The following is a 57,671-nucleotide window of genomic DNA, read 5'->3' on the forward strand; positions in this document are numbered from 1 at the left end:
TATTGTTACCACTGTATTAGTACAGGCAGGTACATTACGTGTGGGCGACCCAATATTAGCAGGTAGCTACAGCGGCCGTGTTAAGGCATTAACCAATGAACGTGGCATGCGTGTAAGCGAGGCCGGCCCAAGCACACCGGTACAAGTACTGGGTATGCAAGGTGCTCCAACTGCAGGCGACCGTTTTAACGCCCTCGAAAGCGAAACCGAAGCACGTGATATTGCTAACAAACGTTTGCAATTACAACGCGAGCAGGGTTTACGTACACAAAAACACATCACGCTTGATGAGATCGGTCGTCGTTTGGCAATTGGTAACTTTAAGGAACTTAACATCATTGTTAAAGGTGACGTGGACGGTTCTATCGAAGCGTTATCAGATTCATTGCTGAAACTTTCAACTGATCAGATTCAGGTAAACATCATATCAAAAGGTGTAGGTCAGATCTCCGAATCAGACGTGTTGCTGGCAACTGCATCAGATGCGATCATCATCGGTTTCCAGGTACGCCCTTCAGGAAGTGCGCGTAAACTTGCCGAGCAAGAGCAGATCGACATCCGCCTGTACTCGATCATATACGATGCCATCAACGAAATTAAAACCGCGATGGAGGGTATGCTTGCGCCTACCTTTGAAGAGAAGATCGTGGCCAACGTTGAGATACGCGAAACCTTCAAAATTAGCAAGGTGGGTACCATTGCAGGTTGTATGGTGTTAGATGGTAAAATAACCCGTAACAGCAAAATACGCATCATTCGCGAAGGTGTGGTAATATACACCGGTGAACTGGCTTCCCTGAAACGCTACAAAGATGATGTGAAAGAAGTTGCTACCGGTTACGAGTGTGGTTTGAACATACAAAACTTTAACAACATTGAAGTAGGCGACATTGTTGAAGCTTACGAAAACGTTGAAGTTAAACGTAAACTGTAATTAGTTTATCAATAAAATATCAAAGGCCCTCATGAAAATGATGGCCTTTTTTTGTTTGCCAATTTTCGTGTAAAATATAGACTATGTTATTTTGCGAGGAGCTGACGGGAATTTGCGTAGGGGCGTACTGGCGATCTCCTTGCGTTCGGACCTTGCAAGAAGAGATTACCACTCCGCCTGGGGCGAATCGAAATAACACATTATTCGTATTAAATTTATATTAAAGTGAATCAACACATTAACCAAGATAAAATCAAACCCAACAATATCAGCTTATAACTCTCGTTTTTCAATCAGTAATATTCTACCTATGGGGACATAATTTCGAAAAAGAGGACTGTCCCCATAACCCAAACTAATAATAAATTTAACATTTACTTTTGCTATATGGCAAATACCTATATCATTAGCGGACCAGGCAGCGGCATTGGCCGGGCTGTAGCACAAAATCTGGCTTTGGGTGGGCATCAGTGTATTTTATTGGGACGAAGCGTTGATGCATTGATACAAACCCTGAGCAGTTTAAAAGGCACCAATCACCGCATACTGGTGGCTGATGTACGGGATATTGACAGTCTTGAAAATGCTGCAACCGAATTAGGAAACATTGCCCTTAACGGATTATTAGCCAACGCAGGCATTGGCGGCGAAAATTACTGGGGAGAGGCTGACCGATGGGATGATATTATAGATACCAATCTAACCGGCACTTATAACTTTGTAAATACTTTTTTGCCCAACCTGCGTAGGGCTGAGGGCATTAAGCATATCGTGATCACCTCATCAATTTTGGCACGTTTGGGTGTGGCTAATTATTCGGCGTATTGTGCATCAAAAGCTGGGTTATTAGGTTTAATGCGTTCATGGGCAGTGCAATATGCTCCCGAAGAAATACTGGTAAATGCCATTTGCCCTGGTTGGGTAGATACCGAAATGTCGCAAACAGGCTTACAGGGCATTGCCGATAATATTGGCGTTACAAAAGATGAGTTTTACGATATAGCCATGCAAAGCGTTCCACTGAGGCGCATGAGCCAGCCTGATGAAATTGCAGCACTGGCAGCCTACCTGCTTAGCCAGCGCAGTATAACCGGTCAAGCCCTCGACATAAACTGCGGCGCTGTGATGAACAGCTAACCTTTTAGCGCGAGTACGCCGGTACACCTACCGGGTCACTTTCGTTTTTAAGACGATCAATAGCCGTAACCATATATACATAACGTTTACCACGTTCGGCGGTAGTATCTTCGTAACTGTTTAAAGGACCGTATTGTATATGAATAATGTGCGTAGGATCAGAAGTATCTATACGTTCGCCTTCAAAAAAGCGATATACTACGTAACCATACACAAGCTCTTTATCTTTAGCCAGCAGCGGGGTTAACCAATTTAACTGAAATCCTTTTTGTAAAGCACCAACGGTTAATTGCCGCGGTGCATTGGGCGCAATAGAATCGAGCCAGAGCATCACCGGTGGCAGGGCAGGTGTTTTGTAATAATGATTTTTAAGCGAATCGTTCAGTCCGCCGTAATTTCGGCGTAACGATGCCGAGCTAAAATATACACTGCCCTGTATGCGCGGGTTATTGCGTAAATAACGTATTTGCGCGGGTATCTGGTCGGGGTTTTTAAAGGCACTGTTGCGCACCTCGCCAATGCGGTAAGCCGCCATGCCAATATACAGGTGCCGGTTAAAACTGTTGTTGCTCCACCAGTTGGTTAATTTTTCAAACGCGGCGGCACGGTTACCAAACTGCCAGTATATCTGTGGATTTATATAATCAACCCAACCCTCTTCAACCCAGCGGCGGCTATCGGCAAATTGCTCATAGTATGATGAACCTCCGCTGGTGGCCGAACCTTCATCATCCTGGCTGGCATTCTTCCAAATTCCAAAAGGGCTTAAGCCAAATTTCATGTGAGGCTTATACTTGTGTATACTGTCTGAGAGGGCTTGTATAAGCGTATCTACGTTATTGCGGCGCCAGTCTTTAATATCTTCCCATTCAGCTTCACCGTATTTCTTCCAGGCTTCCTGGTCGTTTATGCGTTGGCCCGAAATAGGGTATGGGTAAAAATAATCGTCCATATGTATGCCGTCTACATCATAGTTCTTCACCACATCTAAAATAACCTGTATAATATACTCGCGCACATCAGGCAAACCGGGGTTAAACAGCTTTCGGCCACCATAGGTAATAAACCAATCGGGATGCATGCGGGTAACATGCTGGGTACTTACGCTGTTAGGGTTGTTATCCATAGTAGCCCGGTAGGGGTTAAACCACGCATGTAACTCCATACCCCGTTTGTGTGCCTCGTTAACGGCAAATTCCAACGGATCGTAAAACTCCGAAGGTGCAACGCCTTGCGCTCCGTTCAGCCATCTCGACCATGGTTCACGGCTTTTGGCATAAAAAGCATCGGCAGCGGGCCTTACCTGAAACATAACGGCATTAATACCGGCTTGCTCATGGTAATTAAAAATATTAACCAGTTCGGTTTTTTGCTTATCGGCAGTTAATCGCGGCGCACTGGGCCAGTCAATATTGGTAACGGTAGCCACCCACACCCCTCTAAACTCGCGTTTAGGCGTAGGGTAAAGTTGTCTAATAGTATCAGTTTGGGCCTGTAGTTGAAAGCAGGTTAACCAGGCGGCTATCATCAGCACTAATCTTCGGGTCGTAGTCGTCAATACACTCATTTTCACGGGGGGCAAAGATACATAACTCCCCATTAGGTAGTTTAGTATGCAGGTTATTTTAGCGGTAAGTTTTGCTTTTTGGTTCAGAGTAGCTATTTTTAGCGCCATCTGCCTAACCTGTTTTTAATCAAATAAGTTTCTGTTTATTGTAAATAATATAGTTTAAACAGAATTTTCTAATTGATTTAATAAATGGGTGTAAGTTTAACCATTGGTTTACAAACCGATAGATAACAAGCATCTCATCAAACAAAAAATGTTTTGGGTTGCTTTATCAGTTTTGAAAGCATGTAGCGTTATACTTGTATGCCGATTACGTTTTAACTTAATTGAATGAGAATGGAAAACAAACCAGAACAAACTTCTAAGAAAAACTCTAATGTAATTTATTTCCTCATTGTCGTGGTAGTTGCATTGCTGGGTACCGATGTGTACCTGTACTTGCAAAAAAAGAAGGATGTTGCTAAAATTATATACCAGGCCGATGATGAAAAACATCGCTTGCAAACCGAACTGGATAGCCTCGAAGCCCAGATCGAGCAGGTAAATACCAGCAAAGCCAAGCTATCATCAGAAATGCAGGCCCGGACCGATTCATTGCAAAATAAAATACAGGTACTTAAACGCGCTTTGGCTAAAGGACAGCTTACCGTTGCCGAGCTAAAACACGCCCAGGAAGATATTAAACAGCTGCGCTATTTTGTTACCAAATACACCGCCGATATTGAGGAGCTGAGACAACAAAATGCCTCATTAGCCACCGAGCGCGATACATTGAAAAACCAGGTAGCTAACGTGTCGCAAAAAGCAACTACGCTTGAGCAACAAAACCAGGAACTGAATACCAAAGTTAAAGTGGCATCGGCTTTAAAAATGGGCGCTGCCGATATTGTTGCCTACAAAATTAAAGGTAATGGTAAAGAGGTTGATGTAACCCGTGCAGGTTCGGCCAAAAAAATTAAGGTGAACTTTAATATTGTAAGTAACCCTGTGGCCGAAAAAGGCGTGCATGATATTTACATGCGTATTATTGATCCTGCTGGAAACCTGATGGTAACTACCGATAGTGGTGTGTTTACCGCAGATGAACAGGAACTGCAATACACCTATAAAACTGCCATCGATTTTAAAGATGATGGCACCATGTACACTATTGATTGGGTTAACCCGGCCGAAAAGTTTGTGAAAGGTGTGTATACCGTAATTCTATATGCCGATGGCTTTACCATGGGTAAAACCGAGTTCAAACTGAAATAATCATTAAAGCTTTTAAAATAAAATCCCCGGTTGTTCAGTCAGCCGGGGATTTTTTTATTATAAAAAATTTGTATTATATTTCTTTCCTTAATTTAATGCAATGATTAAACCTTACACTATCATCACCGCGCTATTGTTGTTTTTTTACAGCGCCATTTACGCACAAGACTCCGCTGCAACATCTCCCGATACCCTGTCATCCGGCAAATTTCAAGACATTGTGATAACCATCGCCGGTGATACCATACATTGTGATACTAAACAAACAATTTTTGGTGGCCCCCGGTACAAATCTTCAACCATGACCGATTTTAAGAAAATCTCTATTAAAGAGATGAAATATTATACGCGGAAGAATAAGAAAGAAGTTTATAAAGCCGCTATTTTGCCTAAGTGGTCAAAGCCTCAATTTTTGCAATTAGTGCAGGAGGGTAAAATAACATTATATCTGTCTGTTCAAACCACTTATGGTTACATGGGAGTAACGAATTCAACAACTACATGGTATGTGTCCAAAAATAACGATGAGTTAAAAGAGTTAAAAACTTCGGGTTTATTTGCGTCTACTTCAAGAAAAAAACGGGAGGGAATATTTGCAGAGATGCTTGCCGACCAGCCCGATGTATTAAAACAGTATGAGGAAACAGACAGCTTTAGTTTTAAAACATTGAGCAAAATAGTACATCTATACAATACAGGTAAACCCCTTGTAGATTAACAAGTGAGCCTGTACCAAAGGATGTTTATGTGGCTTTAATATTACTCAAAACTAACCCGTGTTAACAAATTATTAAACGCATTGAACTGAGTTTTTTAAAACCTAACTTTGAAGTATGAAACTCAGCGTACTGGTTTTTATTAATGCACTTGCCGTAGCTATTGCCCTATCGGTTGTTAACTTTTATTTTCAGCATAAGTGGTATGATGTAATGGTAACGCTCACTATAGGCTTTGTTACCAGCTATGTTGTTTTTTACTACCTCATCGAAAAATATGTATACTCCAAGGTAAAGCTTATTTACAAGCTTATCCATAACCTTAAATTGGGCCGCGATTTACGCGACGCCCTGGGCGAATCGACCAGTACAGATCCCATTGGCGATGTGGAGCAGGAGGTAAAAGAATGGGCGCGCGAAAAAAAATCGGAAATTGAACAGTTGCGCAGTCAGGAGAAATTCCGCAGGGAGTTTTTGTCCAATATATCGCACGAGTTTAAAACCCCGTTATTTGCCATTCAGGGATATATAGAAGCCATTGTAGAAGATGAGTTTTACGATACCGAAATGGCCATGCAATTCCTTAAAAAGGCCGAAAAAAATGTTGACCGCCTGAGCTACCTCATTAAAGATCTCGACGAAATTTCGAAACTTGAATCGGGTGAGATTCCTATCAATTATACGAGGTTTAAAATTAACGATCTTATAAAGGAAGTTTTTGAACAACTGGAACTGAAAGCCAAGCAACACGAGATCAAATTAATATTTAAGCAAAAGTACGATGATGCAATTTTGGTATCGGCCGACCGTGATAAAATTTGCCAGGTGATGATCAACCTCATCGACAATTCGTTTAAGTACGGCAAACCGGGCGGCAGTACATCGGTAAGTTTATTTGAACTGCATGACCAGGTGCTGGTTGAAATAACCGACGAAGGTATAGGGATTAACGAAAAGCACCTGCCGCGCCTGTTCGAGCGTTTCTTTAGGATCGACAGTCACCGCTCACGCGAAATAGGTGGTTCGGGATTGGGATTAGCTATTGTAAAGCATATTATCGAAGCTCATCAGCAAACTATTAATGTACGCAGCACCGAGGGTATTGGTTCAACATTTGGATTTACTTTACAAAAAGTAATGCAATCGCCATTGAAACAAGTTATTCCTACATTAAAGAGTTAACATTAACTTAACATTGCAAGTGTAACTTTGCACAAACTATTGAAACGGATGTCATTAAACAGCATATTCCAGTACTTTGTACCAAAAGATAAAAAGGTATTTTTTCCTTTATTTGAGCAAGCAGCCAATAACGTAGTTGCTATGGCCAATGTTTTGGTTGAAGCCGTAAACTCTAAAAGTGCAACCGACCGCCAGGAAGCTTTTAAGCAGATTGATAAACTGGAGAATAAAGGCGACGATTTAACCCACCAGATTTATCTGGAGTTAGGTAAAAACTTCATTACCCCTTTCGACCGCGAAGACATTCATGCACTGGCTACAGCTATTGATGATGTGGCCGATTATATACAAGGTGCGGCTAACCGTATGCTGTTGTATAACATAGAAGAATATACAGAGCCCATCTGCAAACTTTCTGAACTGATTTTACAGGGCAGTATTGACCTCGAAAAAGCGGTAAAAGAGCTTAAAGACCTTAAAAACGTACGCAATATTGCCGACTCGTGCATTCGTATAAACAGTGTTGAAAACCAGGCCGATTATGTGTTTGACCGTGCCGTAGCCGACTTGTTTTTGTACGAAAAAGATGCCCTGCGCTTAATTAAATACAAAGAAATTTTAGCTGCGCTTGAAACTGCTACCGATATGTGTGAGGATGCAGCCAACGTAATGGAATCAATACTGGTTAAAAACGCTTAATAGTTTCAACACTCACCTACATGGTTACTTCCCTGCTTGTTGTTGTAGTTTGCCTTGCACTCATATTCGATTTTATAAACGGATTTCATGATGCAGCCAACTCTATTGCTACTATTGTATCTACCAAGGTATTAACGCCTTTTCAGGCGGTGCTTTGGGCTGCGGCTTTTAACTTTTTAGCGTTCTTTTTAATAAAAGAACATAAGGTTGCCAATACCGTGGCCAAAACAGTGCATGAGCACTTTATTACTATGGATGTAATACTGGCCGGTTTAATAGCCGCCATAGCCTGGAACTTACTTACCTGGTGGTTTGGTATACCGTCGAGCTCTTCGCATACCCTAATAGGTGGTTTTGCGGGTGCGGGTATGACTAATGCTATTTTTATGGGTGTTAACCCTCTAACCGCTGTTGATACCAGTTCAATTTTGCGAATTGCAGCATATATCTTTTTAGCTCCGTTAATAGGTTTGGTTATAGCATATGTAATAACCATCATCATTTTGCACATATTTAAAAATTTCAGGCCTGCGGTTGCCGAGCGGTGGTTTAAAAGTGTGCAGCTCATCTCATCAGCAGCATTAAGCTTTGCCCACGGTGGTAATGATGCGCAAAAGGTAATGGGTATTATTTATGTAGCCCTGTTTACTTCAGGCGTTATAAAAAATGGGGCCCAAATGCCCGAGTGGATTCCATTAGCTTGTTACTCGGCTATTGCGGCCGGTACCATGAGCGGCGGCTGGAAAATTGTAAAAACCATGGGCAGTAAAATTACCAAGGTTACCCCGCTCGAAGGCGTTAGTGCCGAAACTGCAGGTGCCATTACCCTGTTCATGACCGAGCGTTTGGGTATTCCGGTTTCTACCACGCATACCATCACCGGTTCAATTATTGGTGTGGGCTTAACCAAACGTGTATCGGCCGTGCGCTGGGGTGTTACCATTAACCTACTTTGGGCATGGATAATTACTATTCCAATTTCGGCCTTGGTTGCCGCGGCTGTTTTTGCAGTAATGCATTACTTATAGTAAACCTTTTATAAGTAGCTTTGTCATATACAAATACTTATGAAAAAAATTTTACTATTACCGGCATTGGTGCTTACATTAGCCACCACAACCAGTTGCGATACATTGCATACAGCCGTTGCCAATAGCGGCGGCACCATTTACAGCCCGAGCCAAACATCAACTCCGAGCACGCTCGAAATGATTAGCGGCCTTAAACAAGCGTTGGAGCAGGGCACCAATAAAAGCGTTAGCCAGCTATCGGCAGTAAATGGCTTTTTTGGGAATGCCGCCATTAAATTGCTGCTGCCGCCCGAAGCACAAAAGGCCGAAGCAACCCTGCGCAAGTTAGGTTTTAATAAACTTTGTGATGATGCCATCCTGTCGCTAAACCGCGCTGCCGAAGATGCTGCGGGTAAAGCGGCTCCCATATTTGTATCGGCTATAAAACAGCTTACCGTACAAGATGTAACCAATATTTTGTTGGGCGGCCAAAAAGATGCAGCCACTAACTTTTTTAAACGCACCACCACCTCTCAGTTAACCGAGCAGTTTAAGCCCGTTATCAATAAAAGTTTGTCGAGCGTTGGTGCTACCAAATACTACGGATCTTTGGTAACTCAGTACAATAAAATTCCGCTGGTGTTTAACAAGCTCAACCCTAATTTAGATGAGTATGTTACTCAAAAAGCTATAGACGGTTTATTTTATCGTATAGCACAGGAGGAATTGAATATTCGTACCAATCTATCATCGCGTACCACACCAATATTACAAAAGGTGTTTGGTTACGTGCAAAAGAAAACGAGTTAAATTATACTAACCCTCCCTGAAGCTGGAGGAATAAAAATATCAATGTCATTTCAAATGATAACGGGAAGTCTTAGTCGCTTGGCTAAGTCTCTCACCATTATTTGAGATGACATTTTTTTGTATAGAATATTGGGGAAATTTTAAATACCAGGCTGGTTAAGAGCAGATATAGACGTGAGATAGGAAGTAATAGAAGTGCTCAATAATACTACATTTATTAATATTAATTATTCATCACCAACCTGTTCGATTCCTGTAACTGCCGGTCTAAATAAGCCGTCCAGTTTGCCTGTTGCTTACGGTCTTGCATGTGCATGGTTTCGCTGTCATAAGCGGCATTCATGCGGCGGTATTTTTCGTCGATGCGGTTAAATATATTGTTGGCCTGCCGCTGATAATCTCCGGTGTAATGAAAGGCATTGAGTTCGCGAATCAGTTCCTGCTGCATAAGAAAGGCAATTACATAATGCCCTTGCTCGTGGTGCAGTACTTCGTCCATCATCTCGTCATTCCTGATCATTTTACGGTTGATCCATGAACGTTCGGGGTTAAACACCAGGGGGATATAAAATGTAAGACGGTAATTGCTTCGGTAACTCTGTACATTGTAACGCATGGTAACATTACAACTGGTATGCGCCACATAAAAACCGCTGCCGGCAGGCACCTGCCCGGTAAAATCATCAGCAGTTAATTGGCGATAACCCTGGGCTTTAACAGCTCCTGTACTAAGTATAAATAGCACAAAAACACAAATCAGTTTCACGTATTTAAGCATCATTAAAGTCAAATAGTTCTGCATATTTTGACTGTAATAAGAATTTATGGTTTAACCGTATAACCCCAATTCATGCCATATGTTGTAATGTTAATTCATTTGCTACATCGGTTTTACCCTTCACTAACACCGGTTTTACTTCGCCGGCTTCACGCCTTCACTCGTCATCACCACCCGCTTAATCGTTCCATCCGGGTTGTAATACAAGTAATCTATACATACCGATCTATGGAAACTGCCATGATCGGGCGTAAGTGCGCCGTTATGATAAATAAAGTAGTCTTTACCCTTAAAGGTAATAATGGCTTGGTGGTTGGTGTTGGAATTGCCGGCAATTTCATTAATAATGCCTTTGCACTGCCACGGGCCCTTAATGCTCTTGCTCATGGCATAAGCAATTTTTTCAGGAAACTCGGTAGCGTACGACAGGTAGTACCAGCCTTTGCGTTTGTGCAGCCACGGGGCCTCGGTAAACTTCGGCAGGTCAACTTTTATAATAGGGCCATCCAGTTCGGTCATGTTTGCTTTAAGTTTGGCGTAGTGGCAGGTGGTATTGCCCCACATTAAATAGGCTTGCCCATCGTCGTCAATAAAAACGGTGGGGTCAATATCGTCCCAGCTTATTTTGGCCTCGGTGGTCATATCATTGGTGATAATAGCCGATCCGCGTGCATCCTTAAACGGGCCTAAAGGGTTATCGGCAACGGCTACGCCAATGGCTTTGCCGTGTATGGTGCCGTGTGTAATAGCCACATACCAGTAAAACTTGCCCCCGCGTTCAATTACCTGTCCGGCCCAGGCATCGCCTTTGGCCCAGGCAAAATCGGTGGTTTTAAGCGGAACCGCATGTTCGGTCCAGTTCACCATATCGCTGGTTGAAAATACGGCCCAGTCGTGCATTACGTAAGTTGCCCTGTCTTTAGGTGCTACGTCATGGCCGGTATATAGGTAAAGCTTATCTTTATAAACTAATGCCGCAGGGTCGGCGGTGTATTTGTGCGTAATAATGGGGTTGCCTTTGGCTTGAAAGGTGGTATCATTGGTACGGAACACATTATTGGCACTTTGAGCAAAAGTTAGCGAACTGGTGCCCACTAAAATGGCGGTTTTTACAACAGACAGATAAAGGTGTTTCATCATAAAAAGAAAGAAAAATTGGTTGCACCCGGTATGCCGGGCATTTGTATGTGTTGCAAGTTAATTATAACTTGGATAAGCTAACGTACGCAACCCATACAATACTAACCGTCCTGCTGTATCATGTAACCCTACATACGCCTGTATGCTAAAATGATACAGGATAGTTACATAAATTACATGATAGTTCAGGATAGATATAAGGGCTTGAGTAGGTACATTGTGGGCGAAAACCAATTCAAAAATCTTAAAAATTAATTAGAATATGCCCGCTTTTAGCCTGCCGCAATGCTCGCCTGGCAAACTTACGTCACGAGTTTGGTAGCAGTTTACATTGGCAGCGGCTTTTGATAATAAAGTATAACAAACCTGCTATTGCTTAGGGCTACCTCATCCGAAACCAAGATAATCTATGACATTCAACAATTACCCTGTACTATTTTCACGTTTTAAAACTGCCTTTGTTTTGCTGATGGCTTTTGCCGGTATGCAGTCGTTTGATGCTTTAGCACAAGGCAGGCAGGTAAAATACCTGTCGGGTAAAGACAACCGCACCAACGTACTGTGGGATTTTTATTGCACCGGCGGCCGTAAAAGTGGATACTGGACCAAAATTGCCGTGCCCTCATGCTGGGAGCAGCAAGGCTTTGGTGCTTATAATTATGGCCGCGATTATAAAACGTATGGCAAAAACTTCCGTTTTGCCGATGAGCAGGGTATTTATAAACTCAGTTTTCAGGTGCCGCAGGCCTGGAAAAACATGGATGTGTACATCGTTTTTGAAGGTTCGATGACCGATACCGAGGTTAAGCTTAACGGCAAAACAGCCGGCGAAAAACATCAGGGTGCGTTTTACGAGTTTAAGTACAACGTTACCAACAAACTGAAGTTTGGCGTTAATAACCTGCTCGAAGCACGGGTAAGCAAAATGAGTGCCGATGCCTCAGTTAACAACGCCGAGCGTTTGGCCGATTACTGGGTTTTTGGCGGCATATTCCGCCCGGTTTATTTGGCGGCCTATCCTAAACAGCACATTAACCGTATTGCCATTGATGCCAAGGCCAATGGCGATTTTAAGATGCAGGTTTATCCTGAGCATTTGAAGCAGAATTTACAGGTGGTAACCCAAATTACCGATCTGAAAGGCAAGGTGCTTAAAACGGTATCGGCCAATGTGAAGTCAACTGATTCGGTAGTAAACATTGCTGCCAAAATTGCCAACCCGCTAACCTGGAACTCCGAAACTCCTAATCTCTATAAGGTGAACGTGGCCTTAAAAGCAGGCGGTACTACTATTCATCAGCATTCCGAAAAATTTGGTTTCCGTACCATTGAAATACGTAAGGGCGATGGCATTTACCTCAATGGCGTTAATATTAAAATGAAGGGCATTAACCGCCATAGCTGGTGGCCCGAAACCGGACGCACGCTTAACGACGATATTCAGCTGCAGGACGTAAAGCTGATGAAGGAAATGAACATGAACGCCGTGCGTATGTCTCATTATCCTCCCGATAAAAAATTCCTCGAAATTTGTGATTCATTAGGTTTATATGTACTGGATGAACTGGCCGGATGGCAAAAAGCTTACAGTACGCCTGCCGGTAAAAAACTGGTTAAGGAAATGGTTATGCGTGATGTAAATCATCCATCCATTATTTTTTGGGATAACGGTAATGAGGGGGGCACCAATAAGGAGCTCGACCAGTACTTTAACCAATACGATTTTTCGAAACGCCCGGTTATTCATCCGCACCACCGCCCCGGCAATGCGTTTAACGGAATAGACTGTAACCATTACGAAGATTATTACAGCACCAAAAGCATACTGGCTGACAGCAATATTTATATGCCTACCGAGTTTTTGCACGCGCAGGATGACGGCGGCGGTGCTACTGCCCTGGCCGATTTTTGGGACCTGCACTGGAAATCGAAACGCTCGGGCGGCGGTTTCATATGGGCTTTGGTTGATGAGGGTATTGTGCGCACCGACCAGAACGGTATTATCGACGTGAACGGCGTTAATGCCCCGGATGGCGTGTTAGGCCCGCACCGCGAAAAAGAGGGTAGCTTTTATGCCATGCGCGAAATTTTTTCGCCGGTACATATTATGCTGAAAACTTTGCCTGCCGATTTTTCTGGCGCTATACCGGTAGAAAACCGATTCCACTTTACCAATTTAAACCAGTGTACCTTTAACTGGGAACTGATTGATTACCGCAAGCCTAATGAGCAGGATGGCGGATATACAGTGAAGAAGAAAGGCATGGCTACCGCTCCGTCGGTTGCACCGCTGGCATCAGGCAATGTACAAATTGGCCTGCCGGCCGATTGGAAAAGCTACGATGCCTTAACCTTAGCAGCTTACGATCAGCATAAAAACTTAATTTACCGCTGGGTATGGAAAAATAACAACGAGCGTTTGCTCAACAACGTGATTGCCTTTACCGGCAAAGATCAGGCAAAAGTAACCGAAACCGATTCGACGTTGTTGGTGAAAGCCGGCTCTATGGGCATCACCTTTAATAAAAAGAATGGGCAGATTGTGAACATGACCAACAATAGCGGCGACCCGTTCCTGTTTAGCGGAGGCCCTGCGCTGGTAAGTGGTTCGGCAACATTTAAAGATATTAAGCACCGGCAGGAAGCTGATGGTGAACTGGTTGAACTAACCTACACCGGCGACCTGAAGTATGCCCGCTGGAAAATATTTAACAGTGGTTGGGTAAGCCTCGATTATGAATACGAATTAAAAGGCGATTATACGTACGCCGGCATAACCTTTAATTATCCCGAAAATTATGTGCTGGGTGCCAAATGGCTTGGCCGGGGCCCTTACCGGGTTTGGAAAAACCGCTTGCAAGGTGTGGTTGATGATGTATGGACCAGTGTTTATAACAATACCCAAACCGGTAGCGCACCATGGATATTTCCAGAGTTTAAGGGTTACTTTGCCAACGTTACCTGGATGGAACTAAACACCGTGCAAGGCAAATTTATGATAGCCGCCAGGGAGCCTGAACTGTACGTGCGCCTGTTTGATTTTTATGGATTATCGGGTGTAAAACCATTCCCTGCATTACCATCAGGCAACCTATCTTTTTTAGATGCCATACCGGCGCTGGGTACCAAACTGGCACTAAATATTGATAGCAACACGCCAAAATTAGGCCCACTGAGCGAGCTTAACCATATTAACGGTACAACCAAACGTACGTTGTATTTTTACTTTGGCCAGTTAGAGCAAGCCGGTAAGGATAAGCAGAATTTTACACGTCCGGTTAAGGATGAGTTGTTTTAGATAAATGAGCGCAAGAGAAAAATAAACGCCCGTCATTGCGAGGACCGAAGCAACCTCTGCGGATGCAAAGTTTGTAAAAAGAGTTCAGAGATTGCTTCGACGGCAACGCACAAGCCCCCGCTGTCTCGCAATGACGTGGTGGGGATAAAAATTACAGTCTTTGGCTGGTGTTGGCGCCAATCAATATAAAAAAGAAGAAATGCAAAAAGTAGCCTTTAAAATGAAGCTGAAACCCGGCTTTAAAAATGAGTACAAAAAACGCCACGATGAGATATGGCCCGAACTTTCGGCCTTGCTGAAAGCCAACGGCATAAGCGATTATACCATTTTTTTGGATGAGGAAACTAACACGCTGTTTGGTGTACAACTGTTGTCGGGGCAATCATCACAAGATTTGGGCGCTACCGAAATTGTGCAGAAATGGTGGGCTTACATGGCCGATATTATGGAAACCAACCCCGATAATTCGCCCGTAAGCATGCCGCTTACGCAAGTTTTCCACTTCGATTAACCGTATATTACTAAAATATTCTTACGCTATGTTCATCAAGCGATTTTTATACATCAGTGCCTTGTGCGCAACGGCAACAGCAGGCATGGCGCAAACCAAACAACCACTGGTGTGGCCCAAAGTTAAAGCCGAAACCCGCCCCTGGACCCGCTGGTGGTGGATGGGCAGTGCGGTTGACCAAAAAAATATTGGCATGCTGTTGAAAAAATATCAGCAGGCGGGCTTTGGTGGCGTGGAGGTAACACCCATTTATGGTGCCGTTGGGTTTGAGAACAGGTATGTTGATTTCCTGTCGCCTAAGTGGATGGAGATGCTGAAGTATACCAGCAGCACCGCCGCAAAGCTGGGCATGGGTATGGATATGAACACCGGCACCGGCTGGCCATTTGGCGGGCCGCAAATTAAAACTGCCGAAGCCGCCACCAAGCTCATTGTACAAACCTACAAGCTAAACCCTGGCGAAATAGTTAAAGAAGCCATTCGCGTAAATGACCCCAAACAACAAGGTATAGCCGTTTTACAGGCGTTAGTAGCCTACGATGAAAAAGGCAACGCTACCGACCTCATGAGCAAGGTAGATGCAGCGGGCAACCTCAACATGCAGCCGGTAACTTCAAAAACTGAAGTGTATGCCGCCTTTGCCGGTAAAACGCTGCAAAAGGTTAAACGTGCGGCTCCGGGTGGTGAGGGTTTTACGTTAGACCACCTGTCTAAACCGGCTACGGATGTTTATCTGGCACGCTTTGCCAATGCTTATAAAGCAGGCAAGCCAAGCGTAAGGGCTTATTTTAACGATAGTTACGAGGTTTACGGGGCCAGCTGGTCGCCAACCATGTTTGAGGAGTTTAAGAAAGACCATGGCTATGACCTGCGCCTGCACATAAAAGAACTGGACAGCAAAGAAGAGAGTGAAACAGTAGGCCGTGTAAAGAGCGATTACCGCGAAACCATGAGCAATATGCTGCTCCATAATTTTACCCAAAACTGGACCAATTGGGCGCATGGCTTAAAAAGTATTACCAAAAATCAGTCGCACGGCTCGCCGGGCAATTTGCTGGACTTATACGGAACAGTGGATATTCCGGAGATAGAAACCTTTGGTTCGAGCAAGTTTGCCATACCCGGTATACGCCGCGATAGTGCCGATATACGCAACGTTGACCCCAACCCCATCATGCTCAAATTTGCCCCGTCGGCAGCGCATGTAAACGGCAAGCCTTTGGTGTCAAGCGAAACCTTTACCTGGTTAACCGAGCATTTTAAAACTTCGTATTCGCAATGTAAGCCCGAGGTAGAGCAACTGTTTTTGGCAGGAGTGAACCACGTATTTTATCATGGCACCACTTACTCGCCCAAGGATGTTAAATTCCCAGGATGGTTGTTTTACGCATCGATGAATATGGTGCCCGATAATAGCTTGTGGAGCCATGCTGCAGGTTTAAACGGTTACATCACCCGTGTACAATCGGTATTACAGGCTGGTAAGGCCGATAACGAGGTGCTGATGTACTGGCCGGTTTACGATGCCTGGAGCCATCCAAAAGGATTGGAAATGACGCTGGCCATTCATGATATTGACGATTGGCTGATGCCAACCAAGTTTTACAAAAACGCCTTGGAGCTGCAAAAGAACGGCTACAGCATTGATTTTGCTTCGGACTTAGCCTTATCAAAAAGTGCAGGTAGCAAAGCAGGTGTTAAAACCAGTGCAAGCGCCTTATACAAAACCCTGGTGGTGCCTGAGTGTACCCTCATGCCTAACGAAACGCTGCAAAGCATTCTTAAACTGGCACAGCAGGGCGCAACCGTAATTTTCCAAAAGCTACCGGAGGGTGTTCCGGGCTTGGCTGATTTAGAAGCTCGTCGCGTTAAGCAAAAACAAATTTTGGCTGCACTAAAGTTTACCGATGCCGGTAGCGGTGTTAAGCAAGCTATTGTGGGCTTTGGTAAAGTTTTATTATCGGGCGATTTGGATGATGCGTTGAATTACGCATCTATTCCTGCCGAAAAACTGGTGGAGAGCGGCTTGAAATTCATTCGCCGTGACGTCAACGGCAGCAAGTACTATTACCTGGTTAACCATACCGCCAAAGCTATTGATACCCGCATTCCGCTAAACGGCAAGTTTGCTTCGGTAACCATCATGGACCCGCAAAACGGCGCTTATGGTTTAGCGGCTTCTTCATCGGCACAAAATAAAACTATGGCACGGGTGCAGCTGCAAGCGGGCGAGGCTATGATATTACTGGCCGGTTTACAAGCTAAAGCTGCCCTGCCTAAATGGAAGTACCTCGAAAAAGCCACCGGCGAAATAGAACTGAAAAACCCATGGAACCTGCAATTTATCCAGGGCGGCCCGGTTATTCCAACTGCTAAAAAGTTGGATAAGCTCAAATCATGGACAGATTTAGGTGATAATGATGCAGTCAATTTTTCGGGCACAGGTGTTTACACCAGCACATTCACCGTTCCGGCTAAAAAATCAGGCGAATACGTGCTCGATTTAGGCCAGGTTGACGAAAGCGCCCGTGTTTGGATAAACGGCAAAGAGGTGGGCATTTTGTGGAGTATTCCGTTTAAAACCCGTGTGGGCAGCTTCCTTAAAACCGGCGAGAACACCATTAAGGTTGAAGTTGATAACCTGATGGCCAACCGCATTCGTTATATGGATCAAAACAAGATGGAATGGCGCAAGTATCACGAAATTAACTTCGTGAACATTAACTACAAACCCTTCGATGCCAGCAACTGGACACCTATGCCATCAGGGTTAATTGGGTCGGTTAAGATTGTGAAATATTAGATTTTAGAAACAAGAGCCGAGAGCCAGGAACCAGGATAAAAGATTCTTGGTTTCAATTCCCCTCTTAAGAGGCGCGGGTAAGGCTCTGCGTTCGCAGGGGTTTGTCAATTGGACTATTCATCACAATGATCACACACCTTCACCCCTCTCAAGAGTAAAATCTCACAATTATCTGCTCTTATAATTTAAGTAAGCTACCCAAAGCATCTGCTAAAATCCACACTTGCTAAGTGTGGATTTTTATTTAACTTGACCGCATATTGTAAATCCGTTTTCAAATTTACCAAACTGTTTTTTTGAGGGAGATGATGAGCCACCGGTTCACCATTATTTTACGTACATTTTTTAATTGTAAGTTTGACAATTTATGAGAAGGAAATTTCTTGCTACTGCCTGTGCTGCTGCTTTAACTTTGAGTGCTTATGCGCAAAAAAGCCACCCAATTATTGTAAATGCTGATAAATTAACGGCCAAAGTGCAGCCTACCATGTGGGGCGTGTTTTTTGAAGACATTAACCTCGGTGCCGATGGCGGCTTGTATGCCGAACTCATTAAAAACCGCTCTTTTGAGTTTACCACCCCGCTAATGGGTTGGGCGGTTAAAGGAAAAAAAATTGCCGAAGGCGACGTACTGGTACTCAACCGCCAGGAAGCCGCCGAAAATAACCCGCGTTACTTGCAGGTGAAAGTTAAAGATGCCGAAACCCCTGCCGATGCCACGATAACCAACGAAGGTTTTAGAGGAATGGGTATTAAGAAGGGCTTGAAATATGATTTTTCGGTAATGTACCGCCAGGCATCAAAGGGTTTAAAACTGCACCTGGAGTTACAGGATGAAAACGGAAAGAGCGTTGGAAGCGGTATATTAACGCCTAACGAAAGTGGCATTGGTTGGAACAAGCAGTCGGCAAGCCTTATGGCCAATACCGATATAAAAAAAGGAAAGTTCCAAATATGGTTTGAGGGCAGCGGTAGCATTGATCTGGATATGATCTCACTTTTCCCGGCTAATACCTGGAAAAAGCGCCCCGGTGGCTTACGTGCCGATATGGTGCAAATGCTGGCCGATATGAAACCCGGTTTTGTACGTTTCCCGGGTGGTTGTATTGTGGAAGGCCGTGATTTGGCTAACCGCTACCAGTGGAAAAAAACCATCGGCCCCATTGAAGAACGTGAACTAATTATGAACCGCTGGAATACCGAGTTTAAGCACAAACCAGCACCCGATTATTTTCAGACTTTTGGCCTCGGCTTTTTCGAGTACTTCCAAATGTGTGAAGATATTGGTGCCGAAGCCCTGCCTATTTTAAATTGCGGTATGGCCTGCCAATTTAACACGGCCGAGTTAGTGCCTTTAGACCAATTGGGTCCTTATGTACAGGATGCCTTAGACCTTGTTGAATTTGCCAATGGACCGGTAACCTCTACCTGGGGTAAAAAACGCGCCGATATGGGCCACCCAGAACCATTCAACCTAAAAATGATGGGTATAGGTAACGAAAACTGGGGGCCGCAGTATTTAGAGCGCCTGGCTATTTTTACCAAAGCCATGAAAGATAAATATCCCAACATTAAACTTATTAATAGCTCGGGCACCGACCCTGATGGTGCACGTTTTGACCAGTTGAACAATGCCCACCGTAAAAATAAAGCCGATTTTATTGACGAGCATTACTACCGTTCGCCCGAGTGGTTTTTTAGCAATGCCACCCGTTATGATAGTTATGACAAAAACAGCTCGAAGGTATTTGCCGGTGAGTACGCCGCACACAACAAAAATGAGCCTAACGGACCAAACATTAACAACTGGCGCGCGGCACTATCTGAAGCAGCCTTTTTAACCGGTGTTGAGCGTAATGCCGATGTGGTAAATATGGCTTCATACGCACCGCTATTTGCCCATACAGATGGCTGGCAGTGGTCGCCCGATATGATTTGGGTGGATAATACCAGCATTTATGGCACACCTACCTATTTTGTACAAAAGCAATACTCGCTTAACAAGGGCACCAACGTGGTGGATATTAAAAAAGGTAACAAAGTAATAGCCGGTAAGGATAGCTTGTACGCATCAGCTGTAATCGACCAAAATAAGAACGAGCTGATCATCAAAATGGTGAATGCATCAAACAAAGCTCAAACCCAAACGGTGCAGGTAAAAAGTGCTAAAAAGCTGGCCTCAACAGCCATACTTACTTCAATAGCTAACGACCTCAAAGCAGTCAACTCTTTTGATGACGCAACCAAAGTAAGCCCAACAGATGAGCGGATTGATGTAAAAGGTAAAAACGTAGCGGTAGCACTTAAACCTTATTCGGTTAATATCCTGCATATTGCGCTTAAATAGCCGTCATTTATCCTAATGGCAGATTGTCATTAATTAAAAAGGTTGTGAAATATTTCTTAATCAAGCATTAAAAATATTTCACAACCTTTTTGTTTGCCTTTCGTATAAGTTCATACCTAACAAATTTAAATTATTGTGTATGAACGACATGCGACTTTATACTTCGTTGTCCCGTTTTAAGTACCTGGACCGAAATTATTCATTTAAATACCTATTTATCGCCTTTATAGGCGTTCACATCCCGCTAATAGGTATTGTAACCTTTATTGCCTTAACCGATTTTACCTCGCTTACGCCAGGTATGGTGATTTTTTCAACATTGGGTTTTACATTAATAGCCTGCGGCATAACCTTGTTTATGCAGAATGCGCTGGCCCGACCTATTATTGAAACTAAGAACGCCCTGGTTAATTACCTGAGCAACAAAACCCTGCCCGAACTGCCTACGGATTTTAAAGATGAGGCTGGCTTGCTCATGAGCAATACCTGCACCGCCCTGAAAGAGTTGGACAACCTGATCAAAGAGAAGCGGGATTTTATTTACCTGCTATCGCACGATTTAAAAACACCTTTGCATAATGTATTAACTATTATCCATTTAATGAAAGATGATATTAATAATGATTCGAAGGAGGAGCACATCAACCTCATCAGGCAATCAACCCAGTACCAATTGCAGTTAATTACATCGGTGCTTAACCTGGCTACGAGCGAATTTAAAGAGGGGAATATTCTTCAGCTGATCAATCTCGAGCCATTGCTCAACAAGGTGCTCAAAGACCATGCAGGCAGCCTGCAAAATAAGCAAATACAAGTGCTGGCCGATATACCCGAAAATTTACAGGTAAAGGTTAATGAAGAACTATTTGCTATGGCGCTGAGCAACCTGGTTACCAATGCTATAAAATTCAGTACCCGCAGCAGCGAAATTATGATACGCGCCGTTGTTATGGAAGACCATGTAATGATACGCGTAATTGACTACGGCATTGGTTTTAACGAATCAAAGGCACCGTCGTTTCAGCCATTCAGCAAATCGAGCCGCCCCGGTACTGATGGAGAAAGCTCCAACGGTTTGGGCTTGTATTTCACCCGTAAAATTATCAAATATCATGGCGGCACCCTGGTTGCCGAAAGTGAGGGCGAAGGCAAAGGAGCCAAGTTTATTGTAAGACTTCCGCTGGCGGCGTAATTGAGTTTATGGTTCATGGCCGGAGTTTTATCAAGCATTATTCCGGCTATGAATTGTGAACCCTCCACTATGAACTACAATAAACATTCATCCACACAAATACCCTAATCACCGATACCTGTGCGGCAGATGTGGCAATAATTATGTTGCTTTGTATATGCTTCGCTCTAAAGCCACTACGTTTACTATACATGCAGCCGGATGGTTGCTATTCTTAATATTCCCATTATTGTTTTTGAGCGGTGGGCAAAAAAATAGCAACGTATGGACTTTGCTTTCTTCATCATACTACTGGTTGTTTTGCCTCACCTACATGGTGCTGTTTTACTTTAACCTGTGGCTTTTAATTCCGCGTTTTTTTCTCAAAAAAAAGTATGTTGATTACGGTATAGGCGTAATGCTTTTACTAAGCTGCGTGTATTTTTTGCAACCCTTTGATAAGCTGTTGGCTAATAATCCGCGTGTACAAAGCCAGATTGGCATGCCGGGCGGCCTACCCCCGCCACCAATTGATACCTTAACACAGGTACAGCCGAAGTTAAACCCTGCCGCCACGGCAGATAGTACACCATTGCCCTTTGGCCCCCTGCCTCATCAGGATCTACGCATGCAAGACCCTGCCCAAAAACCACACGGCAATCCGCTGTGGCGGCACTCGCCCGGTGTTGATATTGTGAGTTTGGTATTGTTTGTAATTATGACGGCGTTAAGCCTTTCCATACGCATGGTGCAGCAATGGCAAACCACCGAGCAAAAAGTTATAGTGGCAGAGGCCGGTAAAGCCAATGCCGAACTATCGTTCCTTAAAGCGCAAATTAATCCGCATTTTTTGTTTAATACGCTCAATAATATATACACGCTTTCGGTGATGAACAGCGAGCACACTTCCGAAAGTATAATGAAGCTGAGCAACATTATGCGCTATGTAACCGATGAAGTGAGTGAAAATTTTGTATTGCTGCAAAATGATGTGAATTGTATAAGCGATTATATTGCTTTGCAAAGCTTACGTTTAGGCCGTAAAGCCGAGGTGAAATTTACCGTAAGCGGCAACATGAGTAATCAAAAAATTGCACCGCTCATACTTATGTCGTTTGTGGAGAATGCTTTTAAGTACGGCATTAGCAAGCAAGAATTTAGCCTGATTACCATTGACATAAATGTTGAGGGCGCAAAAATTGAATTTTATTGTGAGAACAAGATATTCAACAATAAATTGACCGTGATTGAGCGTACTGGCATAGGTATTGCCAATACCCGCCAGCGCTTGCAGCACTTATACCCAGGCAGGTATGAGCTTAAAATTGATGATGCCGGTAACCGCTTTAAAGTGAAACTCAGCCTGCAAAGCTAATCTTCCTAACCCCTGATTATAATGAGCAAGTTAAAATGTATAGCTATTGATGATGAGCCCCTGGCACTCGAGCTGATGGAGCAGTATATAGCGCGTTTCCCATCGTTACAGTTGTTGCACACGTTTGAGGATGCTGTATCGGGTGCCGAGTATTTAAAGCATAACCCGGTTGATTTACTGTTTGTAGATATTAATATGCCGGATATTACCGGCATTGACCTGGTGCGTTCGTTAACCAATAAGCCCATGGTTATTTTCACTACGGCTTATCGTAACTTTGCCCTGGAAGGTTTTGAACTGGAGGCGCTGGATTACCTGCTTAAACCTATTGATATTACCCGCTTTACCAAGGCGGTTGAAAAGGCCTTAGAGTTTAATCAGTACAAAACATCGGTAGCGCAGCAGCCCGTGCAGGAAAGCCTGTATGTATATTCAGAATACCGCATGCTCAAAATTAACGTGCCCGATATTGAGTACATCGAGAGCATGGAAGACTACATTAAGATCCACCTGACCAACGAAGATAAGCCCATCCTCACCCTTATGGCACTAAAAAAGGTGCTCGAAAAACTTCCGCAAAATCATTTTAAACGTATCCATCGCAGCTATGTGGTTGCAGTGGATAAAATCAGAATAATCCAAAACCGTAAAATAAAACTATCCAAAGCCGAGTTGCCCGTGGGGGATAGCTATGCTGCTTCGGTTAAGGAGTGGGCGAAGGGGTGATGGGTTTACTTACAACATCCCCTCCAGTTGCGTAAATACCGAAACCATTTGCCTGCCTTTTTCGGTTAAATTGTACTCAATGTGCAAGGGTTTTTGCTTAATAATTATTTTCTCTAAAAGTCCGTCTTCTTCCAGTTCGCGCAGGGCAACTGATAATGATTGCTTATTGGCGCCCTGAACCGAACGCAACAAGCCACTGAAACGCAATGGTCCTTCGGTTGCCAAACGGAATATCGCTGCTTTCCATTTGCCCGATAACATTTTGAGGAGCGCCTGTGCCGGGCAAATTTCGGCGTCGCTGGTAGTTTCTTTAGTAGTCATTAATTTCTGACATATTGTTTTATTCAGTTATGTAGCACAACTTTGAACGAAAATAGCAATTTAAAATATTCCTTTTAAGAATGTTTTATAAAAGGTAACCGGCTTGTTGTGTACAAAACAATAAACTACCGGGTAAGTAACAAGGCGGGGGTTATCATGCTATCGCCAAAACAGCAAACACATTACATGAAAAACAACAGCCTGTTGGAGTTAAGCATTCAGGATCTAATTAAAAGAAGAGATTTACTAAAAGGTGTGCTTATTGGTTTTAGCATTTTATGGTTGTTAATATTGGGGATGATGGTGTATTTTTTAATCAATAAATCGAGCACTAAAACCCTTATACCATTTGCCATACTGCCTACAGCCTTGCCGGTAACTATACTACCTGTATATATTTATATGAACACGCTTAACAACAAAATAAAATTAAGAGAGAAAAAGTAAATCGTATAAGCTAAACATTTATCGTAGCTATACTGCCAGCGCAAAAAGGAGGCTTTACTTACAAAGCCCGGAAAATTTAAGTTACAACACATTAGTACCTACTCCTTACATACAACACACCACCCAGGCAACCAGGTTTTTACAAAAGCCTGGTTGTTTACTTTTATGCCTTTAGGTATGCATTAAATTTGAGGCAACGACTATTGGGTATTAACGCCTTTTAGCTACATTTGGGTAATGCACCCCGAATTTGAAGCTTATTTACAACAGCGCACCAGCCTTAAACCTGATGAAATAAAACAGGTGAGCAGCAAGGCAATAGCCCGTACGCTAAAACGCAATGAGGATATGTTGCAGGCTGGCGATGTTTGCAGGCATAAAACTTTTGTGCAATCGGGTTTGCTGCGCACGTTTGGTGTTACGGCCGATGGTAATGAGCATATCCTTCTCTTCTCGCCCGAAGAAACCTGGACTTTAGATGTTGAGAGTTACGATAAACAGAAACCATCCAAAGTAAATATAACGGCCATTGAGCCAAGCCGCGTTTTGCTTTGGCATAAACCCGATTTTGATGCCTTGCTCATACAGGTTCCGGGATTGAAGCAACTGGCAGAACAGCTTATTTCGAGCAGTACGCATTTTAATAGGCAGCGTATACTTACTACTTTAAGCGGTAGTGCCGAAGAAAAGTATGAAGACTTTTTGCTAAGCTTTCCTGACCTGCTCAACCGTTTGCCCTTGCGTATGATTGCCGCTTACCTGGGCATCTCGCTTAAAACCCTTACCCGCATACGCCACGCACAGTTGCAGCGATAATTTCAAAACAGGGTCAAATGACCTCGTTTTAAAGTGCTCTTGCCTTGCAAATTTGTAGCTATAAAACATATAACTATGAAAGTATTTGTAACAGGAGCCTCCGGTTTTGTAGGCTTGGCCGTGGTAAATGAGTTATTACAACATGGGCATGAAGTTTTAGGACTTGTACGCTCTGACAAAGGTGCCGAACAACTTAGAGCCGCGGGTGCCGAAGTATTGCTGGGTGATGTAAACAACCCCGACCATTTGCGCAAAGGTGTACTGGCTTGTGATGCTGTAATACATACCGCTTTTAACCATGATTTTTCGCAATACAAAGCCAATTGTGAGGCCGATAGGTTAGTTATACAAACCTTAGGCGATGCATTGGTAAATACGCAAAAAACTTTGGTAATTAAACGGGCATAGGTTTATTAAACCTTGGCCGTTTAATTACCGAAGACGATACCCTACCTGCTGGTTCGGACGTTGTGCCCAGGGCTGCATCTGAAGAAGCCGCCGCCGCCGTAGCCGCAAAAGGCGTTAATGTATATGTAGTGCGCTTGCCACCCAGTGTACACGGTACGGGCGACCATGGATTTGTGCCCATGCTTATCAACTTAGCCAAAGAGAAAGGCGAGGCGGCGTATATAAATAGTGGCGATAATGTTTGGCCTGCCGTTCACCGTACCGATGCGGCTGCGCTTTACAGGCTGATTGTTGAAAAACAGCCATCGCTTAAAGTGTTACATGCAGTAGCCGAAGAGGGAGTTCCTTATCTCCATATTGCCGAAACCATTGGCAAAGGTGTGGCGATCCCGGTGCTTAGCAAAAGTGGCGATGCAGTTGCCGCCTATTTTGGCTGGTTCAGTCATTTTGCCGCTATGCATTGCCCGGCATCAAGCGATGAAACCCGCCGGGCTTTAGGTTGGGAGAGCAAAGGCCCGGGCTTGTTAACTGATATGGTTAACGGTGGATATTTTGCCTGAATGGTGTTTGAATAGCCATTTATAGTGTTCAAAATGTCACAATGTTTAAATTCAATTCAATTAATTTTACCTTAGGTAAAATATGTCGATAATTATGCCTACCTTGTAGACTTATTAATAATACAATGCAACAAGGAACAGTAAAATTTTTTAATGAGACAAAAGGTTTCGGATTTATCACACCAAATGATGGTGGTAAAGAGATCTTTGTTCATGTTTCAGGTTTGATCGACAACGTTCGTGAGAACAGCGAGGTAACCTTCGACGTAGAAGAAGGCCGTAAAGGACCAAACGCAGTAAATGTAAAAGTAGCTTAATACACTATATAAATCATTACTGAGCATTCTCCGCTAATTGGAGAATGCTTTTTTTGTACTTCAAATTTTATATACAACAATCTCTTCGCAAAAGGACGTAGAGCACATTGATGGATTTAATAATTAAGTCCGTTCATTAAAAACAAACTATGGGTAGATCATCAGAAACATTTAGTAAAAAAGAGAACGAAAAGAAAAGACTGAAAAAACAGCAGGAAAAAAAGGAAAGAGCCGAAGAGCGCAAATCCAATGCTGTTAAAGGACAAAGCCTTGAAAACATGATGGCTTATGTAGATGAGAATGGTAACATTACCTCAACTCCTCCCGATCCTACAAAAAAGAAAAAAATATCAACAGACGATATCCGTATAGGTACGCCTAAGCAGGAAGATATCCCGGTTGAAATTGAAAGAACCGGAACGCTAACTTTTTTCAATGAAGGTAAAGGTTATGGTTTCATTAGAGATGCGCAATCGCAGGAAAGCGTTTTTGTGCACATTAATGGCATAATACAACAAATCAAGGAAGGCGATAAAGTAACTTTCGAAACCGAAAAAGGTCCAAAAGGGCTTAATGCCATAAAGGTAAAAAAAGCAGCTAAGTAATCTCTGTTTAGAGACATCTATATAATAAAAGCCTGTGCTCCAAAAGAGAACACAGGCTTTTTTAATTTGATAGTTGCCTTAAACTTGTTTAATCCTTTGGCTCAAAAAGCAAAGTAATCAAGTTTTTCTCGTCAAATACATGGTTGCTAATTTCGAGCACTTGCTCGGCGGTAACAGCGTTGATCTTGTCAAAAACCTGTTGCAGGGAATCCACGTCATTAAAATCGATCAAACTTTTAGCCATCGATATTATGAGGCTCAGTCGGTTTTCTTCGGCCAGGGCTATTTGGCCAATAAACTTTTGCTTGGCCTGGTGCAGTTGTAGCGTACCCAATTTATGCTCACGCAACTTGCGCAGTTCTTTATGAATGAGTTTGATGGCTTTGCCTGCCTTCTCTTCATCGGTACCAAAGTAAATGGAAAATATGCCCGTATCGGTAAACGGCGTATAGTTCGATTCGATGGTGTAGGCTATGCCATATTTCTCCCGTATTTCGAGGTTTAAGCGGCTGCTCATTCCCATGCCGCCCAGCAGGTTGTTCACCAGCAACAAGCCGCTTTTATGATGGTGCGATGAATCATAAGCCAAATTGCCAATAATGCCATGCAACTGGGAAATAGGCTTTTGCAGGGTAATTAATTGTCCTGGTTGTGCCAAAGGCCTTTCGCGGTGCTTGGTCGAAGTATTGGCGGGTACCCCACCTAAATACTTTTCGGTAAGTTTAATAAGCTTATTAAAATCGTAATCGCCTATTACAGCAAATACCATTTGGTGGGTATTGTAATTAGCGGCTATAAACTGCGCTATATCATCTCGGCCCAACTGCTTAACCGATTCTTCGGTACCCAAAATATTGTTGCCCAGCGTATGGCCTTTAAATAAGTAACTTTCAAAATCGTCTTGAATGGCTTCTTCGGGCTGATCCTGGTAAGAGGCTATCTCATCTAAAATTACACTACGTTCTTTAACCAACTCTTCTTCGGGAAAAGTAGAGTGGAAAACAATATCTTCAAATAAATCGATGGTGCGCTCTAAATGTTCTTTTAGCAGCGAGGCATGTATGCAGGTATACTCTTTGGTGGTGTAGGCATTTAAATCGGCACCTACCAGTTCTAAACGGTTTAAAATTTGGTTAGTGTTGCGTTTTTTAGTTTGCTTAAACAGCAGGTGCTCTATAAAATGGGCAAGGCCGTCTTTGCCTGGGGTTTCGTCGCGTGCACCGGCGTTAACAATAAAGCAGGTGTGCGTTATATTTGATGGTGCGTGCTTGTACAACAGCCGTATGCCATTGCCCAGCGTATGTACCTGGTAATCTGTCATGGACCGGCAAAGATACGCTAAATTATATCCATAACCGGTAGTGTGTTTACGCCGCTAATGCGTATTATTGTAGGGCAAACGTCATAAGTATGACTTCGTTTACTTTAATACATTGTGACTATGCTGTTACCTTTTAAAACATATTAAAGATTAATCATGAAGATTGCCGACCTCACTTTTGAGCCGCTTATTGAAGCCGATGCCATTGCCAAGCGCATTAATTTAATGAGCGAACAATTGAACGCCGACTATGCCGAAAAATCGCCCATTTTTATTGGCGTATTGAGTGGCAGTTTTATGTTTATATCCGACTTAGTTAAACAAATTACCATTCCCTGCGAGGTTACCTTTACCAAACTGGCCTCTTACTTTGGCGGCACCAGCAGCACCCGCAAAATACGCGAAGACATTGACCTCAGTGTTGACATAAGCGGCCGTCATATTGTAATTGTTGAAGATATTGTTGATACCGGTAATACGCTGGCTTACCTTATCGAAAAATTAAAACTACACAGCCCGGCATCAATAAAAGTATGCTCACTGTTGCTCAAACCCGCCAAGCTCGAAACTTCGATTGAAGAGCTACGCTACGTAGGTTTTGAAATTGAAAACGAATATGTAGTAGGCTACGGCCTTGACTATAAAGAGTTGGGCAGGAATTTAACGGGCATTTACAGGCAGATTAGTTAGGTTAATTGTTTAGCTAAAGCATGTCCTCCCAAGTGGAACGGTTTTTAGATTTTACTAAAGTACTTAATCAAACTACTTAGCTCAAACAGCTTTTATATTACTCAGTTTGTGATGTAATTTATTGCACTAAGTGCCTGCAACGGCATATATACTTTAAGTTGCAATTGGCAGCTTGTGTGAATTTTTACTTAGCTAAACCAACTTAAAATAACAGCCCATAACGCAAAAGTGTGATTGGGAGCAGCAAGTTCAAACTGTTCATCAATCCGATCTGAAAATTCTGATAATTCGCGTCTCATAATATTTTTAGTTTGATTTATTCAAAATTAAGTAAAAAATATACCAAAAACCAAATCGGTATTGTGATTAATTAAAATTTCTTATTTGCTTAATGTAAGCTTTAAACTGGAGTAGCCTAATGTGGTCATTTAATACATCAATGCTAAGCATGAGAGTGGATATTAATTGCATTTAAACCGGGTATTGATAGTTATGATCGGGCACTGTACCCATCAGTATAGTTATGTAAATAAAGAGTGCTATCGGGACAGTTAAAACCGACACCCAGTAGCCGCAGGTGAACAAAATGTGCCTTATGTCCTCATCGTTATTGATATTAAATGTGCTGTCAATAGCAAAACCTAAATAGTACAGCAAGTTGGCGGCAGTCATGTAAAGACCATAGAACAGTAAGAAAGTTATAATAATGACGATGCTTGCATCAATTGCCAGATAAGCGCTTTCTTCAAGTGCCATGGCCAGCCAGGCAAATACACTGCCAAAAGCTCCGCTTATCAATAATCCCTTATTGTATTCCCAGCGTTTGGCTTCCCACCAGCGGTAAATATCGGTTCGGTGTAAGTTGTTTGTTAGCATAGGTAGTGGTTGGGATGTGCAATTACAAAGAATAATATAATGCTAAGTGTGAGCAGCGGTGGTACCAATACCGATAGCCAATACCCGCACTTGTAAATCATCAGCCTGAAGTTATCTTCGTTGTTGCTGTTAAAGGCAATATCCAGCACCCAGCCCAGGGTAAAGGCAATATTGGCTGCTATAAAGTAAAGGGTGCAGGCAATACCAAAGGGAATGAACAAAAAATGCACAACATTTGGATATAACATAACGCTCGAAAATCCGCCGATTACAAACGCTATTGCGCCGCTTACCAGCAGCCCCTTGTTGTACTCCAGCCGTTTAAGCCACCACCAGCGGTTTACGTTTACTTCTTCAAAATCATGCGTTGGCATAGTGCAGTGTTTGTAAAGGGTAAATTGGCCGCGATGCTGTTTGCACAGCTACCGGCCTGTATGACAAGGTGTTAGGCGAAAGTTTCTTCGATTTCGGCAGGCTGCTGTGCGTCCCAGCTTATTTTGCGCGAAAAGTACATGAGCGTAGAGATAATGATAAACAGGGCTATACTCCCCACCAGCAACGACAAGTCTTCTAACTGAATGATAACGAAGATAAACCCGTAGAATATGGTAAGAATTACCGCGAACAACACAGCAGCCTTACGGTTAGATAGCAGCGATGCCGTGAACCAGGCAATTAGGCCAATGGTTGCCACTGCCGCAATTAAGTAGGCAATATTATAACCCACCTGTTCTGAAAAAGACAGCAATAGGGTATAAAATACGATCATGGCCGCCCCGATCAACGCATAGTTGAATACATGGATGCGGCGCTTTTGAATAACCTCGGTTAAAAACAACGATACAAAGGTGAGTACGATAATTAGGATGGCGTATTTAGAAGTACGTTCGGTTTTTTGGTACTCATCAACCTGTATATGCAATTGCACGCCAAATAAGGCATTTTTGTTGTTTTTGAAACTATTAAGCAGGGTATCATTCCCCGCCCACTGCTGCGGGAAGGGACGATTGTAGTACAGCATGCGCCATTTGGCATTAAAGGTACTGTCTACAATGGTACGTTCGTTTGGAAGGGTGCGACCGTCAAACTTAGGGCTGGGCCAATTGCCGCTTACCTCCACCTGGGTGGTTTTGCCGGTGTGCGCAAAACTCAGGCTTTCGCTGCCCTTTAAATCAAGGTCAAAGTTAAATGGAATATCATCTGCTCCTGTGCTCAGGTCAATGCTGGCCTGCAAGCCGTTATCTAACAAGTTATCGCCGTTTAATGCCGGTTCTACTTCCAGCTTTAGGTTTTGTATGTTAATTACCGGGTTCGATTTTAATCCCTTTAAATCGCTTATGGCAAATATAACCCGGGCTTTGTTCAGCATCAACTGGTTGCTGTCTATCTGTAGTTTGGCTATATCGGCCCGGTTAAAGTTCCCGGTTATGTTGAGTTTCGAATCATAAACACCCACATCAAATATGCCGCGGTGTAATTTACGGGTAGCCACATTGCCTTTAATGTTGAGGTTTTGAGGTAGGAGGTATATGCGTTGGGTGTACTCCTTAATAATAACCTTGTTGCTGGTATCACGTTCGCGTACCTGTTTTTTATAAGGTATGATGAGCACCGGCCCCTGCACCAGTTGGCTGCCCGACCATTGGTCTGATACTTCCTGCGTAATTTGTTCCTGCCTAACGCTGCGCTCTTGTATTAGCCCCTGTATCCACGCCGATGGGATGAGTAGCAGCAAGGCTATTACCATTATAATAAGCATTTTTAACAAAACCGACTCTTTGAGCCAGTTGGTTGATGATGGTTGTGTTTGCATAATTAATTATTTAAAAAGAACTTTCGTTTTCAAAGTAAATAGATAAAAAAATATAGCCTGGTGACCTGTGTTTATTTTTTTTGCAGCTTAATTAATTGTTCGAGCGCGTTTAAATGGATTTGAAAAGCCTTTTTGCCCGTGGCCGATGCCTGGTAAGTTGTATTGGGCTTACGGCCTATAAAGCTTTTATGTATGGTAATATATTCCTCTTTTTCGAGGGCTTTTAAGTTGGAGGCCAGGTTGCCGTCGGTAACGTCAAGCAATTCTTTAAGCGAGGTAAAGTCATAGCTTTCATTTACCATGAGTACGCTCATAATTTGCAACCTTACCCGGTTCTCAAAAGCCTTATCTAATTTGTTAAAATCTACTTTCACCTATCGTATTTAAAGTGCATTACGGTGCCGTAAATAATGTGCAGTACACCAAAACCTAATGCCCAAAACAGTAAACCAAAACCCGGTAACGCGGCGGCCATTATGCCTAATATAGTTTCGCAAATGCCCAGGTATCTTATGTCATTAAAGGTAAACGCTCCGGCGCCTACTAAAGCCAGTCCGTAAAAAGCCAAACAGGCCGGGGCAACTATACCCAGGTACCCTCTAAGCAGCATTACTATAATAAAAGCCCCACCTGTTAACAACGGAACCGCCATTTGAAACAGCAGCGCCTTGCTGGTTTTGCCCCAAAGCTGCTGGCCTTTGCGTTTAGCCTTGCGGCGGGTAAGTACCACACCTGTTGTAAGCGATGCTGTTAAAACCGCCAAAGCTATAAAAATCAATTGAGTCATTACGGGTGTAAATAGCAGGTCGGGTATGTTTTCTTTATCAAACAAACCGTTAACCATATACTCCCGGTACTTGAAAAAACCGCCGGGTAAGTAAATTATACTATATGCCAGCCATGCACCAATAAGTGCATACACACCAGCCAATATGCCCGATAAGCCGCTGAGCGATATAAACCTCGACGAGCGTTCCATCATATTACGGATAGATGCAAGGTCGTCGTGCAGTTTTTGTTCTTCTGACATTGAATAAAGTACTTTTATTTTCAAAGTAAATGATTTGATTTGGATTGTGCAAGAGTGCAGGTGAAATAATTTAAAATTATCTTTAATACATTAACCCCCGGTTCGATATTTTAGGTATCAAACCGGGGGTTAATGTGTTACTTAGGTAAGTCCTAAAGTTACAATGTGAATATTTAAGCAATTATGATCTGGCAAATTTTTCCAGTTCGGTGTTAAATTTTTCCATCTCTTCGATGAACAGCGCATGACCGCTTTTTTCGAACTTAACGATGTATGAATTTTTAAGGCCTTTATGCAACTGCTCTGCAAATACAAAATCACATAGTTTATCTTTTGTGCCATGAAATATAGCTACAGGTACTTTAATTTTTGCTAATGCAGGGCGAAGGTCAAGATCGCGAAGGGCCATGATGGCATGTGTGGTGGCGTAAGGAGATGCATCCAAATTGATGCTGGCTAACCAGGCGGCTTGCGGAGCTGAAAGGCTGGTTTCGGTAGCGCCAAAACCTTTGCCAAAATCTTCAATTAATTGCTGCCTGTTGGTTTCAGTAGTGCGGATCAGTCCGGCTGCGGCTTCGTCAGATGCTCCGTAAGGATATCCTTCGCGTTGTTTCCATGATGGAGCTGCTGCTGCAAATAAGGCAAGTTTGCTAACGTGTGCGCCGTTGTATTTGGCCATGTAATGTGTTACAACCGCACCACCCATCGAAAAGCCACCCAAAACCGCATTTTCAATTTTCAATTTTTCCAGCACTACTTTAATATCATCCGAAAATACATCGAAGTCGTATTTGCCATAAGGCCTGTCTGATTTTCCGAAACCTCTTAACGATATACCGATAACCCGGAAACCTTTGTGAACCAAATATTGATACTGGTACTCGTACATGGCATCGTTAAGCGGCCAGCCGTGTATAAGTACAATGGGCTGCCCGTTACCCAAATCGGTTACATGTAGCTTAACGTTTTTTTCTACCTCTATGTACTCTGCCCTACCTGCCGAAGCTGGTTGTCTTTTTAACTGGGCAAAAACTGATTGGCTTAATGTTAAGATGAATAAAAGACTGATGGTTGAGATAAGTGTTTTCATTGTACTGCTTTTTTAATATGTAATGTTTAAATATTTTGTTGTTGATTAACATTACAAAGGTGGGCAGAACCATTAAGCTACGGAATGGACAAAAGGCCGAGTGTCTTGCAGATTTTTCCCTAAGCTTACAATTTTGCAGAATTTTATACCAGTTGATGGCGTTAAGCCATCGCTATTTCGGCACCATCTGTGCTGCCGGCATTGCTTTGGGTTAAAAATTTAGCCCTGAACCCCGAAGGTGATTCGCCGGTTTTAATAAAAAACATACGGCTAAAATAAGCAGGATCGTCATATCCCAGGTTATAGGCTATTTCTTTAGCAGTTAAAGCGGTATGTACCAGCAGCCTTTTGGCTTCGAGTATAATACGGTTTTTTATAATCTCGTTTGGCTGCGGCAGGTTCATGCGCTTAAAACGATGAGTTAGGGTTTTGGGTGCTATCAGCAACAAGTCGGCATAGTCGGCAACGGTGTGCTTTTCCTTGTAATGGGCATCAACCAGTTGTGTAAACTTCCTGAAAGAATCCGAATCATTACTGTCTGCCGTGAGTGTACCCTCCAGGTGTTTTTGCTTCCATAAACGGGTAGACTTGATTAGAAGCTGCTTTAAATAGGTGCGCAGCATTTCTTCCTGCGAGGTATCTTTAAGCTTAAACTCATGCTCAATATGAGTAAATAAGCTTTCAAAAAACATGGCGTCGGCATCGGGTACAGCCGTCATGGGCATGTTATTTATGTTGTTATACAATAAACCATCGCATGCCACCTCTTTATCATGTATTTGTATGCAGTAAAAATCGCGGTTGTAGTAAATAAAGTAACCGGTATCGGCGCACATGTGCTCAATGTTCAGCACCTGGTTGGGGCTTATAAAAAATACTGCCGGGCCATTGGTGTCATAAACATCAAAATCAACCTTTACCCTACAGCCCCTGGGCAAATACATGGCCTTTATATACGTTTTGTACGCTTCAGAATTAATGACGTTCAGCGTATCGACGTTAACATGTACCAGTCCTATGGTTTTAAGGTTGGCGTCAAAAATGTTGTGCATAATTGTATAATGAAAAGGTTGGTGTAAGCCCGGCTAATATAAAGCAGTTACCCGCAAATATATGATTTACAGCACATCAACTTTATTAAAATACACTTGCCCAATATGGGGTATTACCTACAGCTTTTTGGGAATGCTTGATAAGTTACGCCCAACCTTATCCAAGTTGCCTCTTGCGCCGTTACTTTTTATGGTTAAATAACCAATTAAATAACTCTGGTTCTGCAAAGGCACTATCCCAACTATTGTGATTGTCGTTTGGGTACAGCGTAAATTTAGGGTTGCCGCCATATTGTTTAATGGCTTGTACCATTTGCTCCGAATATTTAGGCAGTACAACATCATCCTTAACGCCATGAAAAATCCACATGGGTACCCGTTTGGCGTATTTCTTAGCAGTTTCGAGGTGGGCGCCGCCACAAATGGCAAAGGCTGCGGCAAATACTTTGGGTTTGCGCCATAAAAGTTCAAACGTACCCATACCGCCCATTGATAAGCCGCCAACATACACGCGGTCTTTATCAACATAATCATTTTTCAGAAAATGCTTTACAAAGCCCTCTAAAGCATGCATGGCCTGGGTTGGCTTTTTATTGGTAGTAAATTCAACAGATAAAAGGGTATTGGTTTTAGGATCGCGCTTGGTGATGGCATTGGCCCAATAGCTTTCCTTAGGGCATTGCGGAAATATAACAATTGCCTGGTGCTGTTTGCGGAAAGCATCATTTAAAAATACTTTACCGCCGTTGCGCAGCTGGGCTTCATTATCATTACCGCGCTCGCCTGAGCCATGTAATACAAAAAGGAGCGGATATTTTTTAGTGGGATCGAAGTTTTGGGGTAACAGGATGCGATAAAGCAAGGTATCGCCTTTATGCTGATAAACTTCCTTTTTATACTTAGCAAATTGTTGTGCTTTAGCATTGGTGCATACCAAAGCCACAAAAGTTAATATTAACAATAAGTTCTTTTTCATGGTTAGGTAAATAACCTTGCAAAGGTGCAAAAGTTTATTTACCGCAAAACAGAATAATGCTGCTTATATGTAAGTGGTGTAGTAAAGCAGCTATAGATATTAGTAGAGCCGTAGGGCTGAATAGTTTAAATTAATAAGGGAGAAGCAAAAGCAAAGGGGATTAATTGCCGAAGAGGCTAACAGCAATTTGATCGTAATAGGCAAAAGCAAAAAGTACTATTACAGTAAGAACCATAGCCACAACATACAGACTATCGGCTTTGCCTTTGGGCTCTAAAATTGGAGCATTGAAGTTGTTTGATAGTGTGTTCATATAGGTAATTATTAAAATGTTAAATAATTATTTGATTTTATACAAAGTACGTAATAAATGTTTACTTATCATAGCAAATCAGAAAAATATTTAACTTTTGTAATAATATGAATTTGATATATGTATGTTAAAACATTATTAAAAGAAAAGGAGCAATACAACGCTGTTTTTAAAAATATTACAATTATTAAAAATTATAAAACAATAAAACAGGCCAGCTGTATATGCGGCCGGCCTGTTTTTATGATAGGTTTAAATTAAATAATAGTTAACAAGCCAAACGATGAGCCTCTCTCATGTTCAAGCGGCTCAGTTTATCTTTAAGTACGCCACGGGCACGGTGCAAGGTGGTGCGCGATACTAACTCGGTAATGCCCAGTGTTTCACCAATTTCCTGGTGTGAGTAGCCTTCAATAGCGTACAGATTAAACACGTTACGGTAGTTGGTAGGCAACTGCTCAATCATCTGCAATAACTCTTTTGCCTCTAAACCGGTTTCATTGTAGGTCATATGTACGGTTACACCTTCGGGCAATTCATCAGCCAGTATTACCGGTTTAAGTTTGCGATAGCGCGATATAGCACAGTGCACCATAATACGGCGAATCCATCCCTCCACACTTCCCTCGCCACGGAATTTATCCATACTGCCAAATACCTTAATAAAACCTTCCTGCATAATGTCTTCGGCCTCGTCGCGATCTTTTGCGTAACGTGCACAAGCGGCTAACATGCGCGGGGCTAATACTTTATAAAGCATTTCCTGCTGTTTGCGCTCTTGTTTCAGGCATCCATCCCATATACGGTTTAAGCTTTGTTCGGTAATCATGGCTGTAAGTATTATTTGATACACCTATGCCAACTTTGGCACCAAATAATTAAGTGGTTGATTTTTAGTATAATAAAAATTAATCTATTAACTAATCTGTTCGTTACCGAACGGTTTTAGTGTGCGGCCGAACACTTTTTGCACTGGAGTACAATGTTTATCTTTGCACAATCCGGGATAAAAACCCGGCAGTAACGTTATGATGAAAGAGATCGAAATTGTGTGCCTGCCCGAGGAGCATGAAAACATGGAAGCCCTGATACGCATTGCGGCAGCTAAACTCAACCAGTCGCCCAAAAGCATCAATGATTTAAAAATTCGCAAACGCTCCATTGATGCCCGTGGACGTAAGGTGGTTTACCGCATGCACGTGCAGGTATTTATAAATGAGCCTGCGCCTGCGGCCAGCTTTGCTATTAACTACCCTAATGTAAAAGACAAAAAGCCTGTTATTATTATAGGTGCCGGTCCGGCCGGGATATTTGCCGCGCTGCAATGTATACTAAGTGGCAGCAAGCCTATTATTTTAGAACGTGGCAAAGACGTAAAACAACGCCGTAGAGATTTAGCCAATATTAATAAGGAAGGACTGGTAAACCCCGAATCGAACTATTGCTTTGGCGAAGGAGGTGCAGGAACCTACTCCGATGGTAAGCTCTACACCCGCTCTACCAAGCGCGGTGATGTAAACCAGGTGCTACAAATGTTTGTAGCCCATGGGGCCGACGAAGATATTTTGATAGATGCGCGCCCCCATATAGGTACTAACAAGCTGCCACAAATCATTACCGCCATGCGCGAAACCATTCTGAATGCGGGCGGTGAGTTTTTGTTCGACACAAAAGTAACCGCACTTGATATTGAGTTTGGAAAGATAACCGGCGTGCAAACGGCCATCGGCGACCATATAAAGGCTGACGCCGTGATCCTGGCAACCGGCCACTCGGCGCGCGATGTGTTTGAAATGCTGCACCGCCAGAATGTATTAATAGAAGCCAAGCCCTTTGCACTGGGTGTACGCATCGAGCATCCGCAGGAAATTATTGATAAAGCTCAATACCATTGCGATGTGCGTGGCCCGTACCTGCCGCCATCCTATTACAGCTTGGTAGAACAGGTTGACGACCGCGGCGTATTCTCCTTCTGCATGTGCCCCGGCGGCATCATTGCCCCCTGCTCAACCGAGCCCGACGAAATTGTGGTGAATGGCTGGAGCCCAAGTAAGCGTAATAACCCGTTCGCTAATTCGGGCACGGTAGTACAAATTAATTTAGAGGATGTACCGGGCGATGATAATGACCCGTTTAAACTCCTGCGTTTTCAGCAACAGGTAGAACAAACGGCTTTTGCCGTAGGTGGCGGTAACCTCGTTGCCCCTGGCCAGCGTATGGTTGATTTTGTAGAAGGACGTATATCAACAGATATTCCTAAAAACTCGTACCTGCCCGGTGTGGCCAGTGCCAACTTAAAAGAGGTGCTGCCACTATGGATACACAACCGCCTGCAAAAGGCATTACCGGCATTTGGTCGTAAAATGAAGGGTTATTATACCAACGAAGCCTTGCTGGTAGGTGTAGAATCGCGTACTTCATCGCCCATAAAAATACCCCGCGACCGCGAAACCCTGCAACACCCGCAGGTAGCAGGCCTTTACCCCTGCGGCGAAGGTGCAGGTTACGCCGGTGGTATTATTTCGGCTGCTATTGATGGGATAAACTGCGCCGTGGCCGCCATTAAGCAATTAGCCTAAAAAGCAATGGGAGCCAACCCTCGCGGCTGCCTCCCATCTTATTGTTAGATTGAATGTAATTTCAGGATTTTAAAGCCCCCTCTAAATCTCCCCCTGGAGAGAAGACTTCCAAAAAGGAGCTTAAAGCCCTCCCTCTTGGGGAGGGTTTGGGTGGGGTTCTTCAGGCCAATCATAAGCACTCCACTTGCCACGGCCACCTCGGCAACGTTTATCAAAGTGATCTTTGAAACGACTACGTTCTTCAGGACTCATGTTTTTAAAACGTTCGGCCATGCGGCCGCGCATCCATGGAGCACCGCCGCCGCCAAACCTGCCAGGGCGACCGAAGCCGAATAAAATCTTACTTAATATAAATATGCCCATGGCCTGCCAAAAGGTAATGGCGCTTACGTGTAGGATGCCTGGCAGCAGGATGTTCCACAATTGCATAACGGCCAGGCTTATGAGCCCCAAAAATGCCGCTGCAATAAACGGGATGAATATAAACCGGTAAGGTCGGTCGTAAAATGCTCTTTTCATGTCTTTTTTATCTTTAAAAGTTATTCATATCATCATACAATTGCTTTAGCCGCTTGCGCAGGTGCAGCACCGCATACCGCTTCCGCGATACCAGGGTTTGTAAATTTACCCCGGTTTCGGTAGCCATATCGTCAAAGCTTTTGTCTTCCAGCTCGTGCCATATAAATACCTGCCGTTGTTCGGGCGGTAGCTCATCAAGCGCTGCAAAAAGTTCCTCCCAAAAAATGTTGCGCAAGTATTCGGTTTCGGGCGTAGCGTTTTTGCTTAACATAATGGCACCCAAATCAAGGGCGTCGTCCTCGTTTTCGGTATCGTCGGGTGATAGATCGTTAAGCAGCCACTCGGTGTGCTTGCGGTATTTGTCGGTAATTTTGTTGCGGGCAACCCGGTAAAGCCAGGCGCCGGTTTGCTCAATAGGAGCCGCATTAACTACTGAACTTAGCTGATACCAAACATCCTGCAGTATGTCTTCGGCATCGGCATCGCTTTTTACCCTGCGCCTGATGAACGACAGCAAGCCCTTGCCATAATCTTTGATGGCTTGGAGGGTAAAACTGTTCTTATCTTGGGACATTAGTGCAGTAACCAATTTTGTATGTTTTATTGAAGCAGACGATTCATCGACCAAAACATTTTAATGAATTTGAAAAAATGTTTGCAATCACATTTTCTTATTAAAATAGATTGCATATTGGCTCTTTAGTTACAGGCACGGTAAAACGTGGAACTAAAATTGCAAACAGATTAAATATCATGACAACAGCACTTAAACTTCAAAATGCTTTAGAAGATGCCTTTGTGGGCCAGCCCTGGTACGGCACGCCTATTAGCACGATAGTAACCGATGGTAGCTGGATTGCTGCCTACAATAAACCCCAAGGTTCGGTGCACAGTATTGCCAACATTGTTTTACACATGATTGCCTGGACCGAAGAAATTATCAATCGCCTCCAAGGCAACCCTGCCGCCGAACCTGCCCGTGGCGACTGGCCCGAACCCGGCGAAGCATCGGAACAAAAATGGAACGAAATGGTTATTGATTTAGATGAGGCTAACAGTAATTTGATCAAAGCCATACAGGCGTTTCATGAAGATAGATGGAACCAGCCTATTAATGATGAGCGAAACTTGGGCGGACCGGTAACCACTTACAAGGAGTTGATATACGGGTTCATTCAGCATCAAATTTATCATGCAGGCCAAATAGCACTATTAAACCGTATTAACCATGCTTACTAACCAAAAGAAAACCCTCATACTTGGAGCAACCCCCGATGCCAGCCGTTACGCCTACCTTGCCGCCAACCGTTTGGTACGTACCGGGCATCCTATTATAAATGTGGGTATAAAAAAAGGGGAGGTAGCCGGCGTGGCTATCGAAAAGCCCGAAGCCATACACAGCGATATAGATACGATTACCTTATATGTTGGTCCGCAAAACCAACCGCAGTTGTACGATTATATTTTGGCCACCAACCCCAAGCGTATCATATTCAACCCCGGTACCGAAAACCCCGAACTGCGAAGCCTTGCACGCGAACGCGGAATTGAAACACTGGCGGCTTGTACGCTGGTGATGTTATCAACGGGAGATTACTAAGTGGGTAGAGAGCCAAGAAACAAGAGCCAAGAGAAAAAATTAAAGATAGCCCAGTCAAGCGTCTTCGCTTAACCATTGTTTTTTATAGCGTCCACGCTCCCGAAGCGTACTTATAACCTTAGGAGTCCAATTTACATTTTGTCTTGGCTCTTGATTCTTGGCTCTTGCTTCTATTCTGCTCCCCCTTCAGAGGGCTGAGTAGCCTGAGCCTGACTTATAATCCTAATCTCCTTTGGGTAATAATTATTCATCCTATTAGGTAACAACTTGGCCCAGCCCAAAACCTGTCCCTGGTATTTCATCAAGCTCCAGCCTTTGTTGATGGTATCTAAATCAAAATTGTCTTTACGCAAATAGGCAATGGCCTGGTCGTAGGTAAGTTCGGTTTGCAAAAAAGACTCTTTATTAATAAGCAGGCTTTGCGCAAACTCATGATCGGGGATGAGTTCTTTACCGGCCAGTTTGCCCAGCCGCACGCCCGATTTCTTTATATAGAGGTACTGCTGTAAAGTTTCCAACTCCTCGCGTAACGATTTATTGATAGCCAGCCAGTCATCGTTCAGTTTAAAAAAGTACATGCCAGCTGCATCATTTACAAGTGGCTTAAGCAGGTCTATCTCCTTATAATTAGGTTTAGGTTGGTTTTTGTTTTTATGAACATGTACCTCGCCGCTACTTTCGCGCTTGCGCAGGCAGGCTGCAAATAATCCTTCACCCTTTACCTTATCGGGGTAAAAACGATAGCCCCACGCTTTATGCCCGGCCGATCGGCTTTCAACAATACCCCATTCAGTTTGCAAAGGTATTTGTATGCTTTCCATGTCAAATTCTTCGCAAAGCCAATCCAGCACAGCCTCGTCTTCTTCATAGGAGTAAGAGCATGTACTATATATAAGGTAGCCGTCTTCGGCCAGTGCCGGGTAAACATCGGCCAGAATACGTTCCTGCCGTTGCTGGCAAAGCGTGACATTCTCTTCCGACCACTCGTTCATCGCATCCGGGTCTTTCCTGAACATGCCCGAACCAGAGCATGGCGCATCAACCACTATAATATCAAAAAAGCCTTTAAGGCGCGAAAACGCCTTCGGATCGTTATTGCTCACCACCACATTGCTGCGGCCCCAGCGGTTAAGGTTATCCGTTAATATAGGTACTCGGGTTTTAATAATTTCGTTGGCTACCAGCAAATCTTCATCACCAAGCGCCGAACTAATTAGCGTGCTTTTACCTCCGGGAGCAGCACATAGATCCAAAACGCGGTACGGGCCATTCTCTTTATTATATATATACTGTATAATGTGGTCAATAAACATCGACGATGCCTCCTGCACATAATAGCATCCGGCATGAAAAAGCGGGTCGAAAGTAAACGAAGGGCGGCTTTGCAGGTAATAACCATTGCGGCACCAAGGCACCGGCTGGGTATTATTTAAAGTAATTTCTTTAGATGGATTTATCCTAACCGAGGTTGGAGCGTGATTTTGCTGATGTGTTTCAGTAAAAGTATCGGCATTAAAACCGGGTGCCTGTTGTAAAGATTGGATAAAACCTGCGGGAAAATGAGCGTTATTATTCATGCTTTTGCAAAGGTATATATAATAAACAGGCTAAACCGTATTTGTGAAAACCGCTAACTATACTGATATACAGCCTTTAAATAAAGGCATTGAAAAATTGTAAATTTTATTTGGGAGTAGGGTTAAATGTTTCTATCTTTGATGCCCCGCAAACGAGTAGGGTTGTGCATTGAATTAATAGGTTAGAACAATTGAATGTTAAGAAGGTTTAAAATTATTTTAAAATAATCCTTGACAAAGAAATAAAGATTCTTACCTTTGCACTCCCAATCGCAACGAAAGGGAAAAGAATTGAAAAGCGGCACAGGGGTATTTTAAAAGGTTATTTTCGAAAGAAAAGGCCGCCAAAAAAAAGAAAAACTTTTTTTTGGAAAAGTAAAAAGAATATCTACCTTTGCACTCCCAAACGGAACGAAGCTGAGAGGCTGAAAAGAAGAGCGGGAAAGCGGAACGAAAACGGGAAGCAAAACGCAGTCTGCAACGGGCAGCGAAACTGAAACAGCCTTAGGGCGAACAAACAAAGATTTCGAAACACCGCAATGGTGCCAGATATAAAGTCGAACCGGGATGGTGAGACGACAAAGTTCTTTTAAGAAGTAACATGTAACGTAGCGGGAGAGATAAGTAATTGTCTACTCTGTCAAAAAAAAAGAAACCTTCAAATATAGCTACTGAATACTGTATAAAGATATACAAATAATCAGATTTCTATTTTTAAGTAAAGTAGGGTCTGGATACAAACAAAACATTTTACAATGGAGAGTTTGATCCTGGCTCAGGATGAACGCTAGCGGCAGGCCTAATACATGCAAGTCGGACGGGATTGAGGAGCTTGCTTCTCATGAGAGTGGCGCACGGGTGCGTAACACGTATGTAACCTACCTTTATCTGGGGGATAGCCTCTCGAAAGAGAGATTAACACCGCATAACATGACGACTCAGCATTGAGGTGTCATCAAATATTTATAGGATAAAGATGGGCATGCGGGACATTAGCTAGTTGGCGGGGTAACGGCCCACCAAGGCGACGATGTCTAGGGGATCTGAGAGGATGGCCCCCCACACTGGTACTGAGACACGGACCAGACTCCTACGGGAGGCAGCAGTAAGGAATATTGGTCAATGGGCGGCGCAAGCCTGAACCAGCCATGCCGCGTGCAGGAAGACGGCCCTACGGGTTGTAAACTGCTTTTGTACCGGAATAAACCTTTGGTCGTGACCGAAGCTGAATGTACGGTAAGAATAAGGATCGGCTAACTCCGTGCCAGCAGCCGCGGTAATACGGAGGATCCAAGCGTTATCCGGATTTATTGGGTTTAAAGGGTGCGTAGGTGGCCTATTAAGTCAGGGGTGAAAGACGGTAGCTTAACTATCGCAGTGCCTTTGATACTGATGGGCTTGAATACAGATGAAGTGGGCGGAATGTGACAAGTAGCGGTGAAATGCATAGATATGTCACAGAACACCGATTGCGAAGGCAGCTCACTAAATTGTGATTGACACTGAGGCACGAAAGCGTGGGGATCAAACAGGATTAGATACCCTGGTAGTCCACGCCCTAAACGATGAATACTCGATGTTGGCGATATACGGTCAGCGTCTAAGCGAAAGCGTTAAGTATTCCACCTGGGGAGTACGCCCGCAAGGGTGAAACTCAAAGGAATTGACGGGGGCCCGCACAAGCGGAGGAGCATGTGGTTTAATTCGATGATACGCGAGGAACCTTACCCGGGCTTGAAAGTTAGTGAATGATTCAGAGACGAATCAGTCCTTCGGGACACGAAACTAGGTGCTGCATGGCTGTCGTCAGCTCGTGCCGTGAGGTGTTGGGTTAAGTCCCGCAACGAGCGCAACCCCTATGTTTAGTTGCCAGCACGTCAAGGTGGGGACTCTAAACAGACTGCCTACGCAAGTAGAGAGGAAGGAGGGGACGACGTCAAGTCATCATGGCCCTTACGTCCGGGGCTACACACGTGCTACAATGGATGGTACAGAGGGCTGCTACCTGGCAACAGGATGCCAATCTCTAAAAGCCATTCACAGTTCGGATCGGGGTCTGCAACTCGACCCCGTGAAGTTGGATTCGCTAGTAATCGCGTATCAGCAATGACGCGGTGAATACGTTCCCGGGCCTTGTACACACCGCCCGTCAAGCCATGGAAGCTGGGGGTACCTGAAGTATGTAACCGCAAGGAGCGTCCTAAGGTAAAACCGGTAACTGGGGCTAAGTCGTAACAAGGTAGCCGTACCGGAAGGTGCGGCTGGAATACCTCCTTTCTGGAGCAGTATTCTGAAAGTGGCCTTGAAGGAACAATTGGAAAGACAGAAAGTCCTGCTACGTACATGTATTTCTTAAGAAATTAAAGAAGAAGAAAAAAGAGAAACCCTTTAAAAAGGAAGCCATATCAGAAAAGTGGCTAACATCAAACCATAGTCTCGTAGCTCAGTTTGGTTAGAGCACTACACTGATAATGTAGGGGTCAGCAGTTCAAATCTGCTCGGGACTACTACAGGGGTTAAATGAGAGAAGGAATGAATGAGCGAATGAGTGAAACATTCAGTCATTATAACATTCACCAAATCACTCATTGCTTTTTAAAAGGGGAATTAGCTCAGCTGGCTAGAGCACCTGCCTTGCACGCAGGGGGTCAACGGTTCGAATCCGTTATTCTCCACGATGCTTACGAGTAGTAAGTAGCAAGTATAAAGTAAAAAGACTCCGGTCTTGATACTAAGTACTCACTACTAAGTACTAAAAGCAAAACGTTCTTTGACATATTGGAAGAAGTAATTGAAAAACTGAAAAAACAACAGTGAAGGACAGTTACGAAGAGTACAGAATAAAGACTCAATAATACAGACAAGCAATTGTCTTGATTCCTGACTCTTGACTCCTGACTCTGAAATAACTTGAACTAAATAAAACATACCGTATCGAGCAAAAGCGATACAGGTAGAAGAAAGTAAGAAAGGGTACACGGGGGATGCCTTGGCTCTCAGAGGCGATGAAGGACGTGATAAGCTGCGATAAGCTCCGGGGATTAGCAAATATGAATTAATCCGGAGATTTCCGAATGGGGAAACCTAGTTATCTGAAGGATAACTGCAAATGCGCGAACCTGTTGAACTGAAACATCTAAGTAAACAGAGGAAGAGAAAACAATAGTGATTTCCTGAGTAGTGGCGAGCGAAAGGGAAACAGCCCAAACCATTTATGTTACGGCATAACTGGGGTTGTAGGACCACGATGTGGTATATTAAACTGAAGCGGAAAGGCATGGGAAGGCCTACCATAGAGCATGAGAGTTGCGTACGCGTAAGGAATAATAACCTAGTGAGTTCCTGAGTACTGCGGGGTCGGAGACGCCCTGTAGGAATCTGCCGGCACCATCCGGTAAGGCTAAATACTACTGAGAGACCGATAGTGAACCAGTACCGTGAGGGAAAGGTGAAAAGAACCCCGAACAGGGGAGTGAAATAGAACCTGAAACCGTGTACTTACAAGCGGTCGGAGCAGACTTGATCTGTGACGGCGTGCCTTTTGCATAATGAGCCTACGAGTTACTCTTCTCTGGCAAGGTTAAGTGTTTAAGACACGAAGCCGAAGCGAAAGCGAGTCTGAATAGGGCGTGCAGTCAGAGGAGGTAGACGCGAAACCTTGTGATCTACCCATGGACAGGTTGAAGGTGCCGTAACAGGTACTGGAGGACCGAACCGATAAACGTTGAAAAGTTTCCGGATGATTTGTGGGTAGGGGTGAAAGGCTAATCAAACTGGGAAATAGCTCGTACTCCCCGAAATGTTTTTAGGAACAGCGTGGCGGTAAAGTTATAAAGAGGTAGAGCTACTGATTGGGTGCGGGGGAGTCAAATCCTACCAAATCCAGACAAACTCCGAATGCTTTATAATATACGCTGCAGTGAGGCTCTGGGTGCTAAGGTCCAGGGCCGAGAGGGAAAGAACCCAGACCATCAGCTAAGGTCCCTAAATTACTGTTAAGTTGAACTAACGAGGTCCGGCTGCACAGACAGCTAGGATGTTGGCTTGGAAGCAGCCATTCATTTAAAGAGTGCGTAACAGCTCACTAGTCGAGCGGCCGGGCATGGATAATAAACGGGCATTAAACAGTATACCGAAGCTATGGATTATATACATTGTATATACTGGTAGGGGAGCATTCTATCATCGGCGAAGCATGACACGACAAGTGCATGTGGAGAGGATAGAAAAGCAAATGTAGGCATAAGTAACGATAAGGCGGGAGAGAAACCCGCCCACCGAAAGACTAAGGTTTCCTGATCAACGCTAATCGGATCAGGGTTAGTCGGGGCCTAAGGATAATCCGAGTGGAGATTCCGATGGACAACTGGTTAATATTCCAGTACTTTTTATAACTGCGATGCAGTGACGGAGTAGTGACACATCCGCGTCCTGACGGAATAGGACGTTAAAGGCCGTAGGTATAGGTTTGGTAGTTAAGTACGCCAGATTTGCTGAACGCTGATAGTACACAAAGCCTTCGGGTGGCGTGATAGTGATGGTAATCAGACTTCCAAGAAAACCTGCTAAGCTTCAGGTTATAAAAACCCGTACCGTAAACCGACACAGGTAGTCGAGGAGAGAATCCTAAGGTGCTCGAGTGATTCATGGCTAAGGAACTCGGCAAAATGGCCCTGTAACTTCGGGAGAAGGGGCGCTCTCAGCAATGGGAGCCGCAGTGAAAAGGCCCAGGCGACTGTTTAACAAAAACACATGGCTATGCAAAATCGAAAGATGACGTATATGGCCTGACACCTGCCCGGTGCCGGAAGGTTAAGAGGGGATGTTAGTCGCAAGGCGAAGCATTGAATCGAAGCCCCGGTAAACGGCGGCCGTAACTATAACGGTCCTAAGGTAGCGAAATTCCTTGTCGGGTAAGTTCCGACCTGCACGAATGGTGTAACGATCTGGGCGCTGTCTCAGCCATGAGCTCGGTGAAATTGTGGTATCGGTGAAGACGCCGGTTACCCGCAACGGGACGGAAAGACCCCATGCACCTTCACTACAACTTAACATTGATATCGGCTACAGGATGTGTAGGATAGGTGGGAGACTGTGATCATGCTTCGCTAGGAGTATGTTAGTCAACGTTGAAATACCACCCTTTCTGTATTTGGTGTCTAACTCTATACAATGGAGGACATTGTTTGGCGGGTAGTTTGACTGGGGTGGTCGCCTCCAAAAAGGTAACGGAGGCTTTCAAAGGTAAGCTCAGTACGCTTGGTAACCGTACGTGGAGTGCAATAGCATAAGCTTGCTTGACTGTGAGGCAGACAAGCCGAGCAGGGTCGAAAGACGGATATAGTGATCCGGTGGTTCTGCATGGAAGGGCCATCGCTCAAAGGATAAAAGGTACGCTGGGGATAACAGGCTGATCTCCCCCAAGAGCTCATATCGACGGGGAGGTTTGGCACCTCGATGTCGGCTCGTCACATCCTGGGGCTGGAGAAGGTCCCAAGGGTTCGGCTGTTCGCCGATTAAAGTGGCACGCGAGCTGGGTTCAGAACGTCGCGAGACAGTTCGGTCCCTATCTGTTGTGGGCGTTGGAAGTTTGAGTGGGGCTGACCTTAGTACGAGAGGACCGGGTTGGACGAACCTCTAGTGAATCTGTTATGGCGCCAGCTGTACTGCAGAGTAGCTACGTTCGGAATAGATAAGCGCTGAAAGCATCTAAGTGCGAAACTAGCCACAAGATGAGACTTCCCTTGAGGGTCGTAGTAGACTACTACGTTGATAGGTTACAGGTGTAAAGGTGGTGACATCATAGCCGAGTAATACTAATTGCCCGACGCTTTCTTCGCAAACAGATAAGGTGGTGTGATCTTTCCGGTCACATCACCGAACTCAAAAAACAAAATAGTACTGTAAAGTTCTTTTCAGGAAAAAACAGTTGCTTCTTTCAATAATATGTCATTGTTAAGGCCGGTAGGTCAAAGGCAAAAGGATAAAGGTATCAAAACCTTTCACCCTTCTCCTTTCCACCCTTCCCTTCAACAAAAAGAAATTCAGGTGCCTATATCGGCGGTGTCCACCTCTTCCCATTCCGAACAGAGAAGTTAAGCCCGCCAGAGCCGATGGTACTGCAGTAAAATGTGGGAGAGTAGGTCGGCGCCAAACCTTATCAATCAACCCCGTACGTTCACTCGTAGCGGGGTTTTTTGCGTTTAATACCCTTTCTCTCATAGAATTATACCTATACATTTGTGTATAAACCTGCATGCTACGGTGATGGGTTTGATCTTATTATGATAAGATGCTCTATTATAAATTTAACATTGTATGCCTGAAAAGTTTATTAAAACATAAACAAATGCAATGCAAAAAATGATACAGGAAACGAAAGCCATTAATACTTTACCACTTGGAGAGAGTATAAATGCACGTAAGTCAGATTGAGGGAGTATGGCCTTGAGTAAAGCAATCAAGCCTAAATAAATTAGGAATATTAAAATAGCAGCTATAATTAAAGTGCCTATATTTTCGGCCATATTAGTTTAATGCATTTTTAAAAATGCATTAAACTAATATAGTAAATCTTATTATCAGGACTAATCTTTACCAAAAAATTAACATTATTACGGTTTGATGCTTTACCTTTGGGCTCCAACAAATAGATTACTATTATGCAATATGATGTTATCGTTATAGGTTCGGGGCCGGGTGGCTATGTGGCTGCTATACGTTGTGCCCAACTGGGTTTAAAAACTGCTTGTATTGAAAAGTACAGCACATTTGGCGGCACCTGCTTAAATGTAGGCTGTATCCCGTCAAAAGCTTTGCTCGACTCGAGTGAGCATTACCATAATGCTGCTCACACTTTTAAAACCCATGGTATTAACCTTGATAACCTGAGCGTTGACTTTAAACAGATGGTTACCCGTAAAGATGAAGTAGTTGCACAAACTACCGGTGGCATTACCTTCCTGTTCAAAAAAAATAAAATTACTTCTTACCAAGGTGTAGGTTCGTTTAAAGACAAAAATACCATTATCATTAAAAAAGCCGATGGTACGGAAGAAACTATTACCGGTAAAAATGTGATCATTGCTACCGGTTCAAAACCATCGAGCCTGCCTTTTTTACCTATCGACAAAAAGCGTATTATAACTTCAACAGAAGCCTTAAATCTGCCGGAGGTTCCTAAGCACTTAGTGTTAATTGGTGGTGGTGTTATTGGTTTGGAACTGGGTTCGGTATATGCGCGTTTGGGTGCTAAGGTTTCGGTTATCGAATACATGGATTCGATCATACCTACCATGGATAAAGGCTTGGGTAAAGAACTTCAGAAGGTGCTTTCCAAATTGGGTATGGAATTTTACCTCGGCCATAAAGTTACCGGTGCTAAAGTAGAAGGTGAAGAAGTTACCGTTACTTTTGATACTCCTAAAGGCGAACAAAAAGAACTGAAAGGCGACTATTGTTTAGTAGCCGTAGGTCGTGTTGCTTATACCGATGGCTTAGGTTTAGAGAATATTGGTATTACGGTTGAAGAGCGCGGTAAGAAAATTACTGTTGATGAACATCTTGAAACCAGTGTTAAAGGCATATACGCTATTGGCGATGTAGTTAAAGGTGTTATGCTTGCGCACAAAGCTGAGGATGAAGGTACTTTTGTAGCTGAAATAATTGCCGGTCAAAAGCCGCATATCAACTATAACCTTATCCCGGGTGTGGTTTACACCTGGCCAGAGGTTGCCAGCGTAGGTTATACCGAAGAGCAACTGAAAGAAAAAGGCGTGAAATACAAAACAGGTTCATTCCCTTTCAAAGCCAGCGGACGTGCCCGTGCCAGTATGGATTTGGATGGATTTGTTAAAGTATTGGCTGATGCCGCTACAGATGAAATATTGGGCATGCACATGATCGGTCCGCGTGCGGCCGATATGATTGCCGAAGGTGTGGTTGCGATGGAATTCCGTGCCAGTGCGGAAGATGTAACCCGTATGAGCCACGCTCACCCAACATTTACCGAAGCCATTCGCGAAGCCTGTTTAGCAGCTACCGACAATAGGCCTATACATATTTAGTGAGTAAGATGATCAGTTGATTACGTGAGTAGTTAATTTGGTCGACATTTGATATAAAGGTTGCAGGGATTATCCTTGCAACCTTTCTTCTTTAATGAGGTTATGAATAAAGATATTTAACTTGAGTTTTATTAAGGAATTAACTTCCGGTTATCAACAATGGACTATCAATTATGAACTTACTGATCAATATACCCATCACCTTGGTTACTGTAGGCATTATGGAAGCTTTCTCCTGGTTCATCCATAAATACCTTTTTCATGGCCCGTTGTGGTTTATTCATAAAACGCACCATCAAGCGCGTCACGGGTGGTTTGAGTTGAATGATGTATTTAGCCTCGGTTTTGCAGGTTTATCTATGTGGCTGATGTGGACAGGGCATTTTACGCTTGATTACCGCTTTTGGATAGGCGTAGGCATCAGCTTGTATGGTTTTATCTACTTCATTTTTCATGATTGGTTTATACACAACCGCTTTAAGGCATTTAAAACTACCAATAGCTATTTGCTGAGCATCCGCCGAGCGCATAAAATTCACCATAAGTCAACGGAGAAAAATCCATCGGAAGAATTTGGGTTGCTGGTAGCGAGTAAGAAGTATTTTAAGAGATAGTATTGTATTAATATGGTTTTTCGTTTAGTAAAATATAATTGAGCTTTTTACTTAACCCATCTAAATCAGGAAAAAGTGTATAGTAGGAAACTCCAAAATTATTTAAATCAATTTTTATATCACGTTTTGCACTTTCAGGGATAATAAATTTCTCTAAATAATTCGCATCCTCAAATGGTTTTGTAGGTTCTCTAAATAATTGAAAAATGCCACTTTGGGCACTAATTCTTGGTGTTAATGATGGGATAGATAAATATTGATAAGAACTACCTAAATCGTCAAACGGTGATTCTGTTTTTCTTAAAATAGTAGTCAATTTTTTTTGCGCATTAAAGGCAAAAAAAGCACCATCTGTTTTACTTTCATTTTCTACAGCAAAAAACAATGCAACAAGTGGGGACAGTGTCCAGTCAAGCAAGCGTGTTTTTAAACCATGATGTTGAGCTATTGCAAGTAATATAAATAAGTTCGGTTCTCTTAAATCACTGTAAGTTTGAATCTCAAATTGACTAAATGCATTTTTCTCGGCCTCTTCTACATGTTTAACAGTAGGGAATCTTTCTGTGCCAAGCAACCTTCCGATACTGGGCATTAATTTGTAATCCAAATTACTATGGCCTCTAAAATACCACTGATAGGGTTTGATAGTTGTTGGAGAGTGTCTTTCTTCTACAATTTCTACAAACCTTTTAAATGATGTAATTAAATATTTGTCATCAGTAAATACTTTCATTGTGATATTGGCCCGTTATACTGTGGCCTTATTCAAATATACATATTAGCTATCTCTAATAAAATTCCGAAATTCGCCCCACTATATAACAACGCTCATGCTGCAGATCGAAGAAAACGTTTCGCTTAAAAATTTCAACACCTTTGGTATTGAGGCCAGTGCCCGGTACTTTGTAGAAATTAACCATGAGCAGGATTTAACCGAACTCTTTGCCGATTCGCAATGGCTAACCACCGAGCGGCTCGTTTTGGGCGGCGGCAGCAATATGTTGCTGGTAAATAATTTCGACGGACTGGTGATCCGCCTCAACATTCGCGGCATCGAACACCGCATAAACCACAATGAGGTTATTATAGAAGCCGGTGCCGGCGAAGTATGGAACGACCTGGTAAACTTTTGCGTAAACCACAACTTTGCCGGTATGGAGAACCTCAGCCTCATTCCCGGTTCGGTGGGTGCATCACCCATCCAAAACATAGGCGCTTATGGGGTCGAACTCAAAGATGTGTTTGAAAGCTGCCGCGCATTCGAAGTTGCTACCGGACAAGTAAAAGTTTTTAGTAAAGAAGATTGCCAGTTTGGCTACCGCGAAAGTGTGTTTAAATCGGCCTTAAAGGGGCAATACATTATTACGTCGGTTAAGTTTAAACTGTCGCTTACCCCCAATCTTAACATAAGCTACGGAGCCATAGGGCAGGAGTTGGCTAACCGGGGCATTGGGGAGCCTACTATAAAAGATGTATCACAAGTGGTATCGGCCATCCGTGTATCTAAACTGCCCGACCCTTCTACCATAGGTAATTCAGGAAGCTTTTTTAAAAATCCGGTTATTGATACCAATCTATTCCAAACCATAAAAGCACAATATCCCGAGGTGGCAAACTATCCCGCAGGCGATAATAAAGTTAAACTGGCAGCAGGCTGGCTTATAGAACAATGCGGCTGGAAGGGAAAAGTGGTAGGTAATACCGGTACCTGGGAAAATCAGGCATTAGTACTGGTGAATCACGGCGGGGCTACCGGTCAAGAGATATACAACCTGTCGTCGCAAATCATAGACAGTGTGTATACAAAATTTGGCGTTATGCTCGATCGCGAAGTGAACATCATCCCATAAAGCTTACACTTTATACAGTAAAATCCAATAATCTGAACACAACGTAGGGTATTGTACTCAAAACCTTACAGTAAATATTACAGTTATAATAACAAATGTTACCAATTTGTTTTATAAATATTAAGGCATTGATGCACAGTAGGCTTATCAAGGGCATTTAGGTATAAAAACCTCAGTTTTTTTCGAATTTATACTGGCTATTTGTCATTTTAAATTCACAGATAATACAAAACGGTATCATGTTTGCCATTATCTGTATACAAAACTTTAACAGATAACAGAATGACAAAGATTGAGTTTAACACCATGGTATTGCGTCAAGCCAGTTCACTACGTTCATACGCACTGCACTTTACTCATGACGCAGACGATGCTAACGACCTTGTTCAGGATACAATGTTGAAGGCTATTACCTACTACAATAAATTTAAAGAAGGTACCAATTTGAAAGGATGGTTGTACACCATCATGAAAAACACGTTCATTAACAACTACCGTCGTTTTGTTAAAATGAGCACCTTCGTAACCAAGTCTGAAGAAATTTCATCAGCCAACTTAGTATTCAGCTCAACCAAAAATCAGGGTGAATCTAAATTTGTAATGGATGATATTCGTCGTGCTTTAGACAAATTACCCGAAGATTATTATGTGCCATTCACCATGTACTTTGAAGGTCACAAATATCACGAAATTGCTGATCACTTAACAATCCCTATCGGTACCGTAAAAACCCGTATCCACGTTGCCCGCAAGCTGCTTAAAAAGAACTTGAAAGCATATGATAATGGTGTTAAAAAAGCGGTTTATGCCGAGGAAGAATAATTTGCACTTTTAAACTCAATATATAGAATGAGAAGGCCCGCTTTGTATAAGCGGGCTTTTTTGTTGATGGGAATTATCTAATCTTATAAAAGCGGCTAAAGCTTTTGTTAAAAATGAAACTTTATCCTGCACTGTGTCTTGCAACGAGTATATAAAAATGGTTCAGCTATGCATGGTTGCAGGCCTGTGAGGCATAAATTTATTTACCTTGCAGCATGCTTCAATTGCTGCAACTAATAGCGTTAATTATAGGTTTTATGGCTTTCGGTTTTTTTGCCAAAGCCAATGTAACTATCATCAAATTCAGGAAACTTACTAACTGGGGTTTATTGCAATTATGGACTGGTAACCTCAATACGCAAACCTTGGTCAAACATGCTCCTGTGGCTAATAATCTTGTAGAAAAAAAGCTGCTTAGAGCAATTGTTACGCATGATCGCACAAAAAATATCGTTTATTTTTGTGTAGTGGTTAATGTGTTAATATTGGTAATTAGTCTTTTAAATAAATAAGCGTAAGCCGGTAAATTAGCAAAGTACTTACTTCTAATTCCGTTTTAACCAAGCCTCGGGCACCGGTATAATACAAATATTCATCGATTTTCCATCGGCCGATAGCATGGCCGATTGTATTTCTATCCGTGTACCGTCAGGACTAAATGTAGGGTGCGGATGGTCGGCCGCGGTTTCTTTATGGCCGGTTGAAAGCATGATCATTTCACGTGTGTGCCTGTCAATAAGGTATATACTGCGCGAAAAATCATCGCCCACGGCCCAGCGGCCATCTTTTGACCCACCCACATGCCATAAACCGCTGCCGCTTGGTGTTTGCCCGGCAATGGTCATTTCGCGTGTGCGAATGTTTACTATGCCCAGCCCGGTTGGCTTTTCGCGTGTGCCCGATTGCCCCCAGGCTGTTTCCTGACCGGGGTTGGCACCGCCCACTGCCGTTCCGGGCTTTGCCTCACCTTCGGTGCCGGGTATTTTACGGTGACCCATAATGGCAATGGCTACCTCGTTGGGCGTAATAACGGCTTCGTGGGTTACCCATTCGTAAGGCGCCTCGGGGTAAAGCGGGCGCAAGCCTGTGCCATCGGCCATAACCGTCCATGTGCGTTGGGGCGATTTTCCGCCGGTTTCCCAGCAAAAAATAATTTCGCCAGGTACCCAGGGGTTTACCTGTATATGCCCAATTTGGAAAGGTACCGATGTGATGTATTTAATATCGCCTGTTTTAACATTCATGCTGGCCAGGCCGTTTGGTCCTGCGCCCATATTGCGTGGGCCAAAGGCACTTTCAACCTTAGCACCTGGCTCCATATGCTTTGCTGCCTCGGCACGGCCCACATGAAAGTATACTTTATCCTCGTCGGCATCTAAAGCCATGTCGCCACCTGCACCCATCTCGGCAGGTATGGTGCCGCAAATGCGTTGATATGCCGATACGGGCTGCATTTTACCGGTTTTGCTATCGGCAAGTATTTTAGTTAGATCCATTTCAACCAGTTGCATAGCCGTTGAAGTGCGCTGACCGGGAGTTTCGGGCTGATTACCTGCGCGGCGCAGTAAGTATAGCTTCATGCTTTTGCGGGCCAGGTTGAGCATGCCGGTGTAACCACCTTCGGTAATTTGCACCATATCGCCGGTTTTTTCATTTACGGCCAAAGCCTCTCCCTTAGCCCGGTTTGAGCGGAATACCAGCCACTGGCCGTCTGATGTCCATTGCGGGTGAGTTTGGTAAATTTTGGTATCGCCCGCAGGGGTGCTGGTTAAAAAATGTAAGCATGGTGCCGGTTACAGGGTCTTTCACTATTTTTCGTTCGCTCGGGAAACGTTTGCCTATTTGCGCGTAGGTACTTAGGTTAAGTCCTGTCAATAAAATGAACAGTCTAACACATATTTTTTTCATGGTTAGGTATAAAGTTTTAATAAGCTATACGAGTTGGCTTATGCGGTAAAATAAATGGTTATGGCTAAGCTACTACTAAATTGCCACTCAGTATCTATTATCAGGACGGTGCAGGTTACTCTTATGCAGAGTAACAATAAATAATATATTCGTTATTTGTTTTTCAAGAGTTAATGCCCATTTTAGTGCTGTACTTATCGGCAATTAAATAATACAACATGGGATTTTTAAGCAATTTGCTCAGCGAATTTATAGATATAATAGAGTGGGTTGATACCACTCAAGACACACTGGTATGGAAATTTGAACGACATAACAATGCCATAAAAATGGGTGCCAAGCTTACCGTACGCGAATCGCAGGTAGCTATTTTTATGAACGAGGGTAAGGTGGCTGATGTGTTTACGCCGGGCATATATGAGTTATCGACCCAAAACATGCCCATATTAACGGCTTTACAAAGCTGGGCCTACGGTTTTAAAAGCCCGTTTAAGGCCGATGTGTTTTTTATAAGTACCCGCCAGTTTACCAACCAAAAATGGGGAACCAAAAACCCGGTAATGCTGCGCGATGCTGAGTTTGGCCCGGTGCGTTTAAGGGCCTTTGGTACATTTAGTTTCAGGGTAAATAACGCGCTTAAATTTTTGCAGCAAGTATCTGCTACTAATACCAATTATACCGTTGATGGTATTAACGAGCAGCTGCGCAACACCATCGTATCAAGAGGTATGGATGAGGTTGCGGCTTCTAAAATTCCAATTCTCGATCTGGCTGCTAATTATGATGAAGTATCGGGCCTCATCAAAAATAAAATTCAGGGCGATTATGATAACCTTGGCCTCGAGCTAACCACGCTCATGGTGGAGAATATCTCATTGCCGCCCGAAGTGGAAACCGCTTTAGATAAACGCAGCCAAATGGGTATTATTGGCAACCTGGGTGCTTATGCACAGTACCAGGCTGCCAATGCTATCGAAAAATCGGCTGAGAATACTATTGGTGGTAACCTGGCATCAGCAGGAATGGGGCTTGCCGCAGGTGCTGCCATGATGGGGCAGGCGGGCAATATATTCCAGCAAAACCATTTTGATGCCACTGCTACTAACCAGGCAGGCGGCCCTCCGCCAATACCCCAAGCTGATGAGTATTTTATTGCCTTGAACGGTAAATCTGATGGTCCGCATAGTTTAGACACTATTACCAAAATGGTATCGGCACAAACACTTAATGCCACAAGTATGGTTTGGAAAAAAGGTATGGCCGAATGGCAGGCAGCCGGTAATACGCCCGAGCTTGCTGGTTTATTTGAAAACATGCCGCCACCGCTTCCGCAGGTTTAAATCCTGATATTTTATGAGTGATATATCGGTAAACGATTCGTTGAAGTGTGCAGGCTGTGGCGCGGTATTACATTATGTGCCCGGTACCCACCAATTAAAGTGCGAGTATTGCGGCGAAGCCAATGAAATAACCCCGGCTACAACCAAACGTAACGAGATAGAATCGGTAGAGTACGCCGCCTTTTTGAAAACGGTTAACGGCCTGCCCGCAAACCCCGATATTAAAGTAGTTAAGTGCAACAGTTGCGGGTCTGAAACTAATTTTAACGGTAATGAGGCCGCCGGTAAGTGTGCTTTTTGTGCATCGCCATTGATAATACAGTTGGGTAAAAGCGAGAGTACGTTAAAACCACACTATATTCTACCGTTTATTTTGAATGAAGCCGATGCCGGGCAAAAGTTTAAAGACTGGCTGGAAGGCTTGTGGTTTGCACCCGGTGATATTGTGCGCGAGGCTAAGGCTAATACCTCGCTAAAAGGTATTTACATGCCTTACTGGACCTATGATTGTAATACCACCACCCACTACACCGGCGAGCGCGGCGAATACCACTATACCACCGAAACATACACCGAAACCGTAAACGGCAGGGAAGAGACCCGCACCCGGCAGGTAAGGCATACCCGCTGGTACGATACCCGCGGAAAGGTTTTTTGCGATTTTGAAAATGTCACCATACCGGCCAGCCAATCGTTACCT

General features: G+C 43.5%; 54 protein-coding genes, 2 tRNA genes and 3 rRNA genes (2 of these 59 cut by a window edge). 37 read left to right on the plus strand and 22 right to left on the minus strand.

Features of this window, described 5'->3' with window-relative positions:
- Both infB and QE417_RS15140 read left to right on the plus strand, forming a co-directional pair.
- On the plus strand, window positions 1–934 hold the end of the coding sequence (infB, locus tag QE417_RS15135; RefSeq protein ID WP_311951307.1) for a translation initiation factor IF-2. The gene continues 2,105 nt to the left of window position 1, outside the view; 934 of the gene's 3,039 nt are visible here — the last part of the coding sequence; the start codon falls outside the window, past its left edge; the stop codon is at window positions 932–934.
- Between the two features lie 387 nt (window positions 935–1,321).
- A complete protein-coding gene (locus tag QE417_RS15140) occupies window positions 1,322–2,071 on the plus strand; it encodes an SDR family NAD(P)-dependent oxidoreductase (protein ID WP_311951308.1) in 750 nt (249 codons plus the stop codon).
- Between the two features lie 4 nt (window positions 2,072–2,075).
- Here the strand turns inward: QE417_RS15140 and QE417_RS15145 are convergent, their stop codons facing one another.
- The gene (locus QE417_RS15145) at window positions 2,076–3,638 is read right to left on the minus strand and encodes a glycoside hydrolase family 10 protein (protein ID WP_311951309.1); all 1,563 of its coding nucleotides are present in this window, start codon (window positions 3,636–3,638) and stop codon (window positions 2,076–2,078) included.
- A 339-nt stretch (window positions 3,639–3,977) separates the two neighbouring features.
- On the opposite strand from QE417_RS15145, the gene QE417_RS15150 reads away from it, so the two are divergent.
- The 6 genes from QE417_RS15150 (at window position 3,978) to QE417_RS15175 (ending at window position 9,312) form a co-directional block, all read left to right on the plus strand.
- On the plus strand, window positions 3,978–4,895 hold the full coding sequence (locus QE417_RS15150; RefSeq protein WP_311951310.1) for a hypothetical protein: 918 nt from the start codon (window positions 3,978–3,980) through the stop codon (window positions 4,893–4,895).
- A 100-nt stretch (window positions 4,896–4,995) separates the two neighbouring features.
- Window positions 4,996–5,613 carry a hypothetical protein gene (locus tag QE417_RS15155; RefSeq protein WP_311951311.1) on the plus strand — a complete coding sequence of 206 codons (618 nt, stop codon included), beginning with the start codon at window positions 4,996–4,998 and terminating at the stop codon, window positions 5,611–5,613.
- Window positions 5,614–5,728: 115 nt separating this feature from the next.
- Complete coding sequence (locus QE417_RS15160) at window positions 5,729–6,793, plus strand: sensor histidine kinase (RefSeq protein WP_311951312.1); 1,065 nt, start codon at window positions 5,729–5,731, stop codon at window positions 6,791–6,793.
- A gap of 48 nt (window positions 6,794–6,841) precedes the next feature.
- Window positions 6,842–7,492, plus strand: a complete 651-nt coding sequence (locus tag QE417_RS15165; protein WP_311951313.1) for a DUF47 domain-containing protein — start codon at window positions 6,842–6,844, stop codon at window positions 7,490–7,492.
- Window positions 7,493–7,512: 20 nt separating this feature from the next.
- Window positions 7,513–8,520 carry an inorganic phosphate transporter gene (locus tag QE417_RS15170; protein WP_311951314.1) on the plus strand — a complete coding sequence of 336 codons (1,008 nt, stop codon included), beginning with the start codon at window positions 7,513–7,515 and terminating at the stop codon, window positions 8,518–8,520.
- 39 nt (window positions 8,521–8,559) lie between these two features.
- Window positions 8,560–9,312, plus strand: a complete 753-nt coding sequence (locus tag QE417_RS15175) for a DUF4197 domain-containing protein (protein ID WP_311951315.1) — start codon at window positions 8,560–8,562, stop codon at window positions 9,310–9,312.
- A 223-nt stretch (window positions 9,313–9,535) separates the two neighbouring features.
- Here the strand turns inward: QE417_RS15175 and QE417_RS15180 are convergent, their stop codons facing one another.
- Together QE417_RS15180 and QE417_RS15185 are read right to left on the minus strand one after the other, a co-directional pair.
- On the minus strand, window positions 9,536–10,114 hold the full coding sequence (locus QE417_RS15180; protein ID WP_311951316.1) for a DUF922 domain-containing protein: 579 nt from the start codon (window positions 10,112–10,114) through the stop codon (window positions 9,536–9,538).
- A 111-nt stretch (window positions 10,115–10,225) separates the two neighbouring features.
- Window positions 10,226–11,230: a glycoside hydrolase family 43 protein gene (locus tag QE417_RS15185; RefSeq protein ID WP_311951317.1), complete on the minus strand. Its 1,005-nt coding sequence runs from the start codon at window positions 11,228–11,230 to the stop codon at window positions 10,226–10,228.
- A gap of 409 nt (window positions 11,231–11,639) precedes the next feature.
- On the opposite strand from QE417_RS15185, the gene QE417_RS15190 reads away from it, so the two are divergent.
- From QE417_RS15190 to QE417_RS15220, 7 genes are all read left to right on the plus strand, one after another.
- On the plus strand, window positions 11,640–14,528 hold the full coding sequence (locus tag QE417_RS15190) for a glycoside hydrolase family 2 protein (protein WP_311951318.1): 2,889 nt from the start codon (window positions 11,640–11,642) through the stop codon (window positions 14,526–14,528).
- A gap of 160 nt (window positions 14,529–14,688) precedes the next feature.
- Window positions 14,689–15,039, plus strand: a complete 351-nt coding sequence (gene rhaM / locus QE417_RS15195) for an L-rhamnose mutarotase (protein WP_311951319.1) — start codon at window positions 14,689–14,691, stop codon at window positions 15,037–15,039.
- A gap of 28 nt (window positions 15,040–15,067) precedes the next feature.
- A complete protein-coding gene (locus QE417_RS15200) occupies window positions 15,068–17,842 on the plus strand; it encodes a glycosyl hydrolase (protein ID WP_311951320.1) in 2,775 nt (924 codons plus the stop codon).
- 367 nt (window positions 17,843–18,209) lie between these two features.
- Window positions 18,210–20,189, plus strand: a complete 1,980-nt coding sequence (locus tag QE417_RS15205; RefSeq protein ID WP_311951321.1) for an alpha-L-arabinofuranosidase C-terminal domain-containing protein — start codon at window positions 18,210–18,212, stop codon at window positions 20,187–20,189.
- Window positions 20,190–20,328: 139 nt separating this feature from the next.
- Window positions 20,329–21,381: a sensor histidine kinase gene (locus QE417_RS15210; protein ID WP_311951322.1), complete on the plus strand. Its 1,053-nt coding sequence runs from the start codon at window positions 20,329–20,331 to the stop codon at window positions 21,379–21,381.
- A 157-nt stretch (window positions 21,382–21,538) separates the two neighbouring features.
- Window positions 21,539–22,735 (plus strand): sensor histidine kinase, encoded by a 1,197-nt coding sequence (locus QE417_RS15215; RefSeq protein ID WP_311951323.1) that lies wholly within the window; start codon window positions 21,539–21,541, stop codon window positions 22,733–22,735.
- A 21-nt stretch (window positions 22,736–22,756) separates the two neighbouring features.
- The gene (locus tag QE417_RS15220) at window positions 22,757–23,461 is read left to right on the plus strand and encodes a LytR/AlgR family response regulator transcription factor (protein ID WP_311951324.1); all 705 of its coding nucleotides are present in this window, start codon (window positions 22,757–22,759) and stop codon (window positions 23,459–23,461) included.
- 9 nt (window positions 23,462–23,470) lie between these two features.
- Here QE417_RS15220 and QE417_RS15225 read toward each other — a convergent pair whose 3' ends face one another.
- A complete protein-coding gene (locus QE417_RS15225) occupies window positions 23,471–23,782 on the minus strand; it encodes a winged helix-turn-helix transcriptional regulator (protein ID WP_311951325.1) in 312 nt (103 codons plus the stop codon).
- Window positions 23,783–23,938: 156 nt separating this feature from the next.
- Here QE417_RS15225 and QE417_RS15230 point away from each other — a divergent pair, with 156 nt between their 5' ends.
- From QE417_RS15230 to QE417_RS15255, 6 genes are all read left to right on the plus strand, one after another.
- Window positions 23,939–24,229, plus strand: coding sequence for a hypothetical protein (locus QE417_RS15230; RefSeq protein ID WP_311951326.1), 291 nt, complete (start codon window positions 23,939–23,941; stop codon window positions 24,227–24,229).
- Window positions 24,230–24,466: 237 nt separating this feature from the next.
- On the plus strand, window positions 24,467–25,045 hold the full coding sequence (locus tag QE417_RS15235) for a Crp/Fnr family transcriptional regulator (RefSeq protein WP_311951327.1): 579 nt from the start codon (window positions 24,467–24,469) through the stop codon (window positions 25,043–25,045).
- Window positions 25,046–25,120: 75 nt separating this feature from the next.
- A complete protein-coding gene (locus QE417_RS15240; RefSeq protein ID WP_311951328.1) occupies window positions 25,121–25,453 on the plus strand; it encodes an NAD(P)H-binding protein in 333 nt (110 codons plus the stop codon).
- Between the two features lie 62 nt (window positions 25,454–25,515).
- Window positions 25,516–26,013 carry a hypothetical protein gene (locus QE417_RS15245; RefSeq protein WP_311951329.1) on the plus strand — a complete coding sequence of 166 codons (498 nt, stop codon included), beginning with the start codon at window positions 25,516–25,518 and terminating at the stop codon, window positions 26,011–26,013.
- A 125-nt stretch (window positions 26,014–26,138) separates the two neighbouring features.
- Window positions 26,139–26,330: a cold-shock protein gene (locus tag QE417_RS15250; RefSeq protein ID WP_311951330.1), complete on the plus strand. Its 192-nt coding sequence runs from the start codon at window positions 26,139–26,141 to the stop codon at window positions 26,328–26,330.
- 149 nt (window positions 26,331–26,479) lie between these two features.
- On the plus strand, window positions 26,480–26,935 hold the full coding sequence (locus QE417_RS15255; protein WP_311951331.1) for a cold-shock protein: 456 nt from the start codon (window positions 26,480–26,482) through the stop codon (window positions 26,933–26,935).
- An 88-nt stretch (window positions 26,936–27,023) separates the two neighbouring features.
- Here QE417_RS15255 and QE417_RS15260 read toward each other — a convergent pair whose 3' ends face one another.
- Entirely contained in the window at window positions 27,024–28,256 is a 1,233-nt protein-coding gene (locus tag QE417_RS15260) for a M16 family metallopeptidase (RefSeq protein WP_311951332.1), read from the minus strand.
- Window positions 28,257–28,412: 156 nt separating this feature from the next.
- On the opposite strand from QE417_RS15260, the gene hpt reads away from it, so the two are divergent.
- On the plus strand, window positions 28,413–28,946 hold the full coding sequence (gene hpt / locus QE417_RS15265; protein WP_311951333.1) for a hypoxanthine phosphoribosyltransferase: 534 nt from the start codon (window positions 28,413–28,415) through the stop codon (window positions 28,944–28,946).
- 471 nt (window positions 28,947–29,417) lie between these two features.
- Here the strand turns inward: hpt and QE417_RS15270 are convergent, their stop codons facing one another.
- From QE417_RS15270 to QE417_RS15315, 10 genes are all read right to left on the minus strand, one after another.
- Complete coding sequence (locus QE417_RS15270; RefSeq protein ID WP_311951334.1) at window positions 29,418–29,822, minus strand: hypothetical protein; 405 nt, start codon at window positions 29,820–29,822, stop codon at window positions 29,418–29,420.
- Window positions 29,816–30,196, minus strand: a complete 381-nt coding sequence (locus tag QE417_RS15275; protein WP_311951335.1) for a hypothetical protein — start codon at window positions 30,194–30,196, stop codon at window positions 29,816–29,818. Before QE417_RS15275 ends, QE417_RS15270 begins: the two co-directional genes overlap by 7 nt.
- Before the next feature lie 71 nt (window positions 30,197–30,267).
- Window positions 30,268–31,635, minus strand: a complete 1,368-nt coding sequence (gene creD / locus QE417_RS15280; RefSeq protein ID WP_311951336.1) for a cell envelope integrity protein CreD — start codon at window positions 31,633–31,635, stop codon at window positions 30,268–30,270.
- Between the two features lie 71 nt (window positions 31,636–31,706).
- The gene (locus QE417_RS15285; protein ID WP_311951337.1) at window positions 31,707–32,009 is read right to left on the minus strand and encodes a winged helix-turn-helix domain-containing protein; all 303 of its coding nucleotides are present in this window, start codon (window positions 32,007–32,009) and stop codon (window positions 31,707–31,709) included.
- A complete protein-coding gene (locus tag QE417_RS15290; protein WP_311951338.1) occupies window positions 32,006–32,665 on the minus strand; it encodes a hypothetical protein in 660 nt (219 codons plus the stop codon). Before QE417_RS15290 ends, QE417_RS15285 begins: the two co-directional genes overlap by 4 nt.
- Before the next feature lie 181 nt (window positions 32,666–32,846).
- Window positions 32,847–33,755: an alpha/beta fold hydrolase gene (locus QE417_RS15295; protein ID WP_311951339.1), complete on the minus strand. Its 909-nt coding sequence runs from the start codon at window positions 33,753–33,755 to the stop codon at window positions 32,847–32,849.
- Between the two features lie 161 nt (window positions 33,756–33,916).
- The gene (locus QE417_RS15300) at window positions 33,917–34,807 is read right to left on the minus strand and encodes a helix-turn-helix domain-containing protein (RefSeq protein ID WP_311951340.1); all 891 of its coding nucleotides are present in this window, start codon (window positions 34,805–34,807) and stop codon (window positions 33,917–33,919) included.
- 181 nt (window positions 34,808–34,988) lie between these two features.
- Window positions 34,989–35,783 (minus strand): carboxylesterase family protein, encoded by a 795-nt coding sequence (locus tag QE417_RS15305; protein ID WP_311951341.1) that lies wholly within the window; start codon window positions 35,781–35,783, stop codon window positions 34,989–34,991.
- Window positions 35,784–35,943: 160 nt separating this feature from the next.
- Entirely contained in the window at window positions 35,944–36,096 is a 153-nt protein-coding gene (locus QE417_RS15310; RefSeq protein ID WP_311951342.1) for a hypothetical protein, read from the minus strand.
- 268 nt (window positions 36,097–36,364) lie between these two features.
- A complete protein-coding gene (locus tag QE417_RS15315) occupies window positions 36,365–36,925 on the minus strand; it encodes an RNA polymerase sigma factor (RefSeq protein WP_311951343.1) in 561 nt (186 codons plus the stop codon).
- 199 nt (window positions 36,926–37,124) lie between these two features.
- On the opposite strand from QE417_RS15315, the gene QE417_RS15320 reads away from it, so the two are divergent.
- Entirely contained in the window at window positions 37,125–38,675 is a 1,551-nt protein-coding gene (locus QE417_RS15320) for an NAD(P)/FAD-dependent oxidoreductase (protein ID WP_311951344.1), read from the plus strand.
- A gap of 120 nt (window positions 38,676–38,795) precedes the next feature.
- On the opposite strand, the gene QE417_RS15325 is transcribed toward QE417_RS15320, so the two are convergent.
- Both QE417_RS15325 and QE417_RS15330 read right to left on the minus strand, forming a co-directional pair.
- The gene (locus tag QE417_RS15325) at window positions 38,796–39,194 is read right to left on the minus strand and encodes a hypothetical protein (protein ID WP_311951345.1); all 399 of its coding nucleotides are present in this window, start codon (window positions 39,192–39,194) and stop codon (window positions 38,796–38,798) included.
- Window positions 39,195–39,207: 13 nt separating this feature from the next.
- The gene (locus tag QE417_RS15330; RefSeq protein WP_311951346.1) at window positions 39,208–39,768 is read right to left on the minus strand and encodes an RNA polymerase sigma factor; all 561 of its coding nucleotides are present in this window, start codon (window positions 39,766–39,768) and stop codon (window positions 39,208–39,210) included.
- Between the two features lie 179 nt (window positions 39,769–39,947).
- Here QE417_RS15330 and QE417_RS15335 point away from each other — a divergent pair, with 179 nt between their 5' ends.
- Window positions 39,948–40,433 (plus strand): DinB family protein, encoded by a 486-nt coding sequence (locus QE417_RS15335; protein ID WP_311951347.1) that lies wholly within the window; start codon window positions 39,948–39,950, stop codon window positions 40,431–40,433.
- On the plus strand, window positions 40,423–40,794 hold the full coding sequence (locus QE417_RS15340; RefSeq protein ID WP_311951348.1) for a CoA-binding protein: 372 nt from the start codon (window positions 40,423–40,425) through the stop codon (window positions 40,792–40,794). Before QE417_RS15335 ends, QE417_RS15340 begins: the two co-directional genes overlap by 11 nt.
- 170 nt (window positions 40,795–40,964) lie before the next feature.
- Here the strand turns inward: QE417_RS15340 and QE417_RS15345 are convergent, their stop codons facing one another.
- Complete coding sequence (locus tag QE417_RS15345; protein ID WP_311951349.1) at window positions 40,965–42,371, minus strand: methyltransferase RsmF C-terminal domain-like protein; 1,407 nt, start codon at window positions 42,369–42,371, stop codon at window positions 40,965–40,967.
- Between the two features lie 752 nt (window positions 42,372–43,123).
- On the opposite strand from QE417_RS15345, the gene QE417_RS15350 reads away from it, so the two are divergent.
- The 5 genes from QE417_RS15350 (at window position 43,124) to rrf (ending at window position 48,527) form a co-directional block, all read left to right on the plus strand.
- Window positions 43,124–44,648 (plus strand): 16S ribosomal RNA (locus QE417_RS15350).
- A gap of 155 nt (window positions 44,649–44,803) precedes the next feature.
- A tRNA-Ile gene (locus QE417_RS15355) sits at window positions 44,804–44,878 on the plus strand.
- A 94-nt stretch (window positions 44,879–44,972) separates the two neighbouring features.
- Window positions 44,973–45,046: transfer RNA gene (locus tag QE417_RS15360), tRNA-Ala, on the plus strand.
- 281 nt (window positions 45,047–45,327) lie between these two features.
- Window positions 45,328–48,211: ribosomal RNA gene (locus QE417_RS15365) — 23S ribosomal RNA — on the plus strand.
- Window positions 48,212–48,415: 204 nt separating this feature from the next.
- Window positions 48,416–48,527, plus strand: a 5S ribosomal RNA gene (rrf, locus tag QE417_RS15370).
- The 16S, 23S and 5S rRNA genes sit together here with 2 tRNA genes alongside, the layout of an rRNA operon.
- A gap of 152 nt (window positions 48,528–48,679) precedes the next feature.
- Here rrf and QE417_RS15375 read toward each other — a convergent pair.
- Window positions 48,680–48,898: a hypothetical protein gene (locus QE417_RS15375; protein ID WP_311951350.1), complete on the minus strand. Its 219-nt coding sequence runs from the start codon at window positions 48,896–48,898 to the stop codon at window positions 48,680–48,682.
- A gap of 135 nt (window positions 48,899–49,033) precedes the next feature.
- Here QE417_RS15375 and lpdA point away from each other — a divergent pair, with 135 nt between their 5' ends.
- Both lpdA and QE417_RS15385 read left to right on the plus strand, forming a co-directional pair.
- A complete protein-coding gene (lpdA, locus tag QE417_RS15380) occupies window positions 49,034–50,437 on the plus strand; it encodes a dihydrolipoyl dehydrogenase (protein WP_311951351.1) in 1,404 nt (467 codons plus the stop codon).
- 173 nt (window positions 50,438–50,610) lie between these two features.
- Complete coding sequence (locus QE417_RS15385) at window positions 50,611–51,051, plus strand: sterol desaturase family protein (RefSeq protein ID WP_311951352.1); 441 nt, start codon at window positions 50,611–50,613, stop codon at window positions 51,049–51,051.
- Between the two features lie 7 nt (window positions 51,052–51,058).
- Here the strand turns inward: QE417_RS15385 and QE417_RS15390 are convergent, their stop codons facing one another.
- Window positions 51,059–51,784 (minus strand): FRG domain-containing protein, encoded by a 726-nt coding sequence (locus QE417_RS15390; protein WP_311951353.1) that lies wholly within the window; start codon window positions 51,782–51,784, stop codon window positions 51,059–51,061.
- Window positions 51,785–51,881: 97 nt separating this feature from the next.
- Here QE417_RS15390 and murB point away from each other — a divergent pair, with 97 nt between their 5' ends.
- From murB to QE417_RS15405, 3 genes are all read left to right on the plus strand, one after another.
- Entirely contained in the window at window positions 51,882–52,901 is a 1,020-nt protein-coding gene (gene murB / locus QE417_RS15395; protein ID WP_311951354.1) for a UDP-N-acetylmuramate dehydrogenase, read from the plus strand.
- 282 nt (window positions 52,902–53,183) lie between these two features.
- Entirely contained in the window at window positions 53,184–53,723 is a 540-nt protein-coding gene (locus tag QE417_RS15400; protein ID WP_311951355.1) for an RNA polymerase sigma factor, read from the plus strand.
- 215 nt (window positions 53,724–53,938) lie between these two features.
- Entirely contained in the window at window positions 53,939–54,235 is a 297-nt protein-coding gene (locus QE417_RS15405) for a hypothetical protein (protein ID WP_311951356.1), read from the plus strand.
- A gap of 33 nt (window positions 54,236–54,268) precedes the next feature.
- Here QE417_RS15405 and QE417_RS15410 read toward each other — a convergent pair whose 3' ends face one another.
- Both QE417_RS15410 and QE417_RS15415 read right to left on the minus strand, forming a co-directional pair.
- On the minus strand, window positions 54,269–55,387 hold the full coding sequence (locus QE417_RS15410; RefSeq protein WP_311951357.1) for a hypothetical protein: 1,119 nt from the start codon (window positions 55,385–55,387) through the stop codon (window positions 54,269–54,271).
- A gap of 10 nt (window positions 55,388–55,397) precedes the next feature.
- Entirely contained in the window at window positions 55,398–55,631 is a 234-nt protein-coding gene (locus QE417_RS15415) for a hypothetical protein (RefSeq protein WP_311951358.1), read from the minus strand.
- Window positions 55,632–55,849: 218 nt separating this feature from the next.
- Between QE417_RS15415 and QE417_RS15420 the strand changes: the two genes are divergently transcribed.
- Together QE417_RS15420 and QE417_RS15425 are read left to right on the plus strand one after the other, a co-directional pair.
- Window positions 55,850–56,971 (plus strand): SPFH domain-containing protein, encoded by a 1,122-nt coding sequence (locus tag QE417_RS15420; protein WP_311951359.1) that lies wholly within the window; start codon window positions 55,850–55,852, stop codon window positions 56,969–56,971.
- A 13-nt stretch (window positions 56,972–56,984) separates the two neighbouring features.
- Window positions 56,985–57,671, plus strand: the 5' portion of a protein-coding gene (locus tag QE417_RS15425) for a zinc finger domain-containing protein (protein ID WP_311951360.1). It continues 429 nt past the right edge of the window; 687 of the gene's 1,116 nt are visible here — the first part of the coding sequence; it begins with the start codon at window positions 56,985–56,987; its stop codon lies beyond the right edge, outside the window.

Origin of the sequence: Mucilaginibacter terrae (assembly GCF_031951985.1) — a bacterium.
Classification (GTDB): Bacteria; Bacteroidota; Bacteroidia; order Sphingobacteriales; family Sphingobacteriaceae; genus Mucilaginibacter; species Mucilaginibacter terrae_A.

Coding starts and splice junctions, on each gene's coding strand:
- QE417_RS15140 (WP_311951308.1), top strand. CDS start 1,322: ATGGCAAATACCTATATCATTAGCGGACCAGGCAGCGGCATTGGCCGG.
- QE417_RS15145 (WP_311951309.1), bottom strand. CDS start 3,638: ATGAGTGTATTGACGACTACGACCCGAAGATTAGTGCTGATGATAGCC.
- QE417_RS15150 (WP_311951310.1), top strand. CDS start 3,978: ATGGAAAACAAACCAGAACAAACTTCTAAGAAAAACTCTAATGTAATT.
- QE417_RS15155 (WP_311951311.1), top strand. CDS start 4,996: ATGATTAAACCTTACACTATCATCACCGCGCTATTGTTGTTTTTTTAC.
- QE417_RS15160 (WP_311951312.1), top strand. CDS start 5,729: ATGAAACTCAGCGTACTGGTTTTTATTAATGCACTTGCCGTAGCTATT.
- QE417_RS15165 (WP_311951313.1), top strand. CDS start 6,842: ATGTCATTAAACAGCATATTCCAGTACTTTGTACCAAAAGATAAAAAG.
- QE417_RS15170 (WP_311951314.1), top strand. CDS start 7,513: ATGGTTACTTCCCTGCTTGTTGTTGTAGTTTGCCTTGCACTCATATTC.
- QE417_RS15175 (WP_311951315.1), top strand. CDS start 8,560: ATGAAAAAAATTTTACTATTACCGGCATTGGTGCTTACATTAGCCACC.
- QE417_RS15180 (WP_311951316.1), bottom strand. CDS start 10,114: ATGCAGAACTATTTGACTTTAATGATGCTTAAATACGTGAAACTGATT.
- QE417_RS15185 (WP_311951317.1), bottom strand. CDS start 11,230: ATGATGAAACACCTTTATCTGTCTGTTGTAAAAACCGCCATTTTAGTG.
- QE417_RS15190 (WP_311951318.1), top strand. CDS start 11,640: ATGACATTCAACAATTACCCTGTACTATTTTCACGTTTTAAAACTGCC.
- QE417_RS15200 (WP_311951320.1), top strand. CDS start 15,068: ATGTTCATCAAGCGATTTTTATACATCAGTGCCTTGTGCGCAACGGCA.
- QE417_RS15205 (WP_311951321.1), top strand. CDS start 18,210: ATGAGAAGGAAATTTCTTGCTACTGCCTGTGCTGCTGCTTTAACTTTG.
- QE417_RS15210 (WP_311951322.1), top strand. CDS start 20,329: ATGAACGACATGCGACTTTATACTTCGTTGTCCCGTTTTAAGTACCTG.
- QE417_RS15215 (WP_311951323.1), top strand. CDS start 21,539: ATGCTTCGCTCTAAAGCCACTACGTTTACTATACATGCAGCCGGATGG.
- QE417_RS15220 (WP_311951324.1), top strand. CDS start 22,757: ATGAGCAAGTTAAAATGTATAGCTATTGATGATGAGCCCCTGGCACTC.
- QE417_RS15225 (WP_311951325.1), bottom strand. CDS start 23,782: ATGACTACTAAAGAAACTACCAGCGACGCCGAAATTTGCCCGGCACAG.
- QE417_RS15230 (WP_311951326.1), top strand. CDS start 23,939: ATGCTATCGCCAAAACAGCAAACACATTACATGAAAAACAACAGCCTG.
- QE417_RS15235 (WP_311951327.1), top strand. CDS start 24,467: ATGCACCCCGAATTTGAAGCTTATTTACAACAGCGCACCAGCCTTAAA.
- QE417_RS15240 (WP_311951328.1), top strand. CDS start 25,121: ATGAAAGTATTTGTAACAGGAGCCTCCGGTTTTGTAGGCTTGGCCGTG.
- QE417_RS15250 (WP_311951330.1), top strand. CDS start 26,139: ATGCAACAAGGAACAGTAAAATTTTTTAATGAGACAAAAGGTTTCGGA.
- QE417_RS15255 (WP_311951331.1), top strand. CDS start 26,480: ATGGGTAGATCATCAGAAACATTTAGTAAAAAAGAGAACGAAAAGAAA.
- QE417_RS15260 (WP_311951332.1), bottom strand. CDS start 28,256: ATGACAGATTACCAGGTACATACGCTGGGCAATGGCATACGGCTGTTG.
- hpt (WP_311951333.1), top strand. CDS start 28,413: ATGAAGATTGCCGACCTCACTTTTGAGCCGCTTATTGAAGCCGATGCC.
- QE417_RS15270 (WP_311951334.1), bottom strand. CDS start 29,822: ATGCTAACAAACAACTTACACCGAACCGATATTTACCGCTGGTGGGAA.
- QE417_RS15275 (WP_311951335.1), bottom strand. CDS start 30,196: ATGCCAACGCATGATTTTGAAGAAGTAAACGTAAACCGCTGGTGGTGG.
- creD (WP_311951336.1), bottom strand. CDS start 31,635: ATGCAAACACAACCATCATCAACCAACTGGCTCAAAGAGTCGGTTTTG.
- QE417_RS15290 (WP_311951338.1), bottom strand. CDS start 32,665: ATGTCAGAAGAACAAAAACTGCACGACGACCTTGCATCTATCCGTAAT.
- QE417_RS15295 (WP_311951339.1), bottom strand. CDS start 33,755: ATGAAAACACTTATCTCAACCATCAGTCTTTTATTCATCTTAACATTA.
- QE417_RS15300 (WP_311951340.1), bottom strand. CDS start 34,807: ATGCACAACATTTTTGACGCCAACCTTAAAACCATAGGACTGGTACAT.
- QE417_RS15305 (WP_311951341.1), bottom strand. CDS start 35,783: ATGAAAAAGAACTTATTGTTAATATTAACTTTTGTGGCTTTGGTATGC.
- QE417_RS15310 (WP_311951342.1), bottom strand. CDS start 36,096: ATGAACACACTATCAAACAACTTCAATGCTCCAATTTTAGAGCCCAAA.
- QE417_RS15315 (WP_311951343.1), bottom strand. CDS start 36,925: ATGATTACCGAACAAAGCTTAAACCGTATATGGGATGGATGCCTGAAA.
- QE417_RS15320 (WP_311951344.1), top strand. CDS start 37,125: ATGATGAAAGAGATCGAAATTGTGTGCCTGCCCGAGGAGCATGAAAAC.
- QE417_RS15325 (WP_311951345.1), bottom strand. CDS start 39,194: ATGAAAAGAGCATTTTACGACCGACCTTACCGGTTTATATTCATCCCG.
- QE417_RS15330 (WP_311951346.1), bottom strand. CDS start 39,768: ATGTCCCAAGATAAGAACAGTTTTACCCTCCAAGCCATCAAAGATTAT.
- QE417_RS15335 (WP_311951347.1), top strand. CDS start 39,948: ATGACAACAGCACTTAAACTTCAAAATGCTTTAGAAGATGCCTTTGTG.
- QE417_RS15340 (WP_311951348.1), top strand. CDS start 40,423: ATGCTTACTAACCAAAAGAAAACCCTCATACTTGGAGCAACCCCCGAT.
- QE417_RS15345 (WP_311951349.1), bottom strand. CDS start 42,371: ATGAATAATAACGCTCATTTTCCCGCAGGTTTTATCCAATCTTTACAA.
- QE417_RS15375 (WP_311951350.1), bottom strand. CDS start 48,898: ATGGCCGAAAATATAGGCACTTTAATTATAGCTGCTATTTTAATATTC.
- lpdA (WP_311951351.1), top strand. CDS start 49,034: ATGCAATATGATGTTATCGTTATAGGTTCGGGGCCGGGTGGCTATGTG.
- QE417_RS15385 (WP_311951352.1), top strand. CDS start 50,611: ATGAACTTACTGATCAATATACCCATCACCTTGGTTACTGTAGGCATT.
- QE417_RS15390 (WP_311951353.1), bottom strand. CDS start 51,784: ATGAAAGTATTTACTGATGACAAATATTTAATTACATCATTTAAAAGG.
- murB (WP_311951354.1), top strand. CDS start 51,882: ATGCTGCAGATCGAAGAAAACGTTTCGCTTAAAAATTTCAACACCTTT.
- QE417_RS15400 (WP_311951355.1), top strand. CDS start 53,184: ATGACAAAGATTGAGTTTAACACCATGGTATTGCGTCAAGCCAGTTCA.
- QE417_RS15405 (WP_311951356.1), top strand. CDS start 53,939: ATGCTTCAATTGCTGCAACTAATAGCGTTAATTATAGGTTTTATGGCT.
- QE417_RS15415 (WP_311951358.1), bottom strand. CDS start 55,631: ATGAAAAAAATATGTGTTAGACTGTTCATTTTATTGACAGGACTTAAC.
- QE417_RS15420 (WP_311951359.1), top strand. CDS start 55,850: ATGGGATTTTTAAGCAATTTGCTCAGCGAATTTATAGATATAATAGAG.